Below are 55,314 nucleotides of genomic sequence, written 5' to 3' on the forward strand. Positions count from 1 at the left end.
GGGCAAGCCGGTCGGCACGCCCGATGCGGGAGCCTTCTGGCGGGTGATCGAGGAATACAAGGTCGCGGCGCTGTTCACTGCCCCGACCGCGCTGCGCGCCATCAAGAAGGAAGACCCGGACGGCGTGCTGATGCGCGACTACGACCGCTCCAGCCTGCGCACGCTCTTCCTCGCCGGCGAGCGCGCCGATCCCGACACCGTGGAGTGGGCGCAGAACAAGCTGGACGTCCCGGTGGTCGATCACTGGTGGCAGACCGAAACGGGATGGGCCATCGCCGGCAACCCGGTCGGCCTCGGCGCCCTGCCGATCCGCGTCGGCTCCACCGGCGTGCCGATGCCCGGCTATCAGGTCGACATACTGGACGAGGGCGGCCACCCGGTCGGCGCCGACCGGATGGGGTCCATCGCCATCAAGCTGCCGCTCCCTCCCGGCTGCCTGCCGACGCTCTGGCGGCAGGACGAGCGCTTCCGCGAGAGCTACCTCGAGGAGTTTCCCGGCTACTACAAGACGGCGGATGCCGGCTTCAAGGACGGAAACGGCCAGCTCTTCATCATGGGCCGCACCGACGACATCATCAACGTCGCCGGACACCGCCTCTCCACCGGCGGCATGGAGGAAGTGCTCGCGGCGCATGCGGACGTCGCCGAATGCGCGGTGATCGGCATCCATGACGAGCTGAAGGGCGAGGTTCCCTGCGGCTTCGTCGTGCTGAAGGCCGGCGTCGTCCGTTCGCCCGCGGATATCGAGACCGAGATCATCGCACTGGTGCGCGAGCGCATCGGCCCGGTGGCGGCGTTCCGCCTCGCCATCACCGTCAACCGCCTGCCCAAGACCCGGTCGGGCAAGATCCTGCGCGGCACGATGAAGAAGATCGCCGACGCCGAGCCGTGGAACATGCCGGCGACCATCGACGATCCCAGTTCGCTGGACGAGATCGCCGCCGCGCTCAACGCGCGCGGGCTGGCGAAGGTCTCGGCGGCCTGAGAAGCGCCCGATAGCGAAAGAAAAAGCCCGGAGCGGCGTCCGCTCCGGGCTTTTTGTTCTCAGCCAGCGATCCCTTGCAGAACGCCCTCCCGAGGATCACTCCTCGTCTTCGGCCTCGCTCTTGCGCGAACCGCCGAGCTTGGCGAACACGGTGTCGAGATCGATGGGCTCCTCGCGCGGCTTGCGGGTCGCCACGAAGGGCTCGTGCTCGGCCTCGCCGGTCGAGACGTCCACCGGCAGCAGGGTGACGTCGTGCTCCCCCGCCGCCGCGGTGGCCGCCGGACGGTCCTTGGAGGCGCGCTGCACCTCGATGTCGAGGTCGATCTGCGAGCACAGGCCGAGCGTGACCGGATCCATCGGCGTCAGGTTCGCCGCGTTCCAGTGGGTACGCTCCTTGATCGATTCGATGGTCGTCTTGGTGGTGCCCACCAGACGCATGATCTGGCTGTCCTTCAGCTCGGGATGGTTGCGCAGCAGCCAGAGGATGGCGTTGGGGCGGTCCTGACGCTTGGAGACGGGCGTGTAGCGCGGGCCGCGGCGGCGCTTGGCCTCCGGCAGGCGGACCTTCGATTCCAGCAGCTTCAGCCGGTGGTTCGGGTTCTTCTCGGCGCGCTCGATCTCCTCGCGGGCGAGCTGGCCGGTCGAGACCGGGTCGAGGCCCTTGATGCCCTGCGCGACCTCGCCGTCGGCGATGCCCTTCACCTCGAGCACATGCAGCTTACAAAAATCCGCGATCTGGTCGAAGGTCAGCGCGGTGTTCTCGACCAGCCACACGGCGGTGGCCTTCGGCATGAGGGGGGCGTTCGCCATGGGACGCGTCTCCATCCATTGATGCGCCAAGCTGGCTGAAACCGAGATTGGCTCGAAGAATAATTGTCGTTTGGCCGCGCAAACATCCTCACGCGCTCCGCCCACCCTGGGGGGCGGAGCCTCGGACCGTCTCACGATGACCGGGATGCGCTAAATATAGGCTCCCGCGCGCCGTCCTGCAAATCCTAAGACGCAGGTCGACATTGCCGCTGCGTCAGAAGGGCTGATAGCGTCCGCGCTCCCGGAAACAAGGAGACAATGATGAAGCCCGTTCGACTTCTGGCAGCCGCCCTGCTGATCGGATTCACCGCCGGCGCCAGCGCGCAGGAAATGCCCGGAAAGGAAGACGTCGCCCGCATCACCGGCGGCACCTACGCGGTCGATCCCGATCACAGCCAGGTCGTCTGGACCGTCGACCACATGGGTTTCTCCCCCCTCACCGGCATATTCGGCGTGGCGAGCGGCACTCTGGTCCTCGACCCGAAGAAGCCGGGCGAAGCCAAGCTCGACATCACCATCCCGATATCCAGCCTGCGCGTGACCTCGGATGGCTTCGCCAAGCACCTGGCCGGCCCGGAATTCTTCGACGCCGAAAAATTCCCGACCGCGACCTTCAAATCGACCAAGGTCACGGTGAACGACGACGACGCGACCATCGAGGGCGACCTGACCCTTCACGGCGTCACCAAGCGCGTCACGCTCGATGCCGAGCTTTTCGGCGCGGGCGTCAACCCGATGAGCAAGGTCGAGAACATCGGCTTCACCGCCTCGGCCGACATCAAGCGCAGCGATTTCGGCATGGGCTACGCCGTACCCGTCGTGTCGGACGAGGTGGAACTCGACATCGTCGGCGCCTTCACCAAGCAGCCGTGAGCCATAGCTCTCCGGCTTGACAGCACGTGCCGCGCCACCCATGACGGTGGCGTGGCCGGCTGGGCGGCCCCATCTGGACATGGCGATGTCAGCTGCCGAAAAGCCTTCCCTGCGCGTCCTGCTCTGCGCCCCGCGCGGCTTCTGCGCCGGCGTGGTGCGCGCCATCGACGCGGTGGAACGGGCGCTGGAGCTCTACGGCCCGCCGGTCTATGTGCGCCACGAGATCGTGCACAACAAATATGTCGTGGAAGGCCTGAAGGCGAAGGGCGCGATCTTCGTCGAGGAACTCCACGAGGTGCCGGTGGGCACCGCCGCCCCGGTGATCTTCTCCGCCCATGGCGTGGCGAAGTCGGTGCCGGAGGACGCGGCCCGCCGCAACTTCTTCGCCATCGACGCCACCTGCCCGCTGGTGACCAAGGTGCACCGCGAGGCCACCGTCCATCACAAGAAGGGGCGCGAGGTGGTGCTGATCGGCCATGCCGGCCACCCCGAGGTTATCGGCACCATGGGCCAGCTGCCCGAGGGCGCGGTGACGCTGGTGGAGACCGCCGAGCAGGCCCGCCGCTTCGTGCCGCGCGACCCGGAAAACCTCGCCTACACCACCCAGACCACGCTCTCCATCGACGACACCGCCGAGATCGTCGCGATCCTGCGGGAGCGTTTCCCGGCGATGGCCGCGCCCCACAAGGAAGACATCTGCTACGCCACGACGAACCGCCAGGAGGCGGTCAAGCGCGTCGCCCCGCAGGTGGACGCGATGATCGTGGTCGGCGCGCCGAACTCCTCGAACTCGCAGCGCCTGCGCGAAGTCGCCGACCGCGAGGGCTGCCGCGTCGCCGTGCTGCTGCAGCGGGCGGGCGACATCGACTGGAACGTCTTCGGCACCATCTCCTCCCTCGGCATCACCGCCGGCGCCTCCGCGCCGGAAGTCCTCGTCGAGGAGATCATCGACGCCTTCGCCGAGCGCTTCGCCGTTCAGGTCGAGACCGTGTACACCGCGCACGAGGACGTCTTCTTCCCCCTGCCCCGGCAGCTCCGCCCCGACGCGGCGGAATAGCCTGATCGAACCCCATGGCCGTTTACACCGACGTTACCCCGGAAGAGCTCGAAGCCTTCCTCGCCACCTACGAGCTGGGCCGCCTGCGCGCCTTCAAGGGCATCGCGGAAGGCGTGGAAAACTCCAACTACCTGCTCCAGACCGAGGTGGGGAGCTTCATCCTCACCCTCTACGAGAAGCGGGTGAACCCGGCGGACCTGCCCTTCTTCATCGGGCTGATGGAGCATCTGGCCAGGCGCGGCATCGACTGCCCCCAGCCGGTGCGCAACCGCGAGGGCGTGGCGCTCGGCACCCTCGCCGGCCGGCCGGCGCTGATCGCCACCTTCCTGCTCGGCACCTCCGTGCGCCGTCCCACCGCCGCCAACTGCGCCGCCCTCGGCGCGGCGCTGGCGGCCCTGCACAAGGCCGGCGCGGATTTCACCGGATACAGCCGCGTCAACGCCCTTTCCGTCGCCGGCTGGCGCCCCCTCTACGACCAGGCGGCAGCGCGGGCCGACACGGTGGCGCCCGGCCTGCAGGCCCTGATCGCCGACGAACTCTCCGTTCTGGAAGAACACTGGCCGAAGGGACTGCCGGCGGGGGTGATCCATGCCGACCTGTTCCCCGACAACGTGTTCTTCACCGACGGGCGGCTGTCGGGGCTGATCGACTTCTATTTCGCCTGCAACGACCTGCTGGCCTATGACGTCGCCATCTGCCTCAACGCCTGGTGCTTCGAGCCGGACGGCTCCTACAACCAGACCAAGGGCCGCGCGCTGCTGGCCGCCTACGGCGCCGAGCGCCCGCTCGGGGCCGACGAGATTGCCGCGCTGCCGCTGCTGGCGCGCGGCGCGGCGCTGCGCTTCCTGCTCACCCGCCTCGTGGACTGGCTGAACGTGCCGCCCGGCGCGCTGGTGCGCCCGCACGACCCGCTGGAATATCTGCGCAAGTTGCGCTTCCACCGCTCGGTGGAAAGCCCGCGCGACTACGGCATCGCCGAAGGGCAGATGGCGTGAAGACGGCGCCGGGAACCGCCCGCGTCTTCTCCGACGACGCGCCGAAGGAGCCGCCGAAGGGAATCGTCGCCGTCTGGACCGACGGCGCCTGCTCGGGAAATCCGGGACCCGGCGGGTGGGGGGCCATCCTACGCTATGCCGGCGCCGAGAAGGAGCTTTCCGGCGGCGAATCCCCGACCACCAACAACCGCATGGAGCTGATGGCGGCGATCTCCGCGCTGGAGGCGCTGAAGCGCCCCTGCACGGTCGACCTGCACACCGACAGCGAATATCTGCGCAACGGCATCACCAAATGGATCGCCGGCTGGAAGCGCAATGGCTGGCGCACCGCCGACAAGAAGCCGGTGAAGAATGTCGACCTGTGGGAACGGCTGGAATCGGCGATGGAACGCCACGAGATCCGCTGGCATTGGGTGAAGGGGCATGCGGGCGACGAGATGAACGAGCGCGCCGATGAGCTCGCCCGCGCGGGAATGGCCCCCTACAAGGCCGCACGCGGCATGGGATGACGACGTTTTGCGCGCGGGAAAACCCGTCGCGAGATTGACAAACGCCCCTTCCCTCCGCTATCAGCCGGGCCTCGAATTCAAGCTGGCGGATCGGGGCGCGGCCATGGAGGCGCCGTCTCATGCGCGGGCGCAGTCGATCCGAAGGTTACGTGTCATGAAGATCCGCAATTCCCTCAAGTCGCTGCTCGGCCGTCACCGGGACAACCGTCTGGTGCGCCGCAAGGGCCGCGTCTACATCATCAACAAGACCCAGAAGCGCTTCAAGGCCCGCCAGGGCTGAGGCTTCCTCAGGGCCGGGCCGGCCGCGTTCACGATTTCGCGGCCTGCTGCCTTGCAACATTGAACGAGGGCGCCATCGCTCCTAGAGTGGAGCCATGCGCGCCCTTTTTGCTGTCCTGCTCGTCGTCGCCGCGCCGCTAGGCGCCACCGGTGCCCTTGCCCAGAACATGCCGGAAGCCCCGGCCGCGACGGCGCCCGCCGCTCCTGCCGCCGAGGCGGCCCGGGCCGGCACGCCGGAACCGGACCGCGCCAAGCGGCTCGACGCCCTGTTCGCCGCGCTGAAGGCGGCGCCGGACGAGGAATCCGCCAAGGGCATCGCCGAGCGCATCGACGTCGCGCTCACCCCCTCCGACAGCGATACCGCCGATCTCCTGATGGGACGCGCCGCTCTCGCGCTGCAGGCCAAGGATTTCGACCTCGCCCTCCAGCTGCTCGACGGCGTGATCCGCATCGAGCCGGATCATCTGGAGGCGTGGAACAAGCGCGCCACCGTCTTCTATCTCAAGCAGGATTTCTCCGACGCGCTCGCCGATTTGCGCCAGGTGGTGGCGCGCGAGCCGCGCCATTACGGCGCCTGGGCCGGCATCGCCATCATCTGCAAGGAGCTGGGCGACGAGAAGCACGCGCTGGAAGCGGCGCGCAACGCGCTCGCGATCTATCCCCGCCTCGACGAGGTGGAAGAGATGGAGAAGACGCTGTCGATCAGCGTCGAGGGCCGGCCGATCTGAAGGCCCCGCTCACGCTCGCTCGTAATCCACGAAGCTGAAGGCGTATTCGTCCTTCTCGCCCTGGATCGGTCCCTCGCGGCTCACTTCGCGCCACTGCGCCCGGTCGAAGGCCGGGAAGTGCACGTCGCCCTCCGGGGTGCCGTGCACCTCGGTGAAGCGCAGGCGAGCCGCACGCGGCAGGGCCTGCGCATAGATCTGAGCCCCGCCGATCACCACCATCTCGTCGACGCCGAGCCGCTCGGCCTCCAGCCCGCCGCGGTCGAGCGCCGCCGGCAGCGACGGCACCACGAGCACGTCGTCCGGCGCGGCGAAGCTGGTGTCGCGGGTGATGACGATGCTGGTACGGCCCGGCAGTGGCTTGCCGATGGATTCGAAGGTGCGCCGCCCCATCAGGATCGGCTTGCCCCAGGTGATGGCGCGGAAGCGCTTGAGGTCGCCCGAGATGCGCCAGGGCAACTCCTCGCCTCGTCCGATCACGCCGTTCTCGGCGACGGCGGCAACAAGGATCAGCTCCGTCATGCGGCCCTCCCGGTAAGCTGCGCGAGCGCGGCGTCCGCCGCGGCAAGGCCCGTGAGATGCGCGCCATGCGCGGTGGAATAGGCATGCGCCGACACCGCCTCGCCGGCGAACAGGATGCGATCGCCCAGCGGCCGACCAAGGCGTGCGCGCACATGCGCGAAGCCCGGCAGCGCGCAGCTATAGGCGCCGCCGATCAGCGGGTCCGCCACCCAGCCGGTCGTGGCGAAGCCGGCGACGTGCTTCTCGATATCGGCGCCGAAGGCATCCTTCAGCGCCGCCAGGCCGAAGTCGCGCATGGCATCGGGGCCGGCCTTGACCAGCCGCGCGGCGTTGTCGCCGCCGAGCTGGCCGATGGCCATGTTGGCGCCGAAGGGATTGAGCGTGAAATTGACCGGACGGCGGTCGGGATTCCGCAGGTCGATGGTGTCGACATAGGTCGTCGGCGCCACGCCGAAGACGTCGCGGTCGAACAGGAAGGCCACCTTCTCCGCCGCGCCCAGCGGCAGCGCCTCGAAAGCCTCGGCGAGGTCCGGCGGCAGCAGCGGCGCGAAGGCCAGTCCGCCCCGCGCGATCACCGTGGTGGGCACGGCGATGATGACGAGCCGCGCCTTCAGCGTGCCGCGCGGCGTCTGGAGCGCCACGCCGCTGCCCGACCAGTCGACGAGCGACACCGGACAGCCGGTGACGACGGGCAGGTCCGGCGCCGCGTGGGCCGCCACCGCCTGCACCAGCGCGCCATAGCCCTTCTCGACCGGGTAGTTCTCGCCCGTGTCGGTATAGGCGGCGTAGTCGAGCGTGGAGAGCCGCTCAGGCTCCGCCGCCGACATCAGGGTGAGCCAGTGCCGCGCCAGCCTTATCCACGGGCTGCCCTTGTCGAGCACCTCGCTGGCGGCGATGTCCCGGCCTTCCTCGCCGGCGTGGTGAATGGCGGCGTAGGCCGCGTCGATCGCCTGCCACGCCGCCTTGCGCTCGTCCTCGTCCGCCCAGCGGTCGCCAAGATGCGTGGCGCGGGCCTGCCGGCTGCCGCGGGAGAGATAGGAAAGGCCGAGTTCGTCGGCGGCCGCGCGCAGCGGATTGACGGAGGCCGAATGCAGCCAGTGGCAGCCGCGATCCCACGCGACGCCGAAGGTCGCGGTGTCCGTCCACGCCCGGCCGCCCGTCCGCGAGGCCGCTTCCACCACCAGCACGTCGATGCCGGCCCGGCGCAGCTGCGCGCCCGCGGCAAGCCCCGCCGCTCCGGCGCCGACGACGATCACCTCATGACTGGCGGACACGGCTCACGTCCCGGCTGGAGAAAACTATTTCTTGCGGAAGGCGTCGAGCCGCACCACCTGCGCGCCACCGGTCCCGCCGTCCTTCGGCTCGGCCTCGCCCTCGTCGGCCTTCGAAGCGGGCGACGGCTTGGCCGCAGCGGACTTGCCGGCCGGCTTGCCGTCCTTCCCCTCCGGGGCATCGCCGGATGCGTCGACAGCCCGGGCCGCAGCAGGCACCGGCTTGGGTTCAGCCTTGGGTTCCGCCTTGGCGGCGGGCGCCGGCTTCGGCGCCTTCGCTTCTGTTCTGGTGGAATCAGACTTGGCGGCGTCGGATTTACCGGTTTCCGACTTGCCGGTTTCCGACTTGCCGACGTCCGACTTGCCGGCATCGTCCTTCGCGGCGCCGCCCGACCGCGCGGCGGTCCGGGTCGACGGCACGGAGGTCGGCCGGGCGCCGGAGATCGGCGTCACCGGCGCCGGCGCCGGCGCCGGCGCCGGCGCGGCGGGCTCTTCGGCTTCCTCGTCGGCATCTTCCAGCTCGTCATCCGTCATCGGCTCGAATTGCAGGCCGAACTTCACGGAAGGATCGAAGAAGCCCTTGAGCGCGGCGAAGGGAATGTGCAGCCGCTCGGGAATGCCGTTGAAGGACAGCCCAACCTCGAAGAACTGGTCGGTGACCACGAGATCCCAGAACTGGTGCTGGAGGACGACGGTCATCTCCTCCGGGTATCTCTCCTTCAGGCGCGGGGAAAGCCGCACGCCAGGGGCCTGCGTGTCGAAGGACACATAGAGATGGTGATCGCCCGGCAGCCCGTCGCGCGCGACATCGGTCAGCACCCGGCGCACGACGCCGCGCAGCGCATCCTGCACGAGCAGGTCATAACGAATTAGGTCGACGCTCATGCCGGCAATGAACCCGATTCCAGCGACAATCGCCAGCCGGAAGGTGAGAATGAAGTGGAGGCTTCTGTTGCCAGGTGCCTCCGAACCCCGCCTCACGGTGCTACCCGCTAGGACTTATTTTCCGTAGATCAAACCGCTCACGCGGCCTGAGCAACCGGAGCATAGTTGTCGTTGGCAACTATAAGTTTGGTCCGATGACGGCGGTACCATGCCGAGCGAAAGAATGCCCTTTACGCCCCCGTCGATCCTGTTTCGCCCCCGCCGCAGGCCACCCGCGCGGGATGGGCTCCGGTGGAGGCGCCGGGTACTGCCCCCGGGTCCGATGGGTTTATTCCGACAACCGTTTATCGCCATAGCCGGCTTGCGCCGGCACGGATGAATATAGGGACTTGCCCGCCGGGTTGGAAGAGGGGCCGGCAACAGAGGTCGCCGTCATCCCCGCTCACGCTTCGGTCTGGTCGCCGAATTGCGCCCGCTCCATGGGCAGATCGCCGGCGTCGCGGCCTTCCAGCCGCTGGTCGAGGCCGGCGATCTTCTCGCGCAGGGCCATGAGGATGATCCGCCGCATCAGCGCATAATCGAGCCGCACGTCCGAATGGGCGCTGCGCAGCGCCTGCCCCTCGCGCAGCACCAGAACCGGCGTCGTGTGCGCATGCTCCACCGCGAAGTCGAGCGGATGCGTCGGGTCCTGCTCCAGCAGCTCCAGATGGCGGCGCAGCCGGTGGCGCTCGGTGCGCAGCGTGTCGATGCTCTCGATCATTCCATCCTCCCTCCGGCCGCGGCGATACGGGAACAAGTCGCGCGCGATGCGTCGGGTTCCCATGCTACCGTCGCCCGCGCGCCGCCGCAGCCTCCGGTTCGATCCCGCCCCGAAAAGACCCCAGAAATGCCCCGGCCGAGGGTGGAACGCCCGGCGCTCCCGGCCGTTTGCCCCTGCACCGCCCGGAACGCTCCGGGACGGTTTGGGGAGCAGGTATGGGGGAAGACATGGAGACAGGACCATGAGGACCGCGAACTTCACCCTTGGCCTTGCGACCGGCCTCGGCCTGACGGCGCTGGCGGTGACGCCCGGCCTGGCGCAGGAGCTTTATGTACGCAGCGCCGAACCGGTGGGGCCCGGCGTGGTCGTCGTCGAGGAGCCCGGCTATCTCGGCGCCGGAGAGAGGGTCATCGTCCGCGAGGCGCCGGCGCCGGTGATCGTGGAGGATGCGCCCGAGCGCGTCATCGTGACCGAGCCGGCGGACGGCCCCTTCGCCCCCGAGGTCTATGTGCGCCGCACGCCCCTTCCGCCCGAGCCCGTGCCCCACGGCTTCTACGATGGCGGCTGCCAGACGGTGGAGCGCCAGTCGCGCTCCGGCATCGTGACCGTCGGCACCGTCTGCGACTAAGCGTTGTCTGCGACTAAGCGTTGTCTGCGACTAAGCGTTGATAGCACCCGATCGGACGCGGGCGGCCGGATGCGCCGCCCGCGTCGATGCGCTATATGTAGTGGCGTCCGAACCCCACGGGACGATAGGCATGCGGCAATATCACGAGTTTCTGGAACGGGTGCTGCGCGAGGGCCTGCGCAAGGACGACCGCACCGGGACGGGCACGCTCTCCCTGTTCGGCCACCAGATGCGCTTCGACCTTGCCGAGGGGTTCCCGCTCGTCACCACCAAGAAGCTGCACCTGCGCTCCATCATCCATGAACTGCTGTGGTTCCTCGCCGGCGACACCAACATCCGTTACCTCAAGGAGAACGGCGTCTCCATCTGGGACGAATGGGCCGATGCCAACGGCGATCTCGGCCCGGTCTACGGCCATCAGTGGCGCTCCTGGCCGGACGGGCATGGCGGCGTGATCGACCAGATCGCGCAGGTCGTCGCCGACATCCGCCGCAATCCGGATTCGCGCCGGCTGATCGTCTCCGCCTGGAACCCGGCGGATGTGCCGAAGATGGCGCTGCCGCCCTGCCACTGCCTGTTCCAGTTCTACGTGCTGGACGGCAAGCTCTCCTGCCAGCTCTACCAGCGCTCGGCCGACATCTTCCTCGGCGTGCCGTTCAACATCGCCTCCTATGCCCTGCTCACCCACATGGTGGCGCAGGTGACGGGGCTGAAGGTCGGCGACTTCGTGCACACTTTCGGCGACGCGCACATCTATCTCAACCACCTCGAGCAGGTGCACGAGCAGCTCTCGCGCGCCCCGCGCCCGCTGCCGACCTTGAAGCTCAATCCGGCGGTGGCGGACCTCTTCGCCTTCCGCTTCGAGGACATCGCCATCGAGGGCTACGATCCCCATCCGGCCATCAAGGCGCCCGTCGCGGTCTGATGCGGCACGGGCTTCGGGCTTGACCCGGCGGGCCCGTTTCCGGCAAGCGCTGGTGCCACCACGCTGTGCCGGAGATATCGATGTCGCTGACCATTCGCCCCGCCGAGCCCGCCGACGCCGGGCTCATCTTCGATTTCGTGCGCGAGCTCGCCGAATACGAGAAGCTGCTGCACGAGGTCGGCGCCACGGTCGCGGACATCGAACGCGACGTCTTCGGCCCCAATCCCCGCGTGTTCTCCGACATCGCGGAATGGGAAGGCGAGCCGGCCGGCTTCGTGCTGTGGTTCTACAATTACTCGACCTTCCGCGGCCGGCACGGGATCTTCCTCGAGGACCTCTTCGTGCGGCCGGCCTTCCGCGGGCGGGGCATCGCGACGGAGCTGATGCGCCATCTCGCCCGCCGCTGCGTCAAGGAAAGCCTCGATCGCTTCGAATGGTCGGTGCTGAACTGGAACGAGCCGGCGATCCGGTTCTATCGCGCGATCGGCGCCCTGCCCATGGACGCCTGGACCCTGCAGAGGGTCAGCGGCGGGGCATTGAAGAAGCTCGCCGCCGGCTGAACGAAAAAAGCCGCCGGCACGGAGCCGGCGGCAAGTACGAGCGGGGGTGCTCGGGAGTCATTGGTCCGAAAGAAGGAGAGACGCCGCTCAGAGCGGCTCGCCCTCGGGGGCGGGGCCATCCGGCATCGGGCCGGGGCCCATGCGGTGGTGCATCGGGCCGCCCTCGCCGCCGCGACCCGGGCCGAAGCGGTGCGGGCCGTGGCCCCGCTCGCGGTCATGCCCGGCGAAGGCCATGTGCGGATGCTGCACCTGCCGGAACAGCACGCCGAAGCGACGCTTCTGCGCCTCGTCGAGGCTGTCGTAGAGCGGGGCGGCCGCGTCGGCCAGCTTCTTCATCGCCGCTCCGCGCTCGACCATGCCGTCAGCACGCTGGCGCAGGCGCTCGATCACGTCGGGGCGCTCCGCCTTGGCGACATCGCCCGCGGCATTCTCATCCTTGGCCTGCCCGGCCTTCGCGGCGTGGCGTTCGGCCCGGCGCTCGATACGCGCCTTCGAAGCGTCCTGAAGCGCGGTCTCCAGCGCCGGCCACAGCTTTTCCTGCTCCGCCGAGAGGCGCAGCCCCGCCTTGAGCGCGGCGATGCGGGCATCGCTCATCGCGCCGGCGAATTCGGCGATCTGTTCGGGGCTGGGACGGGAGCGTTCGCCGGACTTCAGTTCCGGCGCGGCCAGGCCAAACGTTGCACTGGCGAGAAGGGCGGCGGCGGTAGCCGCGATAATCGTACGTTTCATCGGCCTCATCTCCTGTGGAGGTGAGACCGATGTTGCAGCGGACACCGAAGAACTTCAAATGAAACTTCGGTAATGAACCTGAATGACTTTCAGAAACAAAGATGAACAGCCATTCAGGTTCATGAATAGTCATTAACCGGGAGAAATCATCTTCTCCGGACGAACGATCGCGTCGAACTCCTCGTTCGTGACATAGCCGCCGCCCACCGCTTCGTCGCGCAGCGTGGTGCCGTTCTTGTGCGCGGTCTTGGCGATCTTGGCGGCGTTGTCGTAGCCGATCTTCGGCGCCAGCGCGGTGACCAGCATCAGCGAGCGCTCCAGCGCCGCCTTGATGTTGTCCTCGCGCGGCACGATGCCGACGACGCAATTGTCGGTGAAGCTGATCGCGGCGTCGGCGATCAGGCGCACGGACTGCAGGAAGTTATAGGCCATCACCGGGTTGTAGACGTTCAACTCGAAATGACCCTGGCTGCCGGCGAAGCTGAGCGCGGCGTTATTGCCGAACACCTGCACGCACACCTGCGTCAGCGCCTCGCACTGCGTCGGATTCACCTTGCCCGGCATGATCGAGGAGCCCGGCTCGTTCTCCGGCAGGGAAAGCTCGCCGAGGCCGGAGCGCGGGCCCGAGCCGAGCAGGCGGATATCGTTGGCGATCTTGAACAGCGACACCGCCACCGTGTTGATCGCCCCGTGCGAGAACACCATGGCGTCATGGGCGGCGAGCGCCTCGAACTTGTTCGGCGCCGAGGTGAAGGGCAGCCCGGTGATCTCCGCGATCTTGGCGGCGACCTTCTCGGCGAAGCCGACCGGCGCGTTCAGGCCCGTGCCGACAGCGGTGCCCCCCTGCGCCAGCTCCATCAGCGCCGGCAGGGTCTGCTCGATGCGGGCGATGCCGTTCGTCACCTGCTGGGTGTAGCCGGAGAACTCCTGGCCAAGCGTCAGGGGCGTCGCATCCTGCGTATGGGTGCGGCCGATCTTGATGATGTGCTGCCAGGCTTCCGCCTTTTCCGCCAGCGCGTCGCGCAGCTTGACGAGAGCCGGAAGCAGCCGGCGGACGATCTCCACCGCCGCGGCGACATGCATCGCCGTCGGATAGGTGTCGTTCGACGACTGGCTCATGTTGACGTGGTCGTTCGGATGAACAGGCTTCTTCGAGCCCTTCTCGCCGCCCAGCATCTCGATGGCGCGGTTCGAGATCACCTCGTTGGCGTTCATGTTCGACTGCGTGCCCGAGCCCGTCTGCCAGACCGCCAGCGGGAAATGCGCGTCGAGCTTGCCGTCGATCACCTCCTGCGCCGCCGCGACGATCGCCGCCGCAACCTTGGGGTCGAGATGGCCAAGCTCCTGATTGGTCTCCGCCGCCGCCCGCTTGATCACGCCGAGCGCGCGGATCACCGGCAGCGGCTGCTTCTCCCAGCCGATCTTGAAGTTGCCGAGCGAGCGCTGCGCCTGCGCGCCCCAGTACTTGTCGTTCTCCACCTCGATAGGACCGAACGTGTCGGTTTCGATGCGGGTGTTGGTCATCGTCAAAGCCTTTCGGGATCAGGCGTCTCACGGCCACGCCATTAGGCGGGACGCCGGGGTGTGCGCCGTCCGTTTAGCATGCGGAAGGATGTGGGAAAATGCGACCTCGGACGGGACGCCCGCTTGACGCATTCCCCCTTTCGGAATCACGAAGGCGCGAGCCGAAGAGCAACCAAGTACCGCGCGAACAAAGGGGACGGTATTTCTATACTTATAAATAACGACCAAAATTAATTATATAACACCCGACAAATTTGTACTTTAACGAATAATGAAGCTAGACTCTCTTTCGCAATGCGGTATCTGGCAGTATCAAACTTTCGCCGACATTATCGAATCAACTAAGAAGAGTGAGCGACGCGAACAACTTCTGGCCGCGTTTCTTCTCTCTTTGTTCTGGAAATGGCGCTCGTGGCCGACATTGTAAATCTCAATCGGTATCGCAAGCGCATCGCGCGGGCGCACGCGGAACAAAACGCCGCGGCGCGGCGTTTGGAGTTTGGCCGGTCAAAGGCTCAGCGGGAGCTGGAGGCCGCACAGGAGCGGCAAGATGAAAAGTCGCTCGACGGGCACAGACGCATACGAGAGGACGACACATGAAGAGCCCCGTTGTTAAGCGGTCCATCGTGATTGCCGGGCACAAGACGAGCGTCAGCCTGGAAGATCAGTTCTGGGATGCCCTCAAGGAAATCGCCGCAAATCGCCGCAGTACACTTTCGGAGATCGTGGCTTCCATTGATTCGGGGCGCAATCAGGGCAATTTGTCCTCAGCGATCCGTCTCTACGTGCTGGCCCATTACCGCAATCCGCCGACCCGCGACACGATCGACGCCCCCGAACGGAACGCGGCCGCGCGCCCTACCGTTGCGTAAGACCGCGCCGTACACCATATCGGCACTGGCGGTGCGTTGTAACCGAATGCCTCGTCACCTATAACCGCCTCTCCGCGCTTTTCGCATGGAGGGGCGCGGTCTTTCCTGCACGGTGGCGTCTGGCGGTTCTGCGCATGCGAGCCCTGACACTGCCGGGCGCGCAAACGGAGTGGGCGCGGAATGTCGTGGAAGAACCAGAGCGGTGGGCCATGGGGTGGTGGTCCGCGCGGCCCCTGGGGCACTGGTCCGCAATCGTCGGGACCGAATAATTCTCCCGATCTCGAAGAACTCATCCGCCGGGGCCAGGAAAGGTTGCGCACCGCCGTGCCCGGCGGCTTCGGCAGCGGCAAGGGCATCGTCGTGGTGGTGGTCCTCGCCATCGTGGCCTGGCTGCTCTCCGGCTTCTACCGCGTCGAGCCCGACGAGCAGGGCGTGGTGCTGCGCTTCGGCAAGTTCGTCGCCACCTCCAATCCCGGCCTGAACTACCACCTCCCCTACCCGATCGAGACCGTGCTCACCCCGCAGGTCACGCGCGTCAACCGCATCGACATCGGCATCCGCACCGGCGACGACCCGCGCCGCGGCGCCGCCATGCGCGACGTCTCCGAAGAGAGCCTGATGCTCACCGGCGACGAGAACATCGTCGATGTCGACTTCGCCGTGTTCTGGATGGTGAAGCCCGCCGCCCCCGGCTCGGCCGAGGACATCGGCGCCGCCAACTTCCTGTTCAACGTCCAGAACCCGGAAGGCACCATCAAGGCCGTGGCCGAAAGCGCCATGCGCGAGGTGGTCGGCCGCACCAACATCCAGCCGATCCTCACCGGCGCCCGCCAGAACATCGAGACGGCGGTGCAGGAGCTGATGCAGCGCACGCTCGACAGCTACAAGTCTGGCATCCTCGTCACCCAGGTCCAGCTGCAGAAGGTCGATCCGCCCTCGCAGGTGATCGACGCCTTCCGCGACGTGCAGGCCGCCCGCGCCGACGCCGAGCGCCTGCAGAACGAGGCGCAGGCCTATGCCAACCGCGTGGTCCCGGAAGCGCGCGGCGAGGCCGCCCGCATCACCCAGGGCGCCGAGGGCTACAAGGAGCGCGCGATCATCGAGGCGCGCGGTCAGGCCTCGCGCTTCCTCAGCGTGCTGACCGAGTACCAGAAAGCGCCGGACGTGACGCGCCAGCGTCTCTATCTCGAAACCATGGAGCGCGTGTTCGGCGGCATGGACAAGGTCATCATCGATCAGGCGGCGAGCGGAACTTCCGGCGTCGTCCCCTATCTGCCGCTCGCCCCGCTCAGTGGTCGCGGCGCCGCCCCGGCGGCCGGCCAGGGAGCTGCGAAATGAAGAACAGCCTCGGCCTGATCCTCGCGGTCGTCGCCGCCGCGATCCTGATCGCCCTCTATTCCGCACTGTTCTCGGTCTACCAGACCCAGCAGGCGCTGGTGCTGCGCTTCGGCGAGCCCGTGCGCGTGATCGAGCAGCCCGGCCTCAACGTGAAGATCCCGCTGGTGGACAGCGTGATCTTCGTCGACAAGCGCATCCTCGATCTCGAGAACCCCTCGCAGGAAGTGATCGCCGCCGACCAGAAGCGCCTCGTGGTGGACGCCTTCGCGCGCTACCGCATCGTCAACCCGCTGCGCTTCTACCAGTCGGTCGGGTCGATCGAGGGCGCCAATTCGCGTCTCGCCACCATCCTCAACTCGTCGCTGCGCCGGGTGCTCGGCGAATCCACCTTCACCGAGGTGGTGCGCGACCAGCGCGAGAACCTGATGGCCCGCATCCGCGATCAGGTGAACCGCGAGGCCGCCGGCTTCGGCATCAGCGTGATCGACGTGCGCATCCGCCGCGCCGACCTGCCGGAAGCCAACAGCCAGGCGGTGTTCCAGCGCATGCAGACCGAGCGCCAGCGCGAGGCGTCCGAAATCCGCGCCCAGGGCGGCGAGGCGGCGCAGACCATCCGATCGCGCGCCGATCGCGATTCGACGATCATCGTCGCCGAGGCGAACGCCACCGGCGACAAGCTGCGCGGCGAGGGCGAGGCCCAGCGCAACGAGATCTTCGCGCAGGCCTATGGACGCGATAAGCAGTTCTTCGACTTCTATCGATCCATGCAGGCCTACGAGGCCTCGATGAAGAGCGGGGACACGCGGATGCTGCTGACGCCGGATTCGGAGTTCTTCCGGTTCTTCAACAATCCCGCGCCGACCGCTCCGGCTCCGGCTTCCGCCGGCGCCGCCCCGGCCGCGCCCGCCAACTGACGCGGCGGGCAATGTCCGATCTCGTCGTCGCCCTCGGCCTCGTCCTGGTGATCGAGGGACTGATGCTGGCCGCCATCCCCGGCGCGGTTCGCCACGCCGCGGAGGCGATCGGACAGGTGCCCGACATGCCCCTGCGCATCGCCGGCATCGGCGGTGCCATTCTCGGCGTCCTCATCGTGTGGCTGATCCGCGGCTGATCCGGTTTCCGGGTCAGCCGCACGCCTCCCGCCTCGCGCGCTTTTGGCTTGCATCACGCCCGGCGCGGGTTAGCGTCGGTCGGATCGCGGCGCACGGCGCGCAGCCGTGCCGCTTGTTCGGCGTGGCGGCACCGCCCCTGCGGCGCAGCGGCACCTAGGAGGCCTTATGTTTCAGCGTGTTGAGCGTATCGTTCGCAACCGTCCCGCGCCGCCCTGCGGCCGCCGCCTGATGCGCGGCCTTGCCGCCGCCGGCCTGATGGTCGCATCCGCCTTCGCCGCACCGACTGCCACGCTCGCCGCTGCCACCAAGGGACCGGACACGGTCGCCGACACCGCCGCCCAGGTGATGGACGCGGTGGTGAACATCTCCACCTCGCAGACCGTCGCCCCCTCGCGCGGCGTGCCGACGCCGGAGCTGCCGCCCGGCTCGCCCTTCGAGGAGTTCTTCGAGGAATTCTTCAAGCGCCGCCAACAGCAGGGCGAGGACAACGCCCCGCGCCGCGTCTCCTCGCTCGGCTCGGGCTTCGTCATTGACGCGACCGGCTACATCGTCACCAACAACCACGTCATCGCCGACGCCGACGAGATCTTCGCCAACTTCTCCGACGGCACCAAGCTGAAGGCCGAGGTGGTCGGCCGCGACACCAAGATCGACCTCGCCCTGCTCAAGGTGACGCCCGAGAAGGACAAGCCGCTCAAGGCGGTGAAGTTCGGCAATTCCGACATTCTGCGCGTCGGCGACTGGGTGATGGCCATTGGCAATCCGTTCGGCCTCGGCGGCACGCTCACCGTGGGCGTGATCTCGGCCCGCAACCGCGACATCAACTCCGGGCCCTACGACAACTTCCTGCAGACCGACGCGGCCATCAACCGCGGCAATTCCGGCGGCCCGCTGTTCAACATGGACGGCGACGTGATCGGCATCAACACCGCCATCATCTCGCCGTCGGGCGGCTCCATCGGCATCGGCTTCGCCGTGCCGTCGAACACCGCCGTGCCGATCATCGCCCAGCTCAAGGAGTTCGGCGAGACGCGGCGCGGCTGGATCGGCGTGCGCATCCAGCAGGTGACGCCGGAGATCGCCGAGAGCCTGTCGCTCGGCAAGCCGCGCGGCGCGCTGGTCGGCAGCGTCACCGAGGAAGGCCCCGCCGCCAAGGGCGGCCTCAAGGCCGGCGACGTCGTCGTCACCTTCGACGGCAAGGAAGTGAAGGACATGCGCGGCCTGCCGATCATCGTGGCCGACACGCCGGTCGACAAGCAGGTCGAGGTCGTGGTGATCCGCAAGGGCGAGGAGCACAAGCTCAAGCTCGTCGTCGGCCGCCTCGACGAGGAAGAGACCAAGGACAGCGCGGCCGAGACGCCCGAGCAGAAGCCGGACGCGCAGCCCCCGGTCGCCACGACCAAGGCGCTCGGCGTCGAGATGGCCGAGCTGACGCCCGAGCTGCGCACCCGCTTCAAGATCAAGGACGAGCTCAAGGGCGTCGTGGTGATGACGGTCGAGCCGGGCTCGGTCGCTGCCGAGCGCGGCATCGCGCCGGGCAACCTCATCGTCGAGGTGAATCAGGAAGCGACGATGACGCCGAAGGAAGTGCAGGACCGCGTGGCGGCGCTCAAGAAGGAGGGCCGGCGCTCCGCCCTGCTCATGCTGTCCGACGCCGAGGGCCAGGTCCGCTTCACCGCCCTGCCGATCGAGTGAGGCCGAGGCGCCCGCAGGCGCCTCGGCCTCACCGATAATCCCCAAGCCTTATCCCCGGGCCCGGCCCGGGGAACCATGGCTGCAAGCACCGCGTTCGATCCGCCACGACACCGGCGATCGCCGGAAGCCATGCGTGCAAGCCATGTGCGCCCATGACGGCAGCCGACACGGCACCGTCCGATCAGCCCGGCAATCGCATCATCTTTTCAGGAAAGCGCCGGAGAAAACGGCAGGTGCGCACGCCCGCCCGTCAGGGCTTCTTCGGCGGCAGCGGGGCGGTCGGCGGCGCGCCCGCCTGCTGCGACTTGCGCTCGGTGAGCTGCACGGTCCAGCTCTTCTGTTCCTGCGTGTCCACCTCGAAGAAGCCGGTGCGGTCATAGCCGCGCGCCAGGCAGTTCTCGATGCCGCGAATGGTGAACTCCTTCTCGCGCGTGCACATATAGGCCTTGCCGGCCCATTCCCCGCCGAGATCGTAGTCGATGGCGTAGACGTAATAGAAGCGCGCCACGAGATCGCCGCGCAGCAGCGTCTCGCAGCTGTTGGGGCCGATGTTCCACCAGCCCTCGGTCGCCCAGGCATTGCCGTCCTTGTAGCCGAGCGCGATGCCGATGCGGCTGGTCGAGCGGTTGCACAGGCGGAAATCCGCCGAGGCCGGCGTCGGCATCAGCGCAAGCAGCACCGGCGCCGCGAGGAGTACCGGCAGCAGCGCGCCAAGGGCGGCCCGGCCGGGCTTCCTGCCGGCGGCAGCGCTATTACTCGTCGACGAGGACCGCTCGGAAGTCATTGACGTTGGTGCAGGTGGGACCCGGGTTCAGCAGGTCTCCCAGGGGCTCGAAAAAGCTGGTGGAATCGTTATTGGCGAGAAAGGCGGCAGGATCGAGACCGGCGGCCTTGGCGCGCGCCAGCGTATCCGGCAGCACATAGGCGCCCGCCGGGTCGCTGGCATCGCCGCCGCCGCCATCGGTGCCGTCGGTGTCGCCGGCCACCGCGTAGATGCCCGGCGCGCCGGCGAGCGCCACCGCCAGCGCCAGCGCGTATTCCTGGTTCGGGCCGCCGCGCCCCTGCCCGCGCATGGTCACGGTCAGCTCGCCGCCGGAGAGCAGCACCGCCTTCTTGCCGGCCGCCTTCAGCTCCTGCGCCTTTGCCGCCTGAGCGGCCGCGACCTCACGGGCCTCGCCTTCGAGATTGTCGCCCAGCAGCACCGGCTCGACACCCGCCTCGCGGGCCAGCTTCTCCGCCGCCACGAAGGAATCCGCCGGACGGGCGATGAGGATGTATTCGGAATTGGCGAAAGCCGCGTCGCCCGGCTTGGGCGATTCATTGGCCGGATCGCGCAGCGCCACCGCGATGGAGGGCGGCGGGTCGATGCGGTAGCGGGCCAGCACGTCGCGCGCCTCCGCCAGCGTGGTCGGGTCCGGCACGGTCGGCCCGGAGCCGATGACCGCCGGATCGTCGCCCGGCACGTCGGAGATGGAGAGCGTCACCACCTTCGCCGGCTGGGCCAGCGCCGCGAGACGGCCGCCCTTGATGCGCGAGAGGTGCTTACGCACGGTGTTGATCTCGGTGATGTTGGCGCCCGAGCGCAGCAGGGCGCGGGTCAGGGCGCGCTTGTCGTCCAGCTCGACGCCGAGCGCCGGGGCGATCCAGTTGGCCGAGGCGCCGCCGGAAAGCAGCACCAGGACCAGATCGTCGGCGGTCGCCGAGGCGGCAAGGTCGAGCGCCTTCTGCGCACCGGCGAGCCCGGCGGCGTCCGGCACCGGATGCCCCGCCTCGACCATCTCCAGCTGCCGCGTCGGGCGGCCATAGCCATGGCGGGCGACGCCGATGCCGGCGAGCCGCTCGGGGTCGAAGCCGAGCTCGTCGAGATAGTGCTTCTCGGCGACTTCCAGCATGGAGCCGGCCGCCTTGCCGGCGGCCAGCAGGATCAGGCGGCCGCGCGCGGGCGGCGGCGGCAGGGCCGGAGGCAGACACGTCGCGGGATGGGCGGCGGCGACCGCCGCCGTGAACAGCCGATCAAGAAAGGCACGCGCCGAAACGTCCGTCATCACACCCTACCCCGCCCCGAAAGGGGCTCCCCGCCAGTGTCACCGGCCGGCCTTGCATTATTGCGCGCGAACGGGTTCGAATCCGCCGCACGACGCGAAACGGGCGTATTCCTATGGCACGGGGAGCCCCACGTCACTATCCTCTCCGTACTTAGTCGAAGCCCACGGGGAAATATGCGCCGCCTCTCGACGGAAGACCTTGCGACGGATGATCTCGCCGGAAGGGAACAGCCCGACCGTGCCGCACCGGGCTTCGCCGCCTTCGAGCGGATCCCCGGCGGGCTGGAGAGCGGCCTCATCCTGATCTGCGACCACGCCTCGAATGCGCTGCCCCCCGGCTATGGCTCGCTCGGCCTGCCCAAGGCCGAACTGGACCGCCACATCGGCTACGATATCGGCGCCGCCGGCGTCACCCGCATGCTGGCGCACCGGCTCGGCTGCCCGGCGCTGCTCACCCGCTTCTCACGGCTGCTGATCGACCCCAACCGCGGCGAGGACGACCCGACCTTGGTGATGCGCCTTTCGGACGGCGCGGTGATTCCTGGAAACCGTCACGCCGCCGCGGACGAGATCGAGCGCCGGCTCACCCGCTTTCACCGCCCCTATCACGCCGCCATCGATGCGGAGATCGACGCCGCGCTGGAGCGGGGGATCGTGCCCGCCATCTTCTCCATGCACAGCTTCACACCCGTCTGGCGCGGCGTGGCGCGCCCCTGGCACGCCGCGGTGCTGTGGGACAGCGATCCCCGCCTCAGCCGCGAGCTGATCGACGGGCTCAGGGCGCCGGGGGACCTCATCGTCGGCGACAACGAGCCCTATGACGGCGCGCTGCGCGGCGACTGCCTGTTCCGCCACGGCACGCTGCGCGGCCTCGCCCATACGCTGCTGGAGATCCGGCAGGATCTGATCGCGGAAGAGGATGGCCAGCGCCGGTGGGCGGACCGCCTTGCCGGCCTGCTGCCGGCACTGCTCGCCCGGCCCGAACTGCACGAAGTGCGCTCCTACGGCTCGCGCACCGGCCCTGTTCCGCCTATCTAGCGAAGACGGCGCCACGTCGCAGACGTCACGCCGCACGCGCCACACCGCACGCGCCATGCCGGGAGGCACACAATGAGCGAACTCGACGACAAGACCCGTACCGAGCTGGAAGCCGCCGCCTTCCGCCGCCTCGTCGCGCATCTGCGCGCGCGCACCGACGTGCAGAACATCGACCTGATGAATCTCGCCGGCTTCTGCCGCAACTGCCTGTCGAACTGGTATCTCGACGCCGCCAGGGAACGCGGCGTGCCGCTGACCAAGGACGACAGCCGCGTGGCCGTCTACGGCATGCCCTATGAGGAGTGGAAGGCCACCTATCAGGCCGAGGCGACGCCCGAGCAGAAAGCCGCCTTCACCGGGCCGGGCTCGCACTGACCCCTCCTGCCCCGTGCGGCCCGTCCGGCGCCGAACCCGCCCCTTTGCCAGTGGATAGCGGGCGTAGGCGGCGGGCCTGCGGCCCTCGGGCACCATCCGCGCCTTGACGGGCCGGCTCTGTTCCGTTCCTGATCGCCGCCCGATTTATGTTCTAGACGCCGGGCTCCGCCCGCCGCCCTGGAGAGACCATGTCCGATATTCCCAACGACCAGCCGCTGTCCGACGCCGCCGCCGGCTTCGCCAAGGAGCAGCTCAAATCCTTCATCGAGCGCATCGAGCGCCTCGAGGAGGAGAAGAAGACCATTTCCGACGACATCAAGGACGTGTTCGCCGAAGCCAAGGGCACCGGCTTCGACGTGAAGGCGCTGCGCGAGATCCTGAAGATCCGCAAGCAGGATGCCGACCAGCGGGCCGAGCATGAGGCGATCGTCGATCTCTACCTGCAGGCGCTTGGCATGGTCGGCTGAGGCCACCGCTCTCCGGCACGATCGCTGCCGCCGAACAAAAAGCCCCGGGAACAGGCCGTTCCCGGGGCTTTTTGTTTGATGATCAGGTCGAAACGCCGCTCTGACGCCCACGCGGCGGCGGGCGGTGCCTCACAGGCGCTTCTTGATCGGCGCCGGCCCCGACACCATCGCCACCACCGGCACCGCGACGATCGCCGCCCCGGTGAACTGCGTGGTCGACAGGCCGTTCGTGCCATCGGTGCCGAAATGCGTCTCCACCACCTGGCGCGGCGGCGCCACGAAGGCCGCGAAACGGTGCAGCTCCGGCGTGCGCAGGTTGACGTTGTTGGCCACCGTCGGGCCGCTGAACAGGCGACGGATCTCCGCCAGCATGTCCGCCGAGTGGCTGCGGCGCTTGTTGCGCGCCTGAGCGGCGGCCGCCGGGGTCGGACGGGCGGCATCGGCCGCGCCGGCCGGCGCGCGGCCGGGCTGGAGGCGCTCGGACGGGAAGAGCGGGGCGGTGGCGTCCGCGTAGGAGAGCGCCGGGCCGGCGCCGTCGGTGCCGCGCACGATGAGCTCGGGCAGGCCGCCGGCGTCGCCGGGACGGGCCTGCGGCCGCGGCACGGGCGCACCGGCGCTGGCGACCACCATGGTCGCGTCCGGCGCCTGCGCGGGACGCGCCTGCGGCAGCGGGACGGCGGCGGCGAGCGCCGCCAGCTCCGCCCGGTTGTCGGCCGGAGCCGGGATCGCGGTGGGCTCGAGGGCCGCGACGCGCGACAGCGGATTGGGCTGGGGACGCGGCACGGGCGCGGCGGAGGCGACGGCGACGGGCGCCGCAGGGGCTTCCTCGTCATCCGCGGCCGGGGCAGCCGCCGGCGCCGGCCTGGCGGGAGCGGCAGCCGCGACGACCGGGGCGGCGCTCTCCTCCTCGTCCTCATCCTTGCCGAACAGGGCGGCGAAGAGATTCTTGGCCGGCTTGCCGGAAGCGGTGCCGCGGCTGTTCGAGGCGAAGGCGGCACCGGCGCCGCCGGCACGCGAGCCGTGCGATTCGATATCGGCGAGGGCCATCGCATAGCCGGACATCGGCTTGCCGTCGGCCGGGATGTGCACGGTCTTGCCGTCCGGGAACACGCGGGCGAGCTCGGGCCGGGTCATGCGCGGCCAGTGGCGCACGCCGCCGGTGTCCATATGCACGAAGGGCGAGCCGGAGGTGGGGTAGAAGCCGACGCCGCCGCGCTGCAGACGCAGCCCGGCCTCGCGGACCTTCGCCAGCGGCACGCCGGGAATGTAGAAGTCCATCGCCTTGCCGAGCATGTGCTGGCTGGACTTGGCCACGCCGCGCGAGCGCGAGCGCAGCATGGAATTGGTCGCCGGGGAGCGGTAGCCGCCGATCACCTGGATCGGCTGCGTCGCGCCGACCTCGCGATAGACCTCCCAGACGATGTCGAAGAGCTGGGGGTCCATGTTGGTCGGCTCCTTGCGGCGCCAATCCTGCATGAGAATGTTGAGCTGCTTCAGCGCGGCCGGATCGTAGCGGCCGTTCCGCTTGAAGGTGACGGTGGCGCTGGCGCCGGAATGGACGTGCTGGAAGCTCAGCGTTCGCGTGTCGCCGTTCGCGACGGCGTCCTGCAATAAATTCGCGCTGCACAGCGTCGCGGCCACGGCGAGCGCGACGGCGGCGACAGACTTTCCGGAGCGAAGAGCGAGATTGATGCGCACGAATCGGAACCCGAACTGAACGTTTCCTTGAGACGACACGGACAACACGTCCGGGCCGTACATGGTGAACATAGTCTTCTCGGGTTTGGTTAAGAGGTCATTACGACCTCACCCCCACGCCTATTGCCTCTCTGGCTAAGAAGCGACTGTGGCAAAAGAGTGCCGCACCGTCAAATTTTCGACAGCTCATCACACATCGCCGGATTTTTCTCTGATGCGTGTCAAATGAGCCACAGGTGACTGTGCACGCAGCCCCGCGAAGGCGCGCTACAGGCGCCTTCGCACATGCGAGAAGCGAGGATGAGCCTTCCGCGCCAGCAGACGGCGTCAGCGCGGGCGGACCGCCGCGCCGCGATCGGCGACCCGCCGCGTGCCGTCGAGGCCGAGGATCGCCTTGGTCGCGGCGTTGGTGCCGTAGATGTCTTCGCGGGTGACCAGCTGGCCGGTGCCGTCGACATAGGTGGTGAAGTAGACGAGGTGCACCGGGAAGCGCTGCTTGAGCGGCAGCGACTTCTCATTGCCCCCGACCAGCCGCGACAGCCGCTGCTGGCTCCACCCCTCGCCCGGCGAGCCGACGGCGAACAGCGCCTCGGCGAAGGCCAGCGGCTCGTGCACGCGCACGCAGCCATGGCTGAAGGCCCGGCGGTCGCGGGAGAACAGCGAGCGGCTCGGCGTGTCGTGCAGATAGACCGCGTGCTTGTTCGGGAACATGAACTTCATGCGGCCCAGCGCGTTGCGCTCGCCCGGTGCCTGGCGGAAGGAATAGCCCTGCGCGCCCCGGCTCCAGTTCACCGAGCCCGGATCGATGATGCGCCCGTTGCGCACCACGTCGATGCCCTGGCGCTCCAGCGCATAGGGGTCGGCCATCAGCTTGGGCAGCATCTCGTTGCGGATGATGCCGGGCGGCACGTTCCAGGACGGGTTGAACACCGCGTACTGCATGTTCTCTGACATGATCGGCGTCTGGTTCTCGGGCTTGCCGACGACCACGCGGGTCTCGTGCACGGCCTGCTCGTTGACGACGATGCGCACCATGTATTCGGGGATGTTCACCATCACATAGACCGGCGCCACGTCGTGCGGCACCCAGCGCCAGCGTTCCATGTTGGCCACGATGTCGTGGAGCCGGTCGCCACTGGCCCCGGCATTCAGCGCCGCCAGCGTGCCGCGGCCGACAATGCCGTCCGCGCTCTGGCCGGACAGGCGCTGGAACTCGCGCACGGCGTCCACGAGCATCGGATCGTAGACCGAATCCTCCGGCGCGCCGCCGATGCCGAGCCGCGCCCGCAGCAGCGGCACGCGCGGATCATTGTCGCCCGGACGCAGAGACGGACCCGGGGGGATCGCCGCGTGGGAGACCGCCTGACCCTCGGTCATCAGCCGCGCGAGCTGGGTCTTGAGCAGGCGATACTCGTCATATTGCGGGGCGAAGGATTCGAAGGCGGCGCGCGCATTGGGCGCCGTGCTCACCGTCGCCAGCACGGCGGCGGGGTCCGGAACGGTCGGGCTCGGATCGACGTCCTTGGAGATGATCTTCGGGTCGAAACGCCCGCTCTGCACATGGCGCGCATAGAGCAGCGTCGTCGCCGCAAGGCGCAGTTCCATCTCGGCGAGCTGCGTATCGCTCGGCGAGGCCGGCAGCGCCGGCACGAGGTAGTCGGCGGGGTTCAGCCCTTCCACCGCCGAGGCCGCGAACTGGTCGAGCGCGATCTGGCCGAGCGGGGCGATGCCCTTGCCGCCGGTGAAGACCGGCTGATAGCCCCGCGCGCCGTAGAAAGCCGCCAGCGCCTGCTGCTCTCCCACATTGGGGGTGAAGCGGATGAGCTGATTGCCGATCATCTCGGTGAGGCGTGCCGGCACCGTGGCTCCCGGCGCGGCCGCGTCCGGGACGCTGGCGGCGGTGGGATGCGTGGCACCGGGCGTCGCCGCCGCCGGAGCGGGAGTGGCGGGCGTCGCCGCGTTCCCGGAAGCCGCGCCCGGCGTCGCCGTGCCGGTTCCGGTCTCCGGCGCGCCGCGACCGACCGCCGGCTCGGCGGGCACATCCGCCTGCAGCGCGAAGGGGGCGGGCTCGGCATGCATGGCGAGAGCGGCGCCGGGCGCCGGTCCCACGCGGCGGCGCTCGCCGGCCATGTCAAAGGGGGCGTGGTCGTCGGCGACCACCGGCAGGGGCGAGGCCGCATGTCCGGTGTCGCGCATGCCGGCCGAGGACGAATCGAAGGCCGCCACGGTGTCGCCGGTGCCGCTGCCCGCGCGATCGACGGCGATGGCGGCGCCGGTCAGCTCCTGCGCCCGTGCCGTGAAGGGATTGCCGGTCAGCTTGCCGCTGAAGGTCGCCAGCCCCAGGCCTGTCGCCGCCGACAGCAGCAGCGCCGCCGCGCCCCTCAGGCGCCGCGTTCCCGAAGGCTGCACGCCGTGGCTACGCCCCGCACCATACTCGCCGCGACCGGACATCGATGTCTCCGCTTCCTCTCTCACCACGCCGGACCGGCCGTAGGGACGCCCTTGGGTATCCAACTACATTCCAACGCGAACCCTCAACCGTACAACTCACGATGACGGCAGAGTGTCCGAATCCGGCCGATCTCCAGCGCGCACCTTGCCCTGCGCGAGTAAAGGTCGTGTTAAGCATGTTCGTTCCGCGCGACATTGGGGAGAACGAAACGCGGGGCGCCCCGTCATCCCTTGCCGAAGATGCCGCGATTCCTATAATCCGCGCCTTTCCCGCGGGGGTACGAGCAAGAGAATGAGCGACCTGACGGCCGGAACGGCCACCGACCGGCGGCCCGTCGCCATCATCATGGGGAGCCAGTCGGACTGGGAGACCATGCGCCACGCGGCCGAGACGCTGCAGGCGCTGGGGGTCGGCCATGACTGCCGCATCGTCTCCGCCCATCGCACGCCCGACCGCATGTACGACTTCGCCAAGGGCGCGAAGGCGGCCGGCTACAAGGTCATCATCGCGGGCGCCGGCGGCGCGGCCCATCTGCCCGGCATGGTCGCCTCGCTCACCACCCTGCCCGTCTTCGGCGTGCCGGTGGAATCGAAGGCGCTTTCCGGTCTCGACAGCCTCTACTCCATCGTCCAGATGCCCGCCGGCATCCCGGTGGGCACCCTCGCCATCGGCAAGGCCGGGGCGACCAATGCCGGCCTGCTCGCCGCCGCCGTCCTCGCCGTCTCCGACGAGGCCCTGGCCGAGCGGCTGGCGCAGTGGCGGGCGGCGCGCACCGCCGCCGTGACGGAGCGGCCCGAGTGAACGCGTCCTACATGCTGAAGCCCGGCGCCACCATCGGCGTTCTCGGCGGGGGCCAGCTCGCCCGCATGATCGCCCTCGCCGCCGCCCCGCTGGGGCTGAAGGCGCACATCTACGCGCCGGAGGCCGGCAGCCCGGCCTTCGACGTGGCCAGCACCCACACGCAGGCCGCCTATGACGACCTCGCCGCGCTGGAGCGCTTCGCCCGGTCGGTCGACGTCGTCACCTATGAATTCGAGAACGTGCCGGTCTACACCGCCGATTTCCTCGCCGGCCACGTGCCGGTGCATCCGGGCGCGAAGGCGCTGGGCATCACCCAGGACCGGCTGGAGGAGAAGACCTTCGTCTCCCGCCTCGGCATCGAGACCGCCCCCTTCGCCGCGGTGAACAGCGTGGCGGAGCTGGAGCAGGCGCTCCAGGAGATCGCCCGGCCGGCGGTGCTGAAGACGCGCCGCTTCGGCTATGACGGCAAGGGACAGGTGATCATCCGCGAGGGCGACGATCTCGCCGCCGCCTTCACCGCGATCGGCCACCAGCCGGCGATCCTCGAAGGCTTCGTGCCCTTCGAGTGCGAGGTCTCCGTCGTCGCCGCCCGTACCGGGGACGGGCGCTTCGCCGCCTATGAGGTGACGCAGAACGAGCACCGCCATCACATTCTCTACCGCTCCACCGTCCCGGCCGAGGTAACCCCGGCCGTCGAGGCGGTCTCGCGGGAGATCGCGCGGCGCATCGGCGAGGCGCTCGGCTATGTCGGCGTGTTCGCGGTCGAGATGTTCCTCGTGGTGGTGGACGGCACGCAGGGCCTCATCGTCAACGAAATCGCCCCGCGCGTGCACAATTCCGGGCACTGGACGCTGGACGGCGCCGTCACCAGCCAGTTCGAGCAGCATGTGCGGGCCATCGCCGGCTGGCCCCTCGGCGCGGTCGAGCGGCTCGGCCGGGTGGAGATGACCAATCTCATCGGCGACGAGGCCGACGAATGGCTCGCCGTGCTCGACGAGCCCGGCGCCCACCTGCATCTCTACGGCAAGGAAGAAGCCCGTCCCGGCCGCAAGATGGGCCATGTGACGCGCATCTTCGAGGAGTGAACCACCGCCGCGCGCCGGCGGCGCACGCCGCCGGTCTCACGCGAAAGTGCGGGTGCGTTATTGTAAGATCGCCACACCGGCCGGCGTAATGATGGGCATCGCAACGCTCACGGTCCGCCCATGCCCTTCCTGCGCGAGAATTCCGGCAAGCTCAGCCCCGAGAAGATCGGCGCGCTCGTCGTCGTCCTGTTTCCCCTTGCCCTGCTGGCCGCCCGTGCCCTGAGCGGCGGCTTCGCGCCGCAGGACCCTTTCGGGGTCGGCGGCGGATTGGGCGGCGGTGGGCTTGCAGGCGGTGGACTTGCAGGCGGTGGATTGGGGGCCGGTCCCGGCCTCGGCGGTGGCGCCCTCGGGGAAGACCCGGCGCTGACCGCCCGGCCGCTGATCGAGGTCATCCGCTTCGTCGGCGACTGGTCGATCCGGCTGCTGCTGGTCACGCTGGCGGTGACGCCGGCGCGGCGGCTGTTCAACTGGCCGAAGCTCCTCAACGCCCGGCGCACGCTCGGCCTCGGCGCCGCCTTCCTCGTCGGCGTCCATTTCACCTTCTACCTCATCGACACCGCGAGCCTGTCGACCGCCGCGCGCGAGATCGTGCTGCGGATCTATCTCACCATCGGCTTCGCCGCCGTGCTCGGCCTGATCGCGCTCGCCGCTACCTCCTGGGACGGCGCGGTGCGGCGCATGGGCGCCGAGCGCTGGTCGCGGCTGCAGATGCTCGTCTATCCGGTGACGGCGCTCGGCATCCTGCATTTCTTCATGCAGCAGAAGCTCGACGTGACGGAGCCGACGCTGATGGCCGGCTTCTTCGTCTGGCTGATGGGATGGCGCGTGCTGCAACGCCATGGCTACGGTAGCAACCTCGCCGCCCTCCTCGCGCTGGCCGCGTTCTCGGGCCTCGCCACGGCGCTTCTCGAAGCCGGGTGGTATCTCGCCGCGACGGGGGTCGACCCGGCGCGCGTGCTGGCCGCCAACCTCGCCTTTTCCTATCCCATCCGCCCCGCCTGGTGGGTCGCCGGCCTCGGAGCGGCCGTCGCCGTCGCCAGCGCCTTCACCCTGCGCCTGCGCCCGCTGCCCGTTCGACGGACGGCACGGGCCTGAGCGCGCTTCGCCAGAGGTGACTCATGTCGGAAACACGCCCGCCTCTCCCGCCCTTCACCCGCGAGACGGCGATCCAGAAGGTTCGCGGCGCCGAGGATGGCTGGAACTCCTGCAATCCCGAGCGCGTCTCGCGGGTCTACACGCCGGACAGCCAGTGGCGGAACCGCGCCGAGTTCATCAACGGCCGCCCGGAGATCGTCGCCTTCCTCACCCGCAAATGGGCGAAGGAGCTGGACTACCGGCTGATCAAGGAACTCTGGGCCTTCACCGACAACCGCATCGCCGTGCGCTTCGCCTATGAATGGCACGATGATTCCGGCAACTGGTTCCGCTCCTACGGCAATGAGAACTGGGAGTTCGCCGAAAACGGCCTGATGCAGCGCCGCTACGCCTGCATCAACGACCTGCCGATCAGGGAAAGCGAGCGCAAGTTTCATTGGGACCGCTCCGGTCCGCGTCCGGCCGATCATCCCGGATTGTCGGAGCTTGGCCTTTAGGAACTCCGGTAAGCGCACATCAGGATGACACCTCTTCGAGAAGCCTCCGGGCTTCCGGGGCCGTCACCGCCGTCCAGCCCTCGAGCTGGTGGCGGAACCAGGTGTCCTGCCGCTTGGCGTAATGACGTGTGTCGAGGATGGCCCCCGCCACCGCTTCGTCCTGCGTGATCTCGCCGGCGAAACAGCGCCGGAACCACGGCACGCCATGCGCCTTGAGGATGGTCCGGTCGGCCGGCAGGTCGCGTGCCAGCAGGGCCCTCGCCTCCTCCGGCGCGCCTTCCTCCATCATCGCGTGGAAGCGCTCGGCGATGCGCGCGCGCAGCACCGTCCGGTCGGTGGCGAGAAAGAGCTTGAACGCCTGGTCCGCCGCCAGCACCGGAGGCTCGGCACGTTCGTCCTGCCAGCGCGCCAGCGGACGGCCCGTCGCCTCGAACACTTCCAGCGCGCGCATCAGCCGCTGCGTGTCGGAGGGGCGCACGCGCGCGGCGGTCTCGGGATCGACGGCGGCCAGACGCGCATGCAGGGCCGGCGCTTCGGGAGCAAGCGCACGCACGCGGGCCCGCACCTCGGCGGGAATGGCCGGCATGGGTGAAAGGCCGAGCGTCAGCGCCTTGAAATAGAGACCCGTGCCGCCGACGAAGATCGGCAGGCGTCCCTCCGCCTCGCTTTCTGAAAGGACGCGCCGGGCGTCCTCCAGCCAGTGCGCGACGGAATAATCCTGCGCACCGTCGACATGGCCGTAGAGACGATGCGGCGCGCGCGCCTCCTCCCCGGCGGTCGGCCGGGCGGAAAGCACTCGGAGATCGCGATAGACCTGCATGGAATCCGCGTTGATGACGACGCCGCCCGCCCGTTCCGCGAGTTCGAGCGCCAGCGCCGACTTGCCGCTCGCGGTCGGTCCTGCAATAAGCACCGCGCGCGGGCGCGAAGCATTTCCGGTCACGCCCGTCTCCGCTTCATGGGTCTCATCCCGCCTTTTTGCCCGTCGCCGGCCCGGCGGCAAGGTCTCTGTCGCCGCAATGTCCGATCACGCTTCCCACGTCGCCGTCCTCATCTCCAATCCGTCCGCCCCGGCGGTCGATGCCGCGGTGATCGCCGCGGCCCGCTCGGCGCTGCCCGCGCCCGGCGAGGCCCGCCTCCTCAGCCCCGGCATCGCCGCCGAAATCGGCTTCTCCGGCTCCACCGACATCGACGCCGTGCGAGCAGCGCTGGGCGCGGTGCCCGTCGACGTCGCCCTGCTGCCGGCCGAGGGACGCCGCAAGCAGCTTTTCCTCGCCGACATGGATTCCACCATGATCGGGCAGGAATGCATCGACGAGCTGGCCGACTATGCCGGCATGAAGGCGCATGTTTCCGAAATAACCGAGCGCGCCATGCGCGGCGAGATCGCCTTCGAGCCGGCGCTGCGCGAGCGCGTGGCGCTGCTCAAGGGCCTGCCGCTCGCCGTCGTCGACGAGGTGATCGCCGACCGCATCCGCCTCACCCCCGGCGGCACGGCGCTGGTGCGCACCATGCGGGCGAACGGCGCGCGCACTCTGCTCGTCTCCGGCGGCTTCACCCTGTTCACCGCGCGCGTCGCGGAGATGATCGGCTTCGACGCCCACCGCGCCAATGTGCTGCTCGCCGATGGGGAGAGCTTCGCCGGCCTCGTCGAGGAACCGATCCTCGGCCGCGAAGCCAAGCTGGCCGCGCTGGTCGAGACGCGGCAGGCGCTCGGCTTGCCTCATGCCGCGACGCTGGCGGTGGGCGACGGCGCCAACGATCTCGCGATGATCGGCGAGGCCGGCCTCGGCGTCGCCTACCACGCCAAGCCGGCCGTGGCGGCCGCCGCGCAGGTGCGCATCGACCATGGCGACCTTACCGCCCTGCTCTATCTGCAGGGCTACGCCGCCGACGAATTCATCACCGGCTGAGCCGCCTCACGGCGCCAGCGGCGGCGCCATGATCGGGCTCTGCAGCGGATCGGCCGGAATATCGACCGGTGGCCCCAGCGGCGGCGCGGCGCTGCCCGGCGCGAGTTCTCCCGGCATCTGGGCGCCGGGCGCGGAATACTGCCCGTAATAATAGGACTGCGGCACCGGACGCGATGGCGATGCGGCGGCCGGGGGCGAAGCCGGCGGCTGGGCGGGCGCTGCCGGCGCCGGCTCCTCGCGGCCTCTCCCGACGGCGGGATTGCCCGTCGCCTGCCCGCCATCGGTCAGCGGCGTGCGCCCGAATTCCGCTTCCAGCCGCTTGGTTTCGCGGTCGAGCGCCCGCATGTTGATGGCCGCCGTCAGCGCGGTGATGTCGAAGCGCCGTTCCGGCGCGGCCAGCGGGCCACGCCATTGCACCGCCGCCGCCGGCACGGCGGGCAGTCCCCCCTGCGCCACATCCTGCAGTTCCAGCGTCGCCTCGAAGCCGAGCGCGGCAATGTCGAGCATGCCGGAAACACCGAAACGCTGCTCGCCGGCAGTGATCCGCGCCGCGCTGGTGCGCGCCACGCCGTCGACGACGCTGATGGCGCTCTCCACCCGCTGCAGCCGCAGCGGGCCGCGCGACAGCCCCTCATTGAAGAGCTGGACCAGCTTCTGCCGGTCGGGCGGCAACCCGCGATCGGTCGCCAGCATCACATATTGCAGTGCCGTCGGATCGTTATAGTCGATCTCCAGCCCCTCGATCGCCAGATTGCCCTGCCCCTGGAGGCGGCTCGCCAGCACGAAGGGCGAGTTGCCGCGTCCGGTGAGGTCCAGCGTCGCCGTCACCCGGCCGCGCACGCCCGGCTGCTTCGCCCCGGCGGCCGCCAGCAGCGCCGCGCCGTCGGCATTGGCCAGCGACAACCGCCCGTCGAACTGGACGTTCTCGCCCTCGCGCCCGAGATTGAAGCGCCCGGCGAGGCTGCCGCCCGCCATCTGGCCGGCGATCTCCTCCACCGCGAGGCGCCCGCCCGAAAGCTTGCCCCGCAGCCTGGCATCACCAAGCGCCAGACCGCCCGGCAGTTCGAACTGGCCGACGTTGAGCGCCAGCTCGGCCGCCAGCGTCGCGAGCATCGGCGTGCCGAAGCGCGTCTTCGACCAGCCCTCCCCGCCGGAGGCGCCGACGACGAGGCTGAGCGCCTGCGGCAGGCTCCATTTCGCCGTCGTCAGTTCCGCCCGCACCGGCTGGCCCGGCGCGTAGGCGAGGCTGCCGTCGAGCCGCTGGCCGGCGATCGAACCGGAGAGGCCGCGCACCCACCATGTCTCGCCGTCGCGGCCGAGGGTGCCCTTGAGGCTAGCCGGCACGGCACGCGCGCCGCCCGACGCGACATCGCTCAGCAGTACGGCGAGGTTGGCGCCGTCGAGGGTGAGCGCGAGATCGGGCTGCACACGTCCCTCGGCGTCCAGCGCGAGGCTTCCCTGCCCCCGCAGGCTCGCACCGCCGAGCGCCAGCGTCGCGTCGACGCGCTCGCCGAGATCGACGACCAGCCGCCCCGCCCCGAGATTGCCCCGCAGGCCGGGAACGCCGAGGCGCGAGAGCACCGCGCTGCCGTCCTTCGCGTCGAACTGGACGCGCCCCTGCGGCCGCCGGTCGGCGCCGAAGCCGATCTTGCCCGCGCCCGACAGGCCGCCGAGCTGCCCGCCCGCCTCGACGCTGCTGCGTCCCGCCTCGGAGGCGAGGACGAGCCGCACATCGACGGGCGCCAGCATCGGACCGGCGGATGTGAGGAACGGCTCGATCTGCGTCAGGCCGAAGGCGCGCGCCAGTGCCGGCAGCCCTTCGGCCCGCTTGCCGGAAAGCTGCGCCTCGAAGCGGCCGCTGGCTCCCGCCTCGGCACTGCCCGGAGCGGCGAGCCGGCCGGAGCCCGTCAGGTCCAGCCCGGCGAGATCGTCTATGGCGAGACGCTCGATGCCCAGCCCTTCGGCATCACCCTTGAGAATGACGTCGACGCTCTTCGCATCGGCGCCGGCAAAGCGCACCTGCCGGCCGGTCAGGCTGAGGCCAAGATCGAAGCGCTCGGTTCCGAGCCCGATCAGCCGTCGCGCCGAGGGCAGCAGGGCATCGAGGTCGATATTGTCGGTGGCCAGCACGGCGTCGAGCCGGCCGCGCGCGCCCTCCTGCGGCAGGCTGTAGGCGGCGGTGCCGGTGAAATGGCTGTCGCCGGCGGTGAGGTCCAGCTTGTCGAAGGCGACGCGCGCCGCGCTGGCGCTGAGCTCGCCGGCGAGACGGGCCGCGCCGGCCGGCAGGTTGGTCACCAGCGCGCTCGCCTCCGGCGCCGCCCAGCCGGCGAAGGCCGGCAGGTCCTGCGCCTCCAGCACCACGGTTCCGCCGAACAGCGCCGCGTTCGGGTCGGTCTTGCCCGCCACGCTCGGCAGGCTGCCGGAAAGCACCGCCCGCGCGCCGCCCGGCAGCCGGGCCTCGATGGTGCGTGCCCGCCAGCCGGCCGGGGACCAGTCGAGCCCCGCCTGTGCCTCGCGCATCGCCGCGCCGGCGAGCAGTACGGTGTCGCTGGTCAGGTCCAGCGTCCCGCTGGTGGCGACCCCGGCCAACGGCGCGATGGTCGCGGCCAGCGCATCCACGGCGGCCAGGGGCACGGCACCGCCGGTCATCGCGTTGAGGTCGATCTGGCGGGCGGAGAGCTTCAGTTCCAGCCGGGTGTCCGGCTGCTTCTCGTTGCCGCCGGTGAAGCTGGCCATGCCCGTCAGCTCGACCGGGCGCTGCGCTCCTTCCAGCGTGAGGCTGAGGTCGCTGGCGCTGACCGCTTGCGGGCTTGCCTCCACCGTGCCGGCAAGGCTCCATCCCTTCAGCACGTCGGAGAAGGTCGGCACGGCCGGCGCCTTCCCGTCGGCGCCGCGCAAAGCGGGCGCCGGATCGGTGGCGGCGGCAAGCGAGGCGCGGCCGCGGAAGCCCGGCTTTCCGCCGGCGAGGCTGAGCACGCCGTCGGCATCGATGCTGAAGGGCGAGCCGACATTCTGCACGCCGAGCCGCAGCTTCGCCGTGCCGTCCGGCGCGAAGGTCGCAAGCGAGGCGCGCAGCCGGCGGCGCACGCCGGCGGTCTCCACTTCGCCGTCGAGCCGCGCCGGCCCCAGCGTACCGCCGAGCGCGCCGATCAGGTCCATGTCGTCGAGCTTGAGCGTGCGCCCGTTGGCGCGGTCGACGAGTTCCAGCGTGCCGTCGCGGATGTCCAGTTCGGCGATGCTGAAGCCCGCGGCCCGCGTGGCCCCGGTGGGAAGAACGAACTTGCCGGTGGCATCGACCACCACGCGCAGGCGGGGCCGGGTCAGGGTCAGCCGGTCGGCGACCACCTCGCCGCGCATCAGCGCGCCGAGCGAGAGATGACCGGCAAGCTCCGCCGCCGCCATCCCCGTGCCGCCGCCGTCGACGCCGACCGAAACGTCGCGCAGCACGATGTGCGGCGTGGGCAGGATCTGCGCCTCGATCGGGCCGCGGATCACCACCGGGGCGCCGATGGCACGCGCCGCCTGCGCCTCGAAGACGGAGCGCCACTGCGTCCAGTCGACGACGAACGGCGCGGCGAAAGCCGCCGCGACGGCCAGTATGATGGCGCTCGCAATGGTCAGCAGCAGGTTCTGCACGCGACTCCTCCGGTCCACCCGCCCCGGCGCGCCCCGTCCCGGAAAGCGGGGCCGTCGAACCATCCTACGCTAGATTGTTGATATTTTTCGCATTCCCCGCGACACCCGCAAAGCGTCATTTGCGCCGCGGACGCCGTTTGGAAGGTCTCTTCGGGGCCGGATTCCGCTCAGGGCAGGATCTTGCCCGGATTCATGATGTTGTGCGGATCGAGCGCCAGCTTCACGGCCCGCATCGCGTCGAGTGTCGCCGTGCCGTGCTCGGCTTCCATGTATTTGCGCTTGCCTTGGCCGACGCCGTGCTCGCCGGTGGCGGTGCCGCCCATGGCGAGCGCGCGCTCCACCATGCGCGAGATGAAGTCCTTCGCCTTCGCGACCTCGTGCGGATCGTCCATGTCGACAAGGGTGACGGTGTGGAAATTGCCGTCGCCGACATGGCCGACGATGGGCGCGATCATGCCCATCTCCTCGATGTCGTGCTTGGTCTCGTCCACGCAGTCGGCGAGGCGCGACAGCGGCACGCAGACATCGGTCGCCAGTGCCTTGGCGCCCGGCTTCAGCGGCAGGCAGGCCCAGTAGGCGTCATGCCGTGCCTGCCAGAGTTTCGTGCGGTCCTCGGGTCGCGTCGCCCACTTGAACGCGCCGCCGCCATACTCGGCCGCGATCTCGCCGAAACGCTCGGCCTGCTCGTGCACGCTGGCCTCGGTGCCGTGGAACTCCACGAAGAGCGTGGGCTGCTCGACGAGATCGAGCTTCGAATAGGCGTTGCAGGCCCGCACCTGCACCTCGTCCAGCAGTTCGATACGGGCGACCGGCAGGCCGGACTGGATGGTGAGGATCACCGCGTCGCAGGCGGCGCGGATGGTCGGGAAGCCGCAGACGCCGCCAGAGATCGCTTCAGGAATGCCCGCGAGCCTGAGCGTCAGGTTGGTGATGATGCCGAGCGTGCCCTCGGCGCCGACGAAGAGCCGGGTGAGGTCGTAGCCCGCCGACGACTTCCTTGCCCGCCGCGCCGTGGTGATCACCTCGCCATTCGCCAGCACGGCGGTCAGGGAGATCACGTTGTCCTTCATGGTACCGTAGCGCACCGCATTGGTACCGGAGGCGCGAGTGGAAGCCATGCCGCCGAGCGAGGCATCCGCGCCGGGATCGATGGGGAAGAACAGGCCGACATCGCGCAGATGCTCGTTGAGCTGCTTGCGGGTGACGCCCGGCTCCACCACGCAGTCGAGGTCCTCGGGGTGCACCGAAAGCACCCGGTTCATGCGCGAGAGATCGATCGAGATACCGCCCTTCGGCGCATTGATCTGCCCTTCCAGCGAGGAGCCGGTGCCGAAGGCGATGACCGGAACGCGGTATCGGGCGCAGCTGCGCACAACAAGTTGAACGTCCTCCGTGCTCTCCACGAAGACCACGGCGTCCGGTGCCTCGTTCGGCAGCCAGGTGACGGTGTTGGCATGCTGCTCGCGAATGGCGCGGCCGGTCGCCAGCCGGTCGCCGAAATGGGCGGAGAGCTCGGCGATGACTGCGCTAACCGCTTCGCCTGCCTTTTCCGTCGCGGGACGCGCCTGCAATACCTCGTTCATCCCGCTCTCCTCTTCTCGCTGCCTGCCGCTAACCACGCGGCGACCATCGCATATACCTTATCGGTGTCCGCCGCGACCCCCGCCTCCGGCGCCCCGCCGCGCAAAAGGCACGGCGATACCCCCGGATCGCAAGAATTCAGTCATTCAATCGCCATCAGGACAGGTGACGACTGCACTGAAAGTCGGCACAATGCTTGTCAATAAGGCAGAGCGGTCACGCGCTCGCGGTCGGGATGGTGTCATGCTGGACGGGATCGACTTCGAGCCCGTGTTCTTCGCTCCTTTTGTTTCGTCCGTGATGACGGTCGAGCCGAACTGGGGCGATCACCACGGGCAGCTCAACGCAGCCTATTACGGCCTGCTGTTCGACCGTGCGGTCGACGAGGCCGTCTTCCTCGTGGGTCTCGGCCCCCATCGGGTGGAGAGCCGCAGCGCCTCGTTCGTCACGATCGAGGCCCATCAACGCTTCCTGCGCGAGCTTCGCGTGGGACAGGAGGTGCGGGTCACGTTGCGCCTCGTCAACTACGACGACAAGCGCATGCATCTGTTCCAGGAACTGCACCATGCCCGCGAGGGCTGGATCGCGGCGACCTGCGAGCAGATCGCCCAGCATGTCGAGGCCGGCACCCGCCGTGTGGCGCCGTTCCCCGACGAGGTGCTGGAACGCCTCGCGCTGATGAAGGCCGCCCATGGCGCGCTGCCGATCCCGGAAGGGCTCGGTCGGCCGGTCAACATGCCGATCCGGCTGTCGTGAGCGGCGTTCCTTCCTGACGTCTCCTCACCGCCGACCGGCGGGTGTCTCGTTGCGCCCTGAATCGGCTGTCAGCTCCAGCGTCGTCCAGCCCTCGATATCCCGCCGCCGCTTCAGCCGCAGCCCCTGCGCGCGATAGGCGGCCAGCGCCGCATTGGCGTGCGAGGGCAGCAACCCCGACAGCACCACCGTCCCGCCCGGCGCCAGCAGCCGGCGCAGTGGCCGGGCGATCGCCTTCAGCGGCGGCAGCAGGATGTTGGCGACGATGAGGTCGTAAGGCCCCTGCCGGCGGAACTCGCCCGCCCCGAGACCCGGCGCATGCAGGAAATGGATGTGCGGCGCGGCGCGGTTGGCCTTCGCATTGGCCTGCGCCGTCACCACCGCCACCCGGTCGATGTCGCTGGCGACGACCGGCGCATGGAACAGCCGCGCCGCCGCCATGGCCAGCACGCCCGTTCCGGTGCCGACGTCGAGCGTGCGCGCCGGACGGCGCTGCTTGCCATAGGCGGCGATCGCCGAGAGGCAACCCTTGGTGGTGCCGTGGTGACCTGTGCCGAAGGCGAGCGCCGCCTCGATCTCGATGCCGATGCGGCTTGGCGGCAGCCGGTCCCGGTCATGCGCGCCATGGATGACGAAACGGCCGATCGCGACCGGCGCCAGTCCTTCCAGCGAGGAGGCCACCCAGTCCTTCTTGTCGAGGGTGAGGAACTCGGCCTTGTCCGCATGGTCCGGCGCCACGAGGCGGATCAGGTCGCGGACGCTGTCCTCGTCCGGCGCCTCGCCGAAATAGGCCTCCATCGCCCAGGACGCCCCCTCGGCGAGATCCTGCTCCTCGAAGGCGGCAGTCGCCACCTCGGCCGGATCGAAGCTCTCGGAGATGATGTCGGCGATGGCGCGCGCCTCATGCTCGGGCGCCTCCACGCGCATCACATGGGTGGCGCCATTGGGCGGCAGTCCTTCGAGCATTCGGCATTCCTCGCGGCGGATCGGTCGCGCTCTGTTAAGCGAGGACGGCGCGGAACGCCAGCGCGTCGCCGCTCAGGCCGCCTCGACGAAACTGTCGACCACCTTCTTCTCGCCGGCCTTGTCGAACTGGACGGTGAGCTTGTTGCCCTCCACCGAGGCCACTTCGCCATAGCCGAACTTCTGGTGGAACACCCGGTCGCCGATGCCGAAACGCGACGATGCACCGGTGGACTTGGCGATCAGCTCGCCCTCGATGACCCGCCCGCCGCGCGCGCCCTCGCTGGCCGCGTAGCGCGAGGGGCGGTCCGAGAACCCGCCGCCGGAAGACCCGCCACCGGCACGGCTGGCGTTCTGCGCCCGCTGCCAGCCCGGCGTCGAATAGCTCGAGCCGAAGGTCTCGGCCTGGTCGAAGCGGCTCGGCCCGTAGCCGTAGCGGCCGGCCTGGCCACCTCCCCAGCCCTGGCCGCCGCGCGATTCCGTCACCTCCACGTCCTTCTCCGACAATTCGTCAAGGAAGCGGCTGGGCACGCTGGACTGCCAGAGGCCGTGGATGCGCCGGTTGGAGGCGAAGAACACCTTGGCCCGCCGCCGGGCGCGGGTGATGCCGACATAGGCGAGGCGGCGCTCCTCCTCCAGCCCGGCACGTCCCTGCTCGTCGAGCGCGCGCTGGTTCGGGAACACGCCCTCCTCCCAGCCGGGCAGGAACACGGTGTCGAACTCCAGCCCCTTGGCGGAATGCAGCGTCATGATGTTGACGGCGTCGCCATTGCCGCCGCCATCGACGTCCATCACCAGCGCGATGTGTTCGAGGAAGCCGATCAGGTTCTCGAACGGCTCCATGGAGCGCACGAGTTCCTTCAGGTTCTCCAGCCGGCCGGCGGCATCGGCCGAGCGATCCTTCTGCCACATCTCGGTGTAGCCGCTCTCGTCGAGCACGATCTCGGCCAGCTCGTGATGCGGCATGGTCGCCATCTGCTCGCGCCAGCGGTCGAACGCGCCGACGAGATCGCGCAGGGTGAGGCGGACCTTGGGCTTCAGCTCCTCGCTGCCGACCAATTCGCGTGCCGCCTCGATCAGCGGCAGTTGCGCCGCGCGGGCGTGGTCGTGGATCTGGCGCAGCGCCGCGTCGCCGAGGCCGCGCTTGGGCACGTTGACGATGCGCTCGAAGGCGAGGTCGTCGGCCGGCGAGGCGATGACGCGCAGATAGGCCAGCGCATCGCGGATTTCCGCGCGCTCGTAGAAGCGGGGGCCGCCGATGACGCGGTAGTTCAGTCCCAGCGTGACGAAGCGGTCCTCGAACTCGCGCATCTGGAAGGAGGCGCGCACGAGGATGGCGATCTGCGCCAGCGCATGCCCTCCGCGCTGGAGGTCCTCGATCTCCTCGCCGATGGCACGGGCCTCTTCCTGGCTGTCCCAGGCGCCCGTCACCGTCACCCTCTCGCCGCTGGCGCCTTCCGAGAACAGCGTCTTGCCGAGCCGCCCCTCATTGTGGGCGATGAGATGCGCCGCCGCGCCGAGGATGTGGCCGGTGGAGCGGTAATTGCGCTCCAGCCGCACCACCTTGGCGCCGGGGAAATCGCTCTCGAAGCGCAGGATGTTGTCCACCTCGGCGCCGCGCCAGCCATAGATCGACTGGTCATCGTCGCCGACGCAGCAGACATTGCGCGAGCCCTGCGCCAGCAGGCGCAGCCACAGGTACTGTGCAACGTTGGTATCTTGATACTCGTCAACGAGGATGTAGCGGAAGCGCCGGTGATAGTCGGCGAGCACGTCCGGATTCTCGCGCAGGAGACGGATGCTCTCCAGCAGCAGGTCGCCGAAATCGACCGCGTTCAACGCCTTCAGCCGCGCCTGATAATCGGCATAGAGCTTCTGCCCCCGGCCATTGGCGAAGGCCGCCCCCTCGCCCGCCGACACCTGGTCGGGACTGAGGCCGCGGTTCTTCCAGCCGTCGATGGTGTTGGCCAGCAGGCGCGCGGGCCAGCGCTTCTCGTCGATGTTCTCGGCCTGCAGCAGCTGCTTGAGCAGCCGGATCTGGTCGTCGGTATCGAGGATGGTGAAGCCCGACTTCAGCCCGACCAGCTCCGCGTGCCGGCGCAGCATGCGCACGCCGATGGAATGGAAGGTGCCGAGCCACGGCATGCCCTCCACCTCCTCGCCCACCATGGCGTGGATGCGCTCCTTCATCTCGCGCGCGGCCTTGTTGGTGAAGGTCACGGCGAGGATCTGCGAGGGCCAGGCGAGGCCGAGCGAGAGGATATGGGCGATGCGGGTGGTCAGCACCCGCGTCTTGCCGGTGCCCGCGCCGGCCAGCACCAGGACCGGCCCTTCGGTCGCCTCGACAGCCGCGCGCTGCTCGGGGTTGAGCCCGTCGAGATAGACACCGCTCCCGCCGGCCGACCGGCCGGGATTGGCCAGCGCCGCCGCGCGCGCGGCAATGCCGCCGGGGCGCGGCGCAGGCGCCGGCAGATCGGCCTGCACATCGGTTGACCTGTCCGCCGAAGCGCGCTCCGGCAGGTCGAAAGGAATGTCGAACGGATCGCCGTCCGGCTGTTTACGGGGGTCGGCCAACGGCCTGCTCGCAGTCATGTCACGTGATTCTTGGAGGAACAAAATGGCACCGGCATGCCCATTTGGCGAGGGCGGCACCGAAATCGCGTTTCACCTCGCCTTTTACGGGCGCGGCAGCACCATCGCCGTCGGGCCGTCGGGCTCGGGTGGAATCCCGAACCATTTCTGATGAATCCGTGCCAGCGTTCCGTCCCGCTTCATCTTCGTGATGGCGGCATCGATCGGCTCGGTCAGGGGAGAATTCCGCGCCAGCATCAGCGCGTAGCGCTCATCGCTCGGCACGCGCGCCACCACGGCGAGATCGGAGCGCCCGAGCAGGCGGTAGAGCAGCGCCGGGATGTCCCCGACATGCGCATCGACGCTCCCCTCGCCCAGCCACGCCAGCCCCTCGTCGAGCCCTTCCGCCTTGCGGATGGCGGCGATGCCGAGCCGCTCCTTGTTCGCCGTCACCCACAGGTCGCTCGTGGTCTGCGGAATGACGCTGACCGTCCGCCCTGCGAGGTCGCCGAGCGAGCGGATGGGAGAATTGCGCATCACCACCACCCCCTGCGTCGTCTCGTAATAGGGCTGGGTGAAGTCGAAACGGCCGACGCGCGGCGCCACGATGCTGATGGTCGACATGGCGAGGTCGATCCGGCCCTCCTCCAGCGCCGGAAACATCTCCCCGAACACCATTTCGTGGATCACCACCTTCCGCCCGATCTGCGCGCCGATGGCTTCGACCAGATCGACCTCGAAGCCGACCACCGCGCCTGTCCCGTCACGGAACTGCCAGGGCTTGTTGTCGAGATAGGTGCCGACCCGCAGCTCGGAATCCGCCCGCGCGGGCGGTACGGCGGCGGGCGCGCCAAAGGCCAGCGCGAGCGCCGCGGTCAGGATACGCATGATCACCCGCGATGCGACGACCATGGCTCCTCCCATGCGCCCGCAGCAATTGACGTCATCCCCGTTCGCGCCGATGCTGGCGCAATCGCCAACATTCGTCCAGCGAGCCCCCATGTCGAACGGCCTTTATCTGATGACCGCGCTCGCGGGCGCGCTCTACGTGCTGTCGCCGGGGCCTGCCTTCCTCGCCTTGTTCTCGCTGGCGGCGACGCATGGGCGCCCGGCCGGCGCCCGCTTCGTCGGCGGACACCTGATCGGCGACGTGGCCTGGACCGCCCTCGCCTTCGCCGCCATCATCGGCGTGAACCAACTCGGCCCGACGCTGTTCGACATGCTCGGCATCTTCTGCGGGCTCTATCTGTGCTGGCTCGGCGCCAAGGCGCTGATGTCGTGCGAGGGCGCGGCAGCGCCGGCCGGCTCCAGCCGTCCACTGATGACCGGCGTGCTGTTCGGCCTCACCAATCCGAAGGCCTACCCGGTCTCGGTGGCGATGTTCACCGCGCTCACGGCGCAATACGCCTCCGGCCTCTCCTGGGATGCCGCCCCGCAGCTGCTGCTGGCGGCGTTCGCCGGCTTCATCGTCGCGGACATCATCCTCGTCTGGGCCGCCGGGCTGGCGCCGGTGCGGCGCGTCTTCCTGCGCCACGGCCTCCTCATTACCCGCCTCGTGGGCGTGATGTTCATTGCCTTCGGCGCCAAATCGCTGGCCGATGCCGGGCGCGGCATCGCCTCGCGCAACTGACCGGCGACGTGCCTGCGAGACCCGAGTGACGTGATGTTCGAAGCCAAGTTTCAGACCTTTTCCGACGCCGCCGCCCCCTCCCTCGGTACGGCAAGACTCAAGCTGCTGCGGGCGGAGCTGGAACGGCGCGGGCTGGACGGCTTCATCGTGCCGCGCGCCGACGCGCATCAGAACGAATATGTCCCGCCTTGCGACGAGCGCCTCGCCTGGCTGACCGGCTTCACCGGCTCGGCTGGCGTCGCCGTCGTGTTGCGCGACAAGGCCGCTATCGTCGTGGACGGACGCTACACGCTGCAGGCCGCCGATCAGGTCGACACCGCCTCCTTCGAGGTCGTCCCCCTCGCGGAAACCACGCCCGAGCGCTGGCTGGAGAAGAACCTCCCCACCGGAGCACGTTTCGGCTACGATCCGTGGCTGATCACGGTGGACGGGGAACGCAAGCTGCGCCAGTCGGTTGCGGCGGCCGGCGGCACTTTGGCCGCTGTCGAGGGCAACCCGGTCGACGCGGTATGGACCGATCGGCCGGCCGCGCCGCTCGCGCCGGTCATGCTGCGCGAGGCGGCACTGGCCGGGGAGGCGGCGGCGGACAAGATCGCCCGCGTGCAGGCGGCGCTCGCCGAGCAGAAGCTCGATGCGCTGGTGATCTCCGATCCGCATTCGGTCGCGTGGATCTTCAATATCCGCGGCGGAGACGTCGCCTTCACACCCCTGCCGCTCTCCTGGGCTCTCGTGCCAAAGGAGGGGCGCCCGACCCTGTTCGTCGACGGACGCAAGCTCTCCAATACGGCGCGCGATGCCCTCGCGCAGGTGGCAGAGATCGCCGAGCCGGCGCTGCTGGAGCGCGCGGTGGAAATGATCGCCGGTTCCGGCGCCACCCTGCGGCTCGATCAGGCGACCGCCCCCGCCCTTCTCGCCGCGCGCATCGAGGCGGCGGGCGGCAAGGTTTCCTCCGGCCCGAGCCCGGTCGCGCTGATGCAGGCGGCGAAGAACGCCGCCGAGCTCGCCGGCATGCGCGCCGCCCATCTGCGCGACGGCGCGGCGCTCGCCCGCTTCCTGGCCTGGTTCGATGCCGAAGCGCCGAAGGGCGCGCTGACCGAGATCGACGCCGTGGCGGCGCTGGAAACCTTCCGTCGCGAAACCGGCGCACTGAAGGACGTTTCCTTCCCCACGATCTCCGGTGCCGGCCCGAACGGGGCCATCGTGCACTACCGCGTCACCGAGGCGACCAACCGGGCGATCCACCCCGGCGAACTCTTCCTCATCGACTCCGGCGCGCAATATGAGGACGGCACCACTGACGTGACGCGCACCATCGCTGTCGGCGTGCCGACGCCAGAGATGCGCGATCGCTTCACCCGGGTGCTCAAGGGCCACATGGCGATTGCGCGCGCCGTGTTTCCGCTCGGCACCTCCGGCGCGCAGCTCGACCCCTTCGCCCGACAGTTCCTCTGGGCCGCCGGGCTCGATTTCGAGCATGGCACCGGTCACGGCGTCGGGGCCTATCTCTCGGTGCATGAAGGCCCCGCGCGCATCTCCAAGCTCGGCACGGTGCCTCTGGCGCGCGGCATGGTGCTCTCGAACGAGCCCGGCTACTACAAGACCGGCGCTTACGGCATCCGGCTGGAGAATCTCGAGATCGTTGTCGATGGCCCCGCCGTCGAGGGCGCCGAGAAGACGCTGCTGGCCTTCGAAACGCTGACGCTCGCGCCGTTCGACCGGCGGGTGATCGAGACCGCACTGCTCACCGCTGACGAGATCGCCTGGCTGGATGCCTATCATGCACGTGTGCTGGCGTCGGTCGGCCCGCTGGTGGACGAGACCACCCGTATCTGGCTGCACGCGGCCACCGCACCGCTCGGCCGCTAGCGGGATCGCGCTCCCTCGCCTACCGGCGTGGAAGACCGCAAGCATTCAGGTGAGCATATCGCCTGGTGTGCTTGGCGGTTTAATGGAACCATCGCCAGCGGCCGGCGTTTGTCTCCTGACCCATGCAACGTGGCAGACGGAGACACCGCCATGACCACTATTCTCCTGATCATTCTTATCCTGATACTTGTCGGCGCCCTGCCCAGCTGGGGCTATAGCCGCAGCTGGGGCTATGGCCCCAGCGGTCTCGTCACCATTCTTCTGGTGATCCTGATCGTGATGATGCTCACCGGCAGGGTATAGGCGGGGCTCGCTCAGCCCCGCCATTCGGCGGCGATCTCTCCCGCCGGGCGGATCGCGGCGCCGGCGAACTGCAGTGCCGCCATCATCGCCACCTGCACGTTCGCCGCCGGCACCTCGCTACCGCCGAAAGCAAGATCACGGGTCGCCGCCGCGTCATGCGCCAAGGTGACACCGTAGCCGAGGTCGAGCGCCGCCCGCGTGGCGGCGTCGACGCACATATGGCTCATCGCCCCAACCACGACGAGCGCACCGACGTCCTTGCTCTTCAGCACCTCGTCGAGGTCCGTGCGCAGGAAGGAATTCACGTTCTGCTTCACGATCACCGGCTCTTCCGGCTGCGGCGCCACCGCCGGATGGATCTCTGCGCCCGTGGTGCCCTTGCCGAAGAACGGAGCGTCGACCTTCGGCGACTCGTGCCGCACATGGACAACGGGAATTCCCTTCTCCCGCGCGGCGCGCAGAAGGCCGGCCGCAGCCTCCGCCGCAGCTTCAATGCCGACCAGCGGATACTTCCCGCCGGGAAAATAATCGTTCTGAAGATCGATGATGAGCAGGGCAGTGGCGGACACGATACGTCTCCGGGACGAAGAGGGGGCGCCACGGTCGGACGCCGTGGCCCCACCTGTCAACCGGCGCCCGCCAGCGCCAGCCATTCGTCTTCGGTAAGCACCGCGACGCCCAGTTCGCGTGCCTTGGCGAGCTTGGAGCCGGCATCGGCGCCGGCCACGACATAATCGGTCTTCTTCGATACCGAGCCGGCGACCTTGGCGCCAATCCGCTCCGCCATGGCCTTCGCCTCGTCGCGCGTCATCTTCTCCAGCGCGCCGGTGAACACCACCGTCTTGCCCCCGACCGCGCCGCCGCTCGCCACCGCCTCCATCGGCTCGGTGGTCACTTCCTTCAGCAGGGCGTCGAGCGCCGCCTCATTGTTCGGCTCGTTGAAGAAATCGACCACCGCCTCCGCGACGACCGAGCCGATGCCCTCGATCCCCACCAATTCGGCCCAAGCCTCGTTGCCCTTGGGGTGCTCCTCGCCCGGCGGCACGGCCGCCAACGCGGCCTCGCGCAGCGCCTCGATGGAACCGAAATGCCGCATCAGCCGCTTGGCGTTGGTCTCCCCGACATGGCGGATGCCGAGCGCATAGAGGAAGCGGTTGACCGGCACATGCCGGCGCGCCTCGATGGCGGCGAAGAGGTTCTTCGCCGAGGTCTCGCCCCAGCCATCGCGATTCTTCAGCCGGGTCAGCGAGGTGGGATCGGAATCGCGGGCCACCAGCGTGAAGATGTCGGCCGGCTGGGTGATCATCCCCCAGTCGTGGAAGGCCTGCACCTGTTTCTCGCCCAGCCCCTCGATATCGAAGGCGTCGCGCGAGACGAAGTGGCGGATGCGCTCCACCGCCTGCGCCGGGCAGATCAGCCCGCCGGTGCAGCGCCGTACCACCTCCCCCTCCTCGCGCACGGCATGCGAACCGCAAGCGGGACAGATGGTGGGGAAGCTGTAGGGCTTCGCATCGGGGGAGCGGCGCTCCAGCACCACGTCGACGACCTGCGGGATGACGTCGCCCGCCCGCTGGATCGTCACCCAGTCGCCTTCGCGTATGTCGACCGGCTTGTCTTCGAAAATCCCGCGGATCGGCTCGCCATTGCCGCCGATGCCCCGGATGTAATCCTCGTTGTGCAGCGAAGCGTTGGAGACCACGACGCCGCCCACCGTCACCGGGGTCAGCTTGGCGACCGGGGTGAGCGCGCCGGTCCGCCCCACCTGGATCTCGATCCGCTCCAGCTGCGTGATCGCCCGCTGGGCGGGGAATTTGTGCGCCAGCGCCCAGCGCGGCGAGCGCGAGACGAAGCCGAGCCGGTTCTGCAGTGCGAGGCTGTCGACCTTGTAGACGACGCCGTCGATGTCGTAGCCGAGAGCTGCGCGCTGTTCCTCGATCCGATGATAATGCGCCAGCAGCTCGGCCGCCGAATGGCAGCGAACGGTGAGCGGATTGGTCGGCAGCCCCCAGCGTCGGAACGCCTCGATCACGCCGAACTGAGTGTCGGCCGGAAGCCCCCGGCCCTCCTTGCCGCCATCGCTTACCTCGCCCCAGGCATAGGCGAAGAAACGCAGAGGACGGCTGGCCGTGATCTTCGCGTCGAGCTGGCGCAGGCTGCCCGCCGCCGCGTTGCGCGGATTGGCGAAGAGCGGCTTGCCGGCGGCCTGCTGGCGCTCGTTGATCGCGGCGAAATCGGCGTGGCCCATATAGACCTCGCCGCGCACCTCGAAGATCTCGGGGACTTCGAACATGTCCCGGCCCTTCAGCCGTTCCGGGATCTCCCCGATGGTGCGCACATTGGCGGTGACGTCCTCGCCTTCGAAGCCGTCGCCGCGCGTCGCCGCCTGCACGAGGCGCCCACCCTCATAGCGCAGTGAGCAGGAGAGGCCGTCGATCTTCGGCTCGGCGGTAAAGGTGAGGTCGGCATCGACCGACAGCCCGAGGAAGCGGCGGACGCGGGCGACGAATTCCTCGACCTCCTCGTCGGCGAACGCATTGCCGAGCGAGAGCATCGGCACGCGATGGCGCACCTTGGCGAATTTCGCCGACGGCGCCGCGCCCACCTTCTCCGACAGGCTGTCGATGCCTTTGAGCTCGGGAAACTGCGCCTCGATCGCCTCGTAGCGCCGGCGCAGCTCGTCATACTCCGCATCGGAGATGGTCGGCGCGTCTTCCTGGTAGTAGCGGCGATCGGCGGCGGCGATCGCGTCGCCGAGCCGGGAATGTTCCTTGGCCGCCTCATCGGCGGTCAGCTTCTCGACGGGGATGTCGGCGGTGGATGCGCTCATGACGTTCACTTAACGGATTCGGCGCCCTTGAGCAGCCGCTCGGCAGCCGCGCGCGCTTCCGAGGTGATCTCGGCGCCGGAAAGCATGCGGGCGATCTCCTCGCGGCGATGATCGGGCGCCAGCGGCGCGACGCGCGTCGCCACCCGGTCGAGATCGCTCATCGCTTCCTTGGCGATGCGGAAATGATTGCCGGCGCGCGCCGCGACCTGCGGGGCATGGGTAACCGCGACCACCTGCACGCGGTCGGAGAGCCGTGCCAGCCGGGCACCGATGGCGTCCGCCACGGCCCCGCCGACGCCCGTATCGATCTCGTCGAAGACGAGGGTCGGCGCCGATCCCCTGTCGGCCAGCACCACCTTGAGCGCCAGCAGGAAACGCGCCAGCTCGCCGCCGGACGCCACCTTCATCATCGGCCCCGGGCGCGTGCCGGGGTTGGTCTGCACCCAGAACTCGATGCGGTCATAGCCATCGGCCTGACCGCTCTCGTCGCTCTGACAGTCGGTGATGAAGCGCGCATGTTCCAGCTTCAGCGGCGGCAGCTCGGCGTTCACCGCGGCGTCGAGTGCCATGGCCGCCGCGCGGCGCTTTTCGGAAAGCTGCCGCGCCGCGTGCCGGTAGGCCGTCTCGGCCTCGGCCGCGCGGGCTTCCAGTCGCTTGAGCGTTGCCGCCCCGTGATCGAGCGCATCGAGCTGCTCGGCGAAGCGCACCGCCACCGCGGGCAGCTCGTCCACCGTGCAGGCGAATTTGCGCCCGGCCGCACGTAGCGCAAAGAGCCGCTCCTCGATCCGCTCCAGTTCGTGCGGATCGAAATCCGCCTCACGCAACGCCGCGTCGAGATGCGCGCGGGCGAGTTCCAGCGCGTTCAGCGCCGCGTCGATCGCCTCCACAGCCGGGCGCACCAGCGCCTCCACCTCGCCGGCCCGCCTCTCCAGCCGGCGTACGGCGGCGGCAAGGCCGGGAATGGGCGAGCTGGCGCCGCCGACGGCGTCCTGCGCGTCCGCGAGATCGGTCGCGATCTTCTCGAACCGCATCATCTCGGTACGTCGCGTCGCGAGGCGCTCCTCCTCGCCCGGCTCGGCCGCCAGCGCCGTGAGTTCCTCCACCGCGTGGCGGATGAAATCGGCCTCCTTCGCCGCCTCGTCGAGCCGCGCCTTCTCTTCCGCCGCCTCCGCCCGGGCCGCCCGCCAGCTCCGCCAGAGGCTGCCGACCTCCTCGGTCAGCGGCGCAAGGCCGCCATAGGCATCGAGCAAGGCGCGGTGCGAGGCGGGGTCGACCAGCGCCCGGTCGTCATGCTGTCCGTGGATCTCGACCAGCCGCCGGCCGAGATTGCGCAGCATCTGCGCGCTCACCGACTGGTCGTTGACGAAGGCACGGGTGCGCCCATCCGCGTGCTGCACGCGGCGCAGAACGAGCGCCCCATCATCGTCGATGCCGGCTTCGTTGAGCAGGTCCCGCACGGGATGGTCGACCGGCAGGTCGAATTCCGCCGTCACCTGTCCCTGCGCCTCACCCTGCCGAACCAGCGAACCGTCGCCGCGCCCGCCGAGCGCGAGGGTGAAGGCATCGAGAAGGATCGACTTGCCGGCGCCGGTCTCGCCGGTCAGAACGGTGAGACCCGGCCGGAAGGACAGATCGAGCCGCTCGATGAGCACGATATCCCTGATCGACAGGGCGGCCAGCATGCGTGACGCTCCAGAACGATTCCGCGCGGAACAGCGGGACGCGCCTTTCTAGCAGCTTGCGCAGCCGCGCGCACCGGGCGTTCTCATTATGTTCGCAGAACACGCCACAGGACGGAAGAGGCGCTTGGCGCCCCGCCCGGAGATCAGCCCAGCGAGAAGCCCTTGAAGGCCTTGGCGATCCAGGACTGCTCATTGAGCTGCGGATTCACGCCGCGCGACTGAACGAGCTTGTAGGCGTCCTTGTACCAGGAGCTGTCGGGGAAATTGTAGCCGAGGACGGCCGCCGACGTCTGCGCCTCGTTGATCACGCCCAGCGCCATATAGGCTTCGGTCAGGCGGTACAGCGCCTCCTCGACATGGCGCGTCGTCTGGTAGCGGGTGACGACGACCTTGAAGCGGTTGATGGCGCCGGCGTAGTTGCGCTGCTCCAGATAGTAGCGCCCGATCATCATTTCCTTGCCGGCGAGCTGGTCGCGCGCGACCTCGAGCTTCTTCTTGGCGCTGACGGCGTATTCGGTGTTGGGGTACTTGCGGACCACCTCGTCGAGCGCTTCCATCGCGCGCTGCGTGCGCGCCTGGTCGCGGGAAATGTCGGGAATTTCGTCATAATAGGACGATGCCACGAGGAACGACGCATAGGCCGCATCGTCCGAGCCCGGATGCAGCGCCAGATAGCGCTTGGCCGCCGCGACGCACTCGTCGTACTTGCCCATGGAGTAATTCACATAGGCGATCATCAGCAGCGCCTTGCGCGCCCATTCCGAATAGGGATGCTGACGATCCACGTCCTCGAAGCGCTTGATCGCCTCGGCATAGTCTTCCTTCGCCATGAGGGTAAGGCCCTCATTGTAGCGCTGCTCCGCCGGAACGTCGGGGAAGACCGTCTCTTCCTTGTTGGTATCGAACCAGCTCGCGCATCCGCCGAGGGTCGCGCCGACCATGACGAGGCCGGCAAGCCGGACGGCGAAGGCGCCGGCGCTCAGCCCTCCACGCGCGTGCGTCGGGCGTTCCGCCGAAAGAGCCGCGCTGGGCCGGCCGAGACTGAGAAGACGCATCACAAGTTCGATCCCGATCTGGTCGCTACTTCGCCGCCGTGTTGCGCGATCAGGCGCTAAGGCCGCTTTCCGACCGGATTATGGCGCCTTGGAATGCCGAGAGCAAAGAGGTGTGGGCGAGCGCCGGTAAATCCGCATCTGTTGCGCAAAGGACGCGCAGAGGACGGGAAAACAGCCTCAAAGCTCCGGCGCATAGGCCGGAACGGCCACCGCAACCACGCCGGCATTGGCGCTGACACTGCGACGCGCCGGAATGCGGGCCTCGACCACCTCATAGGCCGTGCGGTCGGAAAGCAGAGCGTCGACCACGGCGAAGTTGAGCTTGTGGCCACCGCGATAGGAACGGTAGCGCGCCATCATCGGCAGGCCGCCAATGGCGAGGTCGCCCACCGCGTCCAGCGCCTTGTGGCGAACGAACTCGTCCGCGTAGCGCAGACCGGTCGTGTTCACGATGCCGTCCTCGCCGAGGCAGATCGTGTTGTCGAGCGAGGCGCCGAGCGCATAGCCCGCCTGCCAGAGACGCTCCACATCGCTCACGAAGCCGAAGGTACGGGCCGACGCCAGCTCCTTGCGGAACACGTTCGGCGACATGGTGGCCGCGAAGCGCTGGCGGCCGATGGCGGCGTGGGCGAAGTCGATCTCGACCTCGAGCCGGAAACCGAAATCGTAAGGGGTCAGTTCGCCATAGCCGGTTTCGGTCTCGATGCGGACCGGCTTCAGCACGCGCAGATACCGGCGTGGCCGATTGGTCTCAACGATGCCCGCATCATCGACCGCCGCCACGAACTCCCCGGCGCTGCCGTCAAGGATCGGCACTTCCGGCCCGTCCAGCTCGACATGCGCGTTGTCAACCCCGAGACCGGCGAAGCAGGCCAGCAGGTGCTCGACGGTGGAAACGGCCGGGCCGCTCGAATCACGCAGTACGGTGGCGAGGTCGCTGCCGCGCACGGCGCCACGGCAGGCACGGACGGACTGGGACGAATCGGTACGGTGGAAAACGATGCCGGTATCGGCTTCAGCGGGAGCAATGCTCAACCGGGCCTGCTTGCCGGAATGAACGCCGACGCCGGAAAGCGTCACGCAGTCGCCAAGAGTGGTCTGCCGTACAGCGTTCATTCAGTCCACAAAGCGTCCACACGAAGCGGAGTCGCTTTCCCCATTCCCCAAGAACCAACAAATTCGACCGCCATGTTGTGAGGCACGGAAGCGAATCCGAACCGGCGGCTTATCGTTGGCTGGCAAGATAACGACGCCCCCACCCGGCGCCAAATCACGCTTGCTTACCTTCTGTTACCGTTCCTACGCTGCCGCAAAATCCTAAAAAATCGTTTAATCTCAAAAGAGTACACCCGGGCCTCGCGACCCGGGTGCTGCATTGCATTACAGGCTCTGTAACAGGCGGCTTCCGCCCTCGCAGAAGACCGCCGTGACGGCCCCTCAGCCCTGCCGGCGCAGGAAGGCGGGGATGTCGAGATGGTCGTCCTCGGCCGGACGCGCGGCGCGGGGTTCGGCCGGGCGCTGGGCGGGACGCTTGGCGAACTCGGAGACCTCCGGACGCATGTCGGCCAGGGGACGGCTCTCCGGCTGCGCGGCGCGGCGCACCATCGGACGCATCTCGGCCGGCGGATCGACCTCTTCCTCGTCCTGGTGACGGCCGAGGCCGACATTGGCGAGACGCTGGAGCAGCGTCATGCGCTTCTTCTCGGCCTGATGATGCTCGGGCACCTCGCCGCGCGCGGCGCGGATCTGGTTCTGCGCGGGCATCGGCAGCTCGTCGACACGCGGCATGCGCGGCGAGGGACGCTCGGCCTGCGGCGGGATGAACGGCTCGATGGCGTGATCCTCATAGGCCGCCTCGTTGACCATCGGCGCCGGCTCCGGGTCCGCATAGAGCGCGGGCTTGGGCGCCAGCGGGCGGATGGTCACGTCGTCGATCGCCGCCGGAGCGGGGGCATAGGTCTCCTCGCCGCCATAGATGTGGTCGTCGGCGGCCGGACCGGCGAAGGTCGGCTCGGCGGCCGGCGCGTCGTAGTCGTCGACCAGCGCGGAAGCGACCGAACGCAGAGCCGCGTCGCGGCGGGCCTCGACGGCCGCGCGGCCGGCATTGGAGACCCGGCGTCCGCCGATGTCGGCGACGTTGCCGAGGCTGTGCGGGATCTGCTCCGGGATCACCGCCGGATCGATCCCGGTAGCGACCACGGACACGCGGATCAGGCCTTCCAGCGTCTCGTCGAAGGTGGCGCCGAGGATGATGTTGGCGTCCGGATCGACTTCCTCGCGGATGCGGGTGGCCGCCTCGTCGACCTCGAACAGGGTGAGGTCCTTGCCGCCGGTGATGGAGATGAGCAGGCCGCGGGCGCCGCGCATCGACACTTCGTCGAGCAGCGGATTGGCGATCGCCGCCTCGGCGGCGTGCAGGGCGCGCTTCTCGCCGGAGGCCTCGCCGGTGCCCATCATCGCCTTGCCCATCTCGCGCATCACGGCGCGGACGTCGGCGAAGTCGAGGTTGATGAGGCCTTCCTTCACCATCAGGTCGGTGATGCAGGCGACGCCGGAATAGAGCACCTGGTCCGCCATCGCGAAGGCGTCGGCGAAGGTGGTGCGCTCATTGGCCACCCGGAACAGGTTCTGGTTCGGGATGACGATGAGGGTGTCGACGCCCTTCTGCAGCTCGGAGATGCCCATCTCGCCGATGCGCATGCGGCGCTGGCCCTCGAAGTGGAAGGGCTTGGTCACGACGCCGACGGTGAGGATGCCGAGCTCGCGGGCCGCGCGGGCGATGACCGGGGCGGCGCCGGTGCCGGTGCCGCCGCCCATGCCGGCGGTGATGAACACCATGTGCGCGCCGGCGAGGTGATCGCGGATCTCGTCGAGCGCTTCCTCGGCGGCGGCGCGACCGACTTCCGGCTGCGAGCCGGCGCCGAGGCCTTCCGTCACCGCGACGCCCATCTGCACGATGCGCTCGGCCTTGGAGAGGGTGAGCGCCTGCGCGTCGGTGTTGGCGACCACGAAGTCCACGCCGCAAAGGCCGGCGGTGATCATGTTGTTGACTGCGTTGCCGCCTGCGCCGCCGACGCCGAACACGGTGATCCGGGGACGCAGTTCGCGGATGTCAGGTGCCTGGAGGTTGATCGTCATTTCTGTTGTCCCCTAACGCCGGAGGGCACGGAGCCCGTCTCGATCACTTTGGTGCCGGTTCCGCCGGCGCGGGTTATGTGGAAACGGGTTGCGCGAAGCACGTCAGAAGGCCTCCCTGAGCCAATGTCCGACGCGCGAGAAATAGCCGTCCCCCTCCGCGTGGGAGGTGCGGTGGCGGCGGGCCTCGAAATGCTCGAGCCCCGCGACCTGCGGATAGACGAGAAGACCGGTGGCGACGGCGAAGGGCGCCCCGCGCGCCGCCTCCGGCAGCTTGGAGATGCCCAGCGGGCGACCGATGCGCACCTGCGGGCCGAGGATCTTGCCGACCAGCTCGGCAAGCCCGGTGAGTTGCGCCGCGCCGCCGGTGAGCACGACGCGCTGGCCCGCGCCGGCCGCATGCCCGGAGGCGTTCAGCCGGTCGCGCAGCAGCTCGACGATCTCCTCCACCCGCGGGCGGATGATGCGCACGAGGCGCGACTTCGGCAGCGCCCGCGGCAGGTCGTGATGGTCGTCGGAAATGCTCGGCACGGTGAGCATCTCGCGTTCATCGGCGCTCATCGCCATGACGCCCCCGTGCAGGCTCTTCAGCCGCTCGGCGTCCATCAGGCGGGTGGAGAGGCCGCGCGCGACGTCGTTGGTGACATGCTGGCCGCCGAGCGCGATGCCGTCGACATGCACGCAATGGCCGTTCTCGACCACCGCCACCGTGGTGGTGCCGGCGCCGAAATCGATCAGCGTCACGCCGAGCTCGGCCTCGTCGTCGGCGAGGGTCGAGAGCGCGGCGGCGTA

The 55,314-nt window shown here is 69.0% G+C and carries 52 protein-coding genes and 1 other RNA gene (2 of these 53 running past the window's edge); 28 read left to right on the forward strand and 25 right to left on the reverse strand.

Going from position 1 to position 55,314, the window contains the following annotated elements; all coding sequences use genetic code 11:
* Positions 1-985: the 3' portion of a propionyl-CoA synthetase gene (locus STARVERO_RS15550; RefSeq protein ID WP_159599864.1), read on the forward strand. The gene continues 944 nt to the left of window position 1, outside the view; the window shows 985 of its 1,929 coding nt (coding positions 945-1,929); its start codon lies beyond the left edge, outside the window; the stop codon is at positions 983-985.
* A gap of 96 nt (positions 986-1,081) precedes the next feature.
* Here STARVERO_RS15550 and STARVERO_RS15555 read toward each other — a convergent pair whose 3' ends face one another.
* The gene (locus STARVERO_RS15555) at positions 1,082-1,795 is read right to left on the reverse strand and encodes a DUF1013 domain-containing protein (RefSeq protein WP_144344154.1); all 714 of its coding nucleotides are present in this window, start codon (positions 1,793-1,795) and stop codon (positions 1,082-1,084) included.
* 261 nt (positions 1,796-2,056) lie between these two features.
* Here STARVERO_RS15555 and STARVERO_RS15560 point away from each other — a divergent pair, with 261 nt between their 5' ends.
* The 6 genes from STARVERO_RS15560 to STARVERO_RS15585 all read left to right on the forward strand — a co-directional run bounded on the left by STARVERO_RS15560 (position 2,057) and on the right by STARVERO_RS15585 (position 6,236).
* Positions 2,057-2,668 (forward strand): YceI family protein, encoded by a 612-nt coding sequence (locus tag STARVERO_RS15560; protein WP_159599866.1) that lies wholly within the window; start codon positions 2,057-2,059, stop codon positions 2,666-2,668.
* Positions 2,669-2,753: 85 nt separating this feature from the next.
* Positions 2,754-3,725, forward strand: a complete 972-nt coding sequence (gene ispH / locus STARVERO_RS15565; RefSeq protein WP_144344152.1) for a 4-hydroxy-3-methylbut-2-enyl diphosphate reductase — start codon at positions 2,754-2,756, stop codon at positions 3,723-3,725.
* Positions 3,726-3,739: 14 nt separating this feature from the next.
* Complete coding sequence (locus tag STARVERO_RS15570; protein ID WP_159599868.1) at positions 3,740-4,720, forward strand: homoserine kinase; 981 nt, start codon at positions 3,740-3,742, stop codon at positions 4,718-4,720.
* Complete coding sequence (rnhA, locus tag STARVERO_RS15575) at positions 4,717-5,229, forward strand: ribonuclease HI (protein WP_159599870.1); 513 nt, start codon at positions 4,717-4,719, stop codon at positions 5,227-5,229. Before STARVERO_RS15570 ends, rnhA begins: the two co-directional genes overlap by 4 nt.
* Positions 5,230-5,383: 154 nt before the next feature.
* A complete protein-coding gene (gene ykgO / locus STARVERO_RS15580) occupies positions 5,384-5,509 on the forward strand; it encodes a type B 50S ribosomal protein L36 (protein WP_013167868.1) in 126 nt (41 codons plus the stop codon).
* Positions 5,510-5,603: 94 nt separating this feature from the next.
* Positions 5,604-6,236 (forward strand): tetratricopeptide repeat protein, encoded by a 633-nt coding sequence (locus STARVERO_RS15585; RefSeq protein WP_159599872.1) that lies wholly within the window; start codon positions 5,604-5,606, stop codon positions 6,234-6,236.
* Positions 6,237-6,245: 9 nt separating this feature from the next.
* Here STARVERO_RS15585 and STARVERO_RS15590 read toward each other — a convergent pair whose 3' ends face one another.
* The 5 genes from STARVERO_RS15590 to STARVERO_RS15610 all read right to left on the reverse strand — a co-directional run bounded on the left by STARVERO_RS15590 (position 6,246) and on the right by STARVERO_RS15610 (position 9,671).
* A complete protein-coding gene (locus STARVERO_RS15590) occupies positions 6,246-6,755 on the reverse strand; it encodes a dihydrofolate reductase (RefSeq protein ID WP_159599874.1) in 510 nt (169 codons plus the stop codon).
* Positions 6,752-8,029: a flavin monoamine oxidase family protein gene (locus STARVERO_RS15595; protein WP_159599876.1), complete on the reverse strand. Its 1,278-nt coding sequence runs from the start codon at positions 8,027-8,029 to the stop codon at positions 6,752-6,754. The genes STARVERO_RS15590 and STARVERO_RS15595 overlap by 4 nt, the downstream gene beginning before the upstream one ends.
* A gap of 24 nt (positions 8,030-8,053) precedes the next feature.
* Complete coding sequence (locus STARVERO_RS15600; protein WP_159599878.1) at positions 8,054-8,911, reverse strand: SspB family protein; 858 nt, start codon at positions 8,909-8,911, stop codon at positions 8,054-8,056.
* 53 nt (positions 8,912-8,964) lie between these two features.
* Positions 8,965-9,322, reverse strand: a transfer-messenger RNA (tmRNA) gene (gene ssrA / locus STARVERO_RS15605).
* 31 nt (positions 9,323-9,353) lie between these two features.
* Positions 9,354-9,671, reverse strand: a complete 318-nt coding sequence (locus STARVERO_RS15610) for a hypothetical protein (RefSeq protein ID WP_159599880.1) — start codon at positions 9,669-9,671, stop codon at positions 9,354-9,356.
* 241 nt (positions 9,672-9,912) lie between these two features.
* Here STARVERO_RS15610 and STARVERO_RS15615 point away from each other — a divergent pair, with 241 nt between their 5' ends.
* The 3 genes from STARVERO_RS15615 (at position 9,913) to STARVERO_RS15625 (ending at position 11,784) form a co-directional block, all read left to right on the forward strand.
* Positions 9,913-10,299: a hypothetical protein gene (locus STARVERO_RS15615; RefSeq protein WP_159599882.1), complete on the forward strand. Its 387-nt coding sequence runs from the start codon at positions 9,913-9,915 to the stop codon at positions 10,297-10,299.
* A 130-nt stretch (positions 10,300-10,429) separates the two neighbouring features.
* A complete protein-coding gene (locus STARVERO_RS15620) occupies positions 10,430-11,224 on the forward strand; it encodes a thymidylate synthase (RefSeq protein WP_144344143.1) in 795 nt (264 codons plus the stop codon).
* A gap of 80 nt (positions 11,225-11,304) precedes the next feature.
* Positions 11,305-11,784 carry a GNAT family N-acetyltransferase gene (locus tag STARVERO_RS15625; RefSeq protein ID WP_159599884.1) on the forward strand — a complete coding sequence of 160 codons (480 nt, stop codon included), beginning with the start codon at positions 11,305-11,307 and terminating at the stop codon, positions 11,782-11,784.
* Between the two features lie 87 nt (positions 11,785-11,871).
* On the opposite strand, the gene STARVERO_RS15630 is transcribed toward STARVERO_RS15625, so the two are convergent.
* Together STARVERO_RS15630 and fumC are read right to left on the reverse strand one after the other, a co-directional pair.
* The gene (locus STARVERO_RS15630) at positions 11,872-12,513 is read right to left on the reverse strand and encodes a Spy/CpxP family protein refolding chaperone (RefSeq protein WP_159599886.1); all 642 of its coding nucleotides are present in this window, start codon (positions 12,511-12,513) and stop codon (positions 11,872-11,874) included.
* Positions 12,514-12,645: 132 nt separating this feature from the next.
* Entirely contained in the window at positions 12,646-14,037 is a 1,392-nt protein-coding gene (gene fumC / locus STARVERO_RS15635; protein ID WP_144344140.1) for a class II fumarate hydratase, read from the reverse strand.
* 402 nt (positions 14,038-14,439) lie between these two features.
* Between fumC and STARVERO_RS15640 the strand changes: the two genes are divergently transcribed.
* From STARVERO_RS15640 to STARVERO_RS15665, 6 genes are all read left to right on the forward strand, one after another.
* Positions 14,440-14,637: a DUF4169 family protein gene (locus STARVERO_RS15640; RefSeq protein ID WP_244616782.1), complete on the forward strand. Its 198-nt coding sequence runs from the start codon at positions 14,440-14,442 to the stop codon at positions 14,635-14,637.
* On the forward strand, positions 14,634-14,909 hold the full coding sequence (locus STARVERO_RS15645) for a ribbon-helix-helix domain-containing protein (protein WP_144344138.1): 276 nt from the start codon (positions 14,634-14,636) through the stop codon (positions 14,907-14,909). The genes STARVERO_RS15640 and STARVERO_RS15645 overlap by 4 nt, the downstream gene beginning before the upstream one ends.
* Positions 14,910-15,089: 180 nt before the next feature.
* Positions 15,090-16,247: an FtsH protease activity modulator HflK gene (hflK, locus tag STARVERO_RS15650; protein WP_144344137.1), complete on the forward strand. Its 1,158-nt coding sequence runs from the start codon at positions 15,090-15,092 to the stop codon at positions 16,245-16,247.
* Positions 16,244-17,161, forward strand: a complete 918-nt coding sequence (gene hflC, locus STARVERO_RS15655; RefSeq protein WP_159599888.1) for a protease modulator HflC — start codon at positions 16,244-16,246, stop codon at positions 17,159-17,161. Before hflK ends, hflC begins: the two co-directional genes overlap by 4 nt.
* An 11-nt stretch (positions 17,162-17,172) precedes the next feature.
* Positions 17,173-17,358 (forward strand): DUF2065 domain-containing protein, encoded by a 186-nt coding sequence (locus STARVERO_RS15660; RefSeq protein ID WP_144344135.1) that lies wholly within the window; start codon positions 17,173-17,175, stop codon positions 17,356-17,358.
* Positions 17,359-17,524: 166 nt separating this feature from the next.
* Complete coding sequence (locus STARVERO_RS15665; protein WP_159599890.1) at positions 17,525-19,054, forward strand: Do family serine endopeptidase; 1,530 nt, start codon at positions 17,525-17,527, stop codon at positions 19,052-19,054.
* Between the two features lie 250 nt (positions 19,055-19,304).
* Here the strand turns inward: STARVERO_RS15665 and STARVERO_RS15670 are convergent, their stop codons facing one another.
* Together STARVERO_RS15670 and STARVERO_RS15675 are read right to left on the reverse strand one after the other, a co-directional pair.
* Positions 19,305-19,838, reverse strand: a complete 534-nt coding sequence (locus tag STARVERO_RS15670; RefSeq protein ID WP_144344133.1) for a DUF1036 domain-containing protein — start codon at positions 19,836-19,838, stop codon at positions 19,305-19,307.
* Positions 19,807-21,099 (reverse strand): glycerate kinase type-2 family protein, encoded by a 1,293-nt coding sequence (locus STARVERO_RS15675; RefSeq protein ID WP_144344132.1) that lies wholly within the window; start codon positions 21,097-21,099, stop codon positions 19,807-19,809. Before STARVERO_RS15675 ends, STARVERO_RS15670 begins: the two co-directional genes overlap by 32 nt.
* Before the next feature lie 174 nt (positions 21,100-21,273).
* Between STARVERO_RS15675 and STARVERO_RS15680 the strand changes: the two genes are divergently transcribed.
* From STARVERO_RS15680 to STARVERO_RS15690, 3 genes are all read left to right on the forward strand, one after another.
* On the forward strand, positions 21,274-22,137 hold the full coding sequence (locus STARVERO_RS15680; RefSeq protein WP_144344131.1) for an N-formylglutamate amidohydrolase: 864 nt from the start codon (positions 21,274-21,276) through the stop codon (positions 22,135-22,137).
* A 72-nt stretch (positions 22,138-22,209) separates the two neighbouring features.
* Complete coding sequence (locus STARVERO_RS15685) at positions 22,210-22,512, forward strand: DUF1244 domain-containing protein (RefSeq protein WP_159599892.1); 303 nt, start codon at positions 22,210-22,212, stop codon at positions 22,510-22,512.
* A gap of 188 nt (positions 22,513-22,700) precedes the next feature.
* A complete protein-coding gene (locus STARVERO_RS15690; RefSeq protein WP_144344129.1) occupies positions 22,701-22,979 on the forward strand; it encodes a DUF2312 domain-containing protein in 279 nt (92 codons plus the stop codon).
* A 129-nt stretch (positions 22,980-23,108) separates the two neighbouring features.
* Here the strand turns inward: STARVERO_RS15690 and mepK are convergent, their stop codons facing one another.
* On the reverse strand, positions 23,109-24,677 hold the full coding sequence (gene mepK, locus STARVERO_RS15695; RefSeq protein ID WP_159599894.1) for a peptidoglycan L,D-endopeptidase MepK: 1,569 nt from the start codon (positions 24,675-24,677) through the stop codon (positions 23,109-23,111).
* A gap of 327 nt (positions 24,678-25,004) precedes the next feature.
* A complete protein-coding gene (locus tag STARVERO_RS15700) occupies positions 25,005-27,128 on the reverse strand; it encodes a L,D-transpeptidase family protein (RefSeq protein ID WP_159599896.1) in 2,124 nt (707 codons plus the stop codon).
* 292 nt (positions 27,129-27,420) lie between these two features.
* Here STARVERO_RS15700 and purE point away from each other — a divergent pair, with 292 nt between their 5' ends.
* From purE to STARVERO_RS15720, 4 genes are all read left to right on the forward strand, one after another.
* Positions 27,421-27,930: a 5-(carboxyamino)imidazole ribonucleotide mutase gene (gene purE / locus STARVERO_RS15705; RefSeq protein ID WP_144344126.1), complete on the forward strand. Its 510-nt coding sequence runs from the start codon at positions 27,421-27,423 to the stop codon at positions 27,928-27,930.
* An 11-nt stretch (positions 27,931-27,941) separates the two neighbouring features.
* On the forward strand, positions 27,942-29,015 hold the full coding sequence (locus STARVERO_RS15710; RefSeq protein ID WP_200837919.1) for a 5-(carboxyamino)imidazole ribonucleotide synthase: 1,074 nt from the start codon (positions 27,942-27,944) through the stop codon (positions 29,013-29,015).
* Positions 29,016-29,135: 120 nt separating this feature from the next.
* The gene (locus STARVERO_RS15715; protein ID WP_159599900.1) at positions 29,136-30,110 is read left to right on the forward strand and encodes a protein-methionine-sulfoxide reductase heme-binding subunit MsrQ; all 975 of its coding nucleotides are present in this window, start codon (positions 29,136-29,138) and stop codon (positions 30,108-30,110) included.
* A gap of 23 nt (positions 30,111-30,133) precedes the next feature.
* A complete protein-coding gene (locus STARVERO_RS15720) occupies positions 30,134-30,607 on the forward strand; it encodes a nuclear transport factor 2 family protein (RefSeq protein WP_159599902.1) in 474 nt (157 codons plus the stop codon).
* A gap of 19 nt (positions 30,608-30,626) precedes the next feature.
* Here STARVERO_RS15720 and miaA read toward each other — a convergent pair whose 3' ends face one another.
* Positions 30,627-31,550, reverse strand: a complete 924-nt coding sequence (gene miaA / locus STARVERO_RS15725; RefSeq protein ID WP_200837832.1) for a tRNA (adenosine(37)-N6)-dimethylallyltransferase MiaA — start codon at positions 31,548-31,550, stop codon at positions 30,627-30,629.
* Between the two features lie 76 nt (positions 31,551-31,626).
* Here miaA and serB point away from each other — a divergent pair, with 76 nt between their 5' ends.
* Complete coding sequence (gene serB / locus STARVERO_RS15730) at positions 31,627-32,520, forward strand: phosphoserine phosphatase SerB (protein ID WP_159599906.1); 894 nt, start codon at positions 31,627-31,629, stop codon at positions 32,518-32,520.
* A 6-nt stretch (positions 32,521-32,526) separates the two neighbouring features.
* On the opposite strand, the gene STARVERO_RS15735 is transcribed toward serB, so the two are convergent.
* Together STARVERO_RS15735 and STARVERO_RS15740 are read right to left on the reverse strand one after the other, a co-directional pair.
* Positions 32,527-36,156: an AsmA family protein gene (locus STARVERO_RS15735; RefSeq protein ID WP_159599908.1), complete on the reverse strand. Its 3,630-nt coding sequence runs from the start codon at positions 36,154-36,156 to the stop codon at positions 32,527-32,529.
* Between the two features lie 167 nt (positions 36,157-36,323).
* Positions 36,324-37,739 (reverse strand): FAD-binding oxidoreductase, encoded by a 1,416-nt coding sequence (locus STARVERO_RS15740; RefSeq protein WP_159599910.1) that lies wholly within the window; start codon positions 37,737-37,739, stop codon positions 36,324-36,326.
* A gap of 241 nt (positions 37,740-37,980) precedes the next feature.
* On the opposite strand from STARVERO_RS15740, the gene STARVERO_RS15745 reads away from it, so the two are divergent.
* Entirely contained in the window at positions 37,981-38,493 is a 513-nt protein-coding gene (locus STARVERO_RS15745) for a thioesterase family protein (protein ID WP_144344118.1), read from the forward strand.
* Positions 38,494-38,517: 24 nt separating this feature from the next.
* Here the strand turns inward: STARVERO_RS15745 and STARVERO_RS15750 are convergent, their stop codons facing one another.
* The 3 genes from STARVERO_RS15750 to STARVERO_RS15760 all read right to left on the reverse strand — a co-directional run bounded on the left by STARVERO_RS15750 (position 38,518) and on the right by STARVERO_RS15760 (position 42,936).
* Positions 38,518-39,456: a 50S ribosomal protein L11 methyltransferase gene (locus STARVERO_RS15750; protein ID WP_159599912.1), complete on the reverse strand. Its 939-nt coding sequence runs from the start codon at positions 39,454-39,456 to the stop codon at positions 38,518-38,520.
* 72 nt (positions 39,457-39,528) lie between these two features.
* The gene (locus STARVERO_RS15755) at positions 39,529-42,045 is read right to left on the reverse strand and encodes an ATP-dependent helicase (protein ID WP_200837834.1); all 2,517 of its coding nucleotides are present in this window, start codon (positions 42,043-42,045) and stop codon (positions 39,529-39,531) included.
* Between the two features lie 84 nt (positions 42,046-42,129).
* A complete protein-coding gene (locus STARVERO_RS15760) occupies positions 42,130-42,936 on the reverse strand; it encodes a substrate-binding periplasmic protein (RefSeq protein WP_159599916.1) in 807 nt (268 codons plus the stop codon).
* 88 nt (positions 42,937-43,024) lie between these two features.
* Here STARVERO_RS15760 and STARVERO_RS15765 point away from each other — a divergent pair, with 88 nt between their 5' ends.
* The 3 genes from STARVERO_RS15765 (at position 43,025) to STARVERO_RS15775 (ending at position 45,823) form a co-directional block, all read left to right on the forward strand.
* Complete coding sequence (locus STARVERO_RS15765; protein ID WP_159599918.1) at positions 43,025-43,654, forward strand: LysE family translocator; 630 nt, start codon at positions 43,025-43,027, stop codon at positions 43,652-43,654.
* A 33-nt stretch (positions 43,655-43,687) separates the two neighbouring features.
* Positions 43,688-45,520 (forward strand): aminopeptidase P family protein, encoded by a 1,833-nt coding sequence (locus STARVERO_RS15770; protein ID WP_159599920.1) that lies wholly within the window; start codon positions 43,688-43,690, stop codon positions 45,518-45,520.
* 150 nt (positions 45,521-45,670) lie between these two features.
* Positions 45,671-45,823, forward strand: a complete 153-nt coding sequence (locus STARVERO_RS15775; protein ID WP_144344112.1) for a DUF3309 domain-containing protein — start codon at positions 45,671-45,673, stop codon at positions 45,821-45,823.
* Between the two features lie 11 nt (positions 45,824-45,834).
* On the opposite strand, the gene STARVERO_RS15780 is transcribed toward STARVERO_RS15775, so the two are convergent.
* From STARVERO_RS15780 to ftsA, 7 genes are all read right to left on the reverse strand, one after another.
* Entirely contained in the window at positions 45,835-46,392 is a 558-nt protein-coding gene (locus STARVERO_RS15780) for a cysteine hydrolase family protein (RefSeq protein WP_159599922.1), read from the reverse strand.
* Positions 46,393-46,448: 56 nt separating this feature from the next.
* Entirely contained in the window at positions 46,449-48,650 is a 2,202-nt protein-coding gene (ligA, locus tag STARVERO_RS15785) for an NAD-dependent DNA ligase LigA (protein ID WP_159599924.1), read from the reverse strand.
* Between the two features lie 5 nt (positions 48,651-48,655).
* A complete protein-coding gene (gene recN / locus STARVERO_RS15790; protein ID WP_159599926.1) occupies positions 48,656-50,332 on the reverse strand; it encodes a DNA repair protein RecN in 1,677 nt (558 codons plus the stop codon).
* A 143-nt stretch (positions 50,333-50,475) separates the two neighbouring features.
* Positions 50,476-51,387: an outer membrane protein assembly factor BamD gene (locus STARVERO_RS15795; RefSeq protein ID WP_159599928.1), complete on the reverse strand. Its 912-nt coding sequence runs from the start codon at positions 51,385-51,387 to the stop codon at positions 50,476-50,478.
* Between the two features lie 177 nt (positions 51,388-51,564).
* Positions 51,565-52,503 (reverse strand): UDP-3-O-acyl-N-acetylglucosamine deacetylase, encoded by a 939-nt coding sequence (lpxC, locus tag STARVERO_RS15800; protein WP_159599930.1) that lies wholly within the window; start codon positions 52,501-52,503, stop codon positions 51,565-51,567.
* A gap of 321 nt (positions 52,504-52,824) precedes the next feature.
* Positions 52,825-54,525: a cell division protein FtsZ gene (ftsZ, locus tag STARVERO_RS15805; RefSeq protein ID WP_159599950.1), complete on the reverse strand. Its 1,701-nt coding sequence runs from the start codon at positions 54,523-54,525 to the stop codon at positions 52,825-52,827.
* A gap of 102 nt (positions 54,526-54,627) precedes the next feature.
* Positions 54,628-55,314: the 3' portion of a cell division protein FtsA gene (ftsA, locus tag STARVERO_RS15810; RefSeq protein WP_244616783.1), read on the reverse strand. The gene runs 639 nt beyond the window's last position; only the last 687 of its 1,326 coding nucleotides appear in the window; its start codon lies off the right edge, out of view — the gene reads right to left on this strand; its stop codon occupies positions 54,628-54,630.

It is taken from the genome of Starkeya nomas, from assembly GCF_902703545.1.
Taxonomy (GTDB): Bacteria; Pseudomonadota; Alphaproteobacteria; order Rhizobiales; family Xanthobacteraceae; genus Ancylobacter; species Ancylobacter moscoviensis.

Excerpts from the sequence above, each read along its gene's own strand:
- STARVERO_RS15555 (WP_144344154.1), bottom strand. The coding sequence starts at position 1,795 with ATGGCGAACGCCCCCCTCATGCCGAAGGCCACCGCCGTGTGGCTGGTC.
- STARVERO_RS15560 (WP_159599866.1), top strand. The coding sequence starts at position 2,057 with ATGAAGCCCGTTCGACTTCTGGCAGCCGCCCTGCTGATCGGATTCACC.
- ispH (WP_144344152.1), top strand. The coding sequence starts at position 2,754 with ATGTCAGCTGCCGAAAAGCCTTCCCTGCGCGTCCTGCTCTGCGCCCCG.
- STARVERO_RS15570 (WP_159599868.1), top strand. The coding sequence starts at position 3,740 with ATGGCCGTTTACACCGACGTTACCCCGGAAGAGCTCGAAGCCTTCCTC.
- ykgO (WP_013167868.1), top strand. The coding sequence starts at position 5,384 with ATGAAGATCCGCAATTCCCTCAAGTCGCTGCTCGGCCGTCACCGGGAC.
- STARVERO_RS15585 (WP_159599872.1), top strand. The coding sequence starts at position 5,604 with ATGCGCGCCCTTTTTGCTGTCCTGCTCGTCGTCGCCGCGCCGCTAGGC.
- STARVERO_RS15590 (WP_159599874.1), bottom strand. The coding sequence starts at position 6,755 with ATGACGGAGCTGATCCTTGTTGCCGCCGTCGCCGAGAACGGCGTGATC.
- STARVERO_RS15600 (WP_159599878.1), bottom strand. The coding sequence starts at position 8,911 with ATGAGCGTCGACCTAATTCGTTATGACCTGCTCGTGCAGGATGCGCTG.
- STARVERO_RS15610 (WP_159599880.1), bottom strand. The coding sequence starts at position 9,671 with ATGATCGAGAGCATCGACACGCTGCGCACCGAGCGCCACCGGCTGCGC.
- STARVERO_RS15615 (WP_159599882.1), top strand. The coding sequence starts at position 9,913 with ATGAGGACCGCGAACTTCACCCTTGGCCTTGCGACCGGCCTCGGCCTG.
- STARVERO_RS15620 (WP_144344143.1), top strand. The coding sequence starts at position 10,430 with ATGCGGCAATATCACGAGTTTCTGGAACGGGTGCTGCGCGAGGGCCTG.
- STARVERO_RS15625 (WP_159599884.1), top strand. The coding sequence starts at position 11,305 with ATGTCGCTGACCATTCGCCCCGCCGAGCCCGCCGACGCCGGGCTCATC.
- STARVERO_RS15630 (WP_159599886.1), bottom strand. The coding sequence starts at position 12,513 with ATGAAACGTACGATTATCGCGGCTACCGCCGCCGCCCTTCTCGCCAGT.
- fumC (WP_144344140.1), bottom strand. The coding sequence starts at position 14,037 with ATGACCAACACCCGCATCGAAACCGACACGTTCGGTCCTATCGAGGTG.
- STARVERO_RS15640 (WP_244616782.1), top strand. The coding sequence starts at position 14,440 with ATGGCGCTCGTGGCCGACATTGTAAATCTCAATCGGTATCGCAAGCGC.
- STARVERO_RS15645 (WP_144344138.1), top strand. The coding sequence starts at position 14,634 with ATGAAGAGCCCCGTTGTTAAGCGGTCCATCGTGATTGCCGGGCACAAG.
- hflK (WP_144344137.1), top strand. The coding sequence starts at position 15,090 with ATGTCGTGGAAGAACCAGAGCGGTGGGCCATGGGGTGGTGGTCCGCGC.
- hflC (WP_159599888.1), top strand. The coding sequence starts at position 16,244 with ATGAAGAACAGCCTCGGCCTGATCCTCGCGGTCGTCGCCGCCGCGATC.
- STARVERO_RS15660 (WP_144344135.1), top strand. The coding sequence starts at position 17,173 with ATGTCCGATCTCGTCGTCGCCCTCGGCCTCGTCCTGGTGATCGAGGGA.
- STARVERO_RS15665 (WP_159599890.1), top strand. The coding sequence starts at position 17,525 with ATGTTTCAGCGTGTTGAGCGTATCGTTCGCAACCGTCCCGCGCCGCCC.
- STARVERO_RS15670 (WP_144344133.1), bottom strand. The coding sequence starts at position 19,838 with ATGACTTCCGAGCGGTCCTCGTCGACGAGTAATAGCGCTGCCGCCGGC.
- STARVERO_RS15675 (WP_144344132.1), bottom strand. The coding sequence starts at position 21,099 with ATGACGGACGTTTCGGCGCGTGCCTTTCTTGATCGGCTGTTCACGGCG.
- STARVERO_RS15680 (WP_144344131.1), top strand. The coding sequence starts at position 21,274 with ATGCGCCGCCTCTCGACGGAAGACCTTGCGACGGATGATCTCGCCGGA.
- STARVERO_RS15685 (WP_159599892.1), top strand. The coding sequence starts at position 22,210 with ATGAGCGAACTCGACGACAAGACCCGTACCGAGCTGGAAGCCGCCGCC.
- STARVERO_RS15690 (WP_144344129.1), top strand. The coding sequence starts at position 22,701 with ATGTCCGATATTCCCAACGACCAGCCGCTGTCCGACGCCGCCGCCGGC.
- STARVERO_RS15700 (WP_159599896.1), bottom strand. The coding sequence starts at position 27,128 with ATGTCCGGTCGCGGCGAGTATGGTGCGGGGCGTAGCCACGGCGTGCAG.
- purE (WP_144344126.1), top strand. The coding sequence starts at position 27,421 with ATGAGCGACCTGACGGCCGGAACGGCCACCGACCGGCGGCCCGTCGCC.
- STARVERO_RS15710 (WP_200837919.1), top strand. The coding sequence starts at position 27,942 with ATGCTGAAGCCCGGCGCCACCATCGGCGTTCTCGGCGGGGGCCAGCTC.
- STARVERO_RS15715 (WP_159599900.1), top strand. The coding sequence starts at position 29,136 with ATGCCCTTCCTGCGCGAGAATTCCGGCAAGCTCAGCCCCGAGAAGATC.
- STARVERO_RS15720 (WP_159599902.1), top strand. The coding sequence starts at position 30,134 with ATGTCGGAAACACGCCCGCCTCTCCCGCCCTTCACCCGCGAGACGGCG.
- serB (WP_159599906.1), top strand. The coding sequence starts at position 31,627 with ATGTCCGATCACGCTTCCCACGTCGCCGTCCTCATCTCCAATCCGTCC.
- STARVERO_RS15740 (WP_159599910.1), bottom strand. The coding sequence starts at position 37,739 with ATGAACGAGGTATTGCAGGCGCGTCCCGCGACGGAAAAGGCAGGCGAA.
- STARVERO_RS15745 (WP_144344118.1), top strand. The coding sequence starts at position 37,981 with ATGCTGGACGGGATCGACTTCGAGCCCGTGTTCTTCGCTCCTTTTGTT.
- STARVERO_RS15750 (WP_159599912.1), bottom strand. The coding sequence starts at position 39,456 with ATGCTCGAAGGACTGCCGCCCAATGGCGCCACCCATGTGATGCGCGTG.
- STARVERO_RS15755 (WP_200837834.1), bottom strand. The coding sequence starts at position 42,045 with ATGACTGCGAGCAGGCCGTTGGCCGACCCCCGTAAACAGCCGGACGGC.
- STARVERO_RS15760 (WP_159599916.1), bottom strand. The coding sequence starts at position 42,936 with ATGGTCGTCGCATCGCGGGTGATCATGCGTATCCTGACCGCGGCGCTC.
- STARVERO_RS15765 (WP_159599918.1), top strand. The coding sequence starts at position 43,025 with ATGTCGAACGGCCTTTATCTGATGACCGCGCTCGCGGGCGCGCTCTAC.
- STARVERO_RS15770 (WP_159599920.1), top strand. The coding sequence starts at position 43,688 with ATGTTCGAAGCCAAGTTTCAGACCTTTTCCGACGCCGCCGCCCCCTCC.
- STARVERO_RS15775 (WP_144344112.1), top strand. The coding sequence starts at position 45,671 with ATGACCACTATTCTCCTGATCATTCTTATCCTGATACTTGTCGGCGCC.
- ligA (WP_159599924.1), bottom strand. The coding sequence starts at position 48,650 with ATGAGCGCATCCACCGCCGACATCCCCGTCGAGAAGCTGACCGCCGAT.
- recN (WP_159599926.1), bottom strand. The coding sequence starts at position 50,332 with ATGCTGGCCGCCCTGTCGATCAGGGATATCGTGCTCATCGAGCGGCTC.
- STARVERO_RS15795 (WP_159599928.1), bottom strand. The coding sequence starts at position 51,387 with ATGCGTCTTCTCAGTCTCGGCCGGCCCAGCGCGGCTCTTTCGGCGGAA.
- lpxC (WP_159599930.1), bottom strand. The coding sequence starts at position 52,503 with ATGAACGCTGTACGGCAGACCACTCTTGGCGACTGCGTGACGCTTTCC.
- ftsZ (WP_159599950.1), bottom strand. The coding sequence starts at position 54,525 with ATGACGATCAACCTCCAGGCACCTGACATCCGCGAACTGCGTCCCCGG.